The 55,888-nt window shown below is 63.1% G+C and carries 54 protein-coding genes and 1 pseudogene (2 of these 55 only partly in view); 26 read left to right on the forward strand and 29 right to left on the reverse strand.

From position 1 onward, the window contains the following. Positions 1-93, reverse strand: the 5' end (the start) of a protein-coding gene (locus tag ACVOKU_RS12910) for a helix-turn-helix domain-containing protein (protein WP_481560143.1). Its footprint begins 243 nt before the window's first position; 93 of the gene's 336 nt are visible here — the first part of the coding sequence; it begins with the start codon at positions 91-93; its stop codon lies off the left edge, out of view. Between the two features lie 51 nt (positions 94-144). Here ACVOKU_RS12910 and ACVOKU_RS12915 point away from each other — a divergent pair, with 51 nt between their 5' ends. The 5 genes from ACVOKU_RS12915 to ACVOKU_RS12935 all read left to right on the forward strand — a co-directional run bounded on the left by ACVOKU_RS12915 (position 145) and on the right by ACVOKU_RS12935 (position 7,594). Beyond that, positions 145-1,434, forward strand: coding sequence for a hypothetical protein (locus tag ACVOKU_RS12915; protein WP_481560106.1), 1,290 nt, complete (start codon positions 145-147; stop codon positions 1,432-1,434). Beyond that, positions 1,431-3,716 (forward strand): ATP-binding protein, encoded by a 2,286-nt coding sequence (locus ACVOKU_RS12920; RefSeq protein WP_481560107.1) that lies wholly within the window; start codon positions 1,431-1,433, stop codon positions 3,714-3,716. The genes ACVOKU_RS12915 and ACVOKU_RS12920 overlap by 4 nt, the downstream gene beginning before the upstream one ends. A gap of 5 nt (positions 3,717-3,721) precedes the next feature. After that, positions 3,722-5,071 carry a hypothetical protein gene (locus ACVOKU_RS12925; RefSeq protein WP_481560108.1) on the forward strand — a complete coding sequence of 450 codons (1,350 nt, stop codon included), beginning with the start codon at positions 3,722-3,724 and terminating at the stop codon, positions 5,069-5,071. A 522-nt stretch (positions 5,072-5,593) separates the two neighbouring features. Further along, positions 5,594-6,124: an ImmA/IrrE family metallo-endopeptidase gene (locus ACVOKU_RS12930; protein ID WP_481560109.1), complete on the forward strand. Its 531-nt coding sequence runs from the start codon at positions 5,594-5,596 to the stop codon at positions 6,122-6,124. A gap of 3 nt (positions 6,125-6,127) precedes the next feature. Then, on the forward strand, positions 6,128-7,594 hold the full coding sequence (locus ACVOKU_RS12935) for a hypothetical protein (protein WP_481560110.1): 1,467 nt from the start codon (positions 6,128-6,130) through the stop codon (positions 7,592-7,594). Positions 7,595-8,026: 432 nt separating this feature from the next. Here the strand turns inward: ACVOKU_RS12935 and ACVOKU_RS12940 are convergent, their stop codons facing one another. From ACVOKU_RS12940 to ACVOKU_RS12950, 3 genes are all read right to left on the reverse strand, one after another. Continuing rightward, positions 8,027-8,428 (reverse strand): hypothetical protein, encoded by a 402-nt coding sequence (locus ACVOKU_RS12940; RefSeq protein ID WP_481560111.1) that lies wholly within the window; start codon positions 8,426-8,428, stop codon positions 8,027-8,029. A gap of 146 nt (positions 8,429-8,574) precedes the next feature. Further along, complete coding sequence (locus tag ACVOKU_RS12945; protein ID WP_481560112.1) at positions 8,575-9,702, reverse strand: hypothetical protein; 1,128 nt, start codon at positions 9,700-9,702, stop codon at positions 8,575-8,577. A 192-nt stretch (positions 9,703-9,894) separates the two neighbouring features. Next, positions 9,895-10,095 carry a hypothetical protein gene (locus tag ACVOKU_RS12950; RefSeq protein WP_481560113.1) on the reverse strand — a complete coding sequence of 67 codons (201 nt, stop codon included), beginning with the start codon at positions 10,093-10,095 and terminating at the stop codon, positions 9,895-9,897. A 282-nt stretch (positions 10,096-10,377) separates the two neighbouring features. On the opposite strand from ACVOKU_RS12950, the gene ACVOKU_RS12955 reads away from it, so the two are divergent. Continuing rightward, positions 10,378-10,575 (forward strand): hypothetical protein, encoded by a 198-nt coding sequence (locus ACVOKU_RS12955; RefSeq protein ID WP_481560114.1) that lies wholly within the window; start codon positions 10,378-10,380, stop codon positions 10,573-10,575. Positions 10,576-10,805: 230 nt separating this feature from the next. Here ACVOKU_RS12955 and ACVOKU_RS12960 read toward each other — a convergent pair whose 3' ends face one another. Both ACVOKU_RS12960 and ACVOKU_RS12965 read right to left on the reverse strand, forming a co-directional pair. After that, a complete protein-coding gene (locus ACVOKU_RS12960; protein ID WP_481560144.1) occupies positions 10,806-11,561 on the reverse strand; it encodes a histidine phosphatase family protein in 756 nt (251 codons plus the stop codon). Between the two features lie 117 nt (positions 11,562-11,678). After that, positions 11,679-12,128: an NIF family HAD-type phosphatase gene (locus ACVOKU_RS12965; protein WP_481560115.1), complete on the reverse strand. Its 450-nt coding sequence runs from the start codon at positions 12,126-12,128 to the stop codon at positions 11,679-11,681. A gap of 375 nt (positions 12,129-12,503) precedes the next feature. Between ACVOKU_RS12965 and ACVOKU_RS12970 the strand changes: the two genes are divergently transcribed. The 4 genes from ACVOKU_RS12970 (at position 12,504) to ACVOKU_RS12985 (ending at position 17,804) form a co-directional block, all read left to right on the forward strand. Beyond that, positions 12,504-12,812: a hypothetical protein gene (locus ACVOKU_RS12970; protein WP_481560116.1), complete on the forward strand. Its 309-nt coding sequence runs from the start codon at positions 12,504-12,506 to the stop codon at positions 12,810-12,812. Positions 12,813-13,023: 211 nt separating this feature from the next. Further along, positions 13,024-15,417, forward strand: a complete 2,394-nt coding sequence (locus ACVOKU_RS12975; protein ID WP_481560117.1) for a transposase — start codon at positions 13,024-13,026, stop codon at positions 15,415-15,417. A gap of 55 nt (positions 15,418-15,472) precedes the next feature. After that, positions 15,473-16,495, forward strand: coding sequence for a transposition helper protein (locus tag ACVOKU_RS12980; protein ID WP_481560118.1), 1,023 nt, complete (start codon positions 15,473-15,475; stop codon positions 16,493-16,495). A gap of 22 nt (positions 16,496-16,517) precedes the next feature. Then, positions 16,518-17,804: a TniQ family protein gene (locus ACVOKU_RS12985; protein ID WP_481560145.1), complete on the forward strand. Its 1,287-nt coding sequence runs from the start codon at positions 16,518-16,520 to the stop codon at positions 17,802-17,804. 64 nt (positions 17,805-17,868) lie between these two features. Here ACVOKU_RS12985 and ACVOKU_RS12990 read toward each other — a convergent pair. Next, positions 17,869-18,509, reverse strand: a pseudogene (locus tag ACVOKU_RS12990) (IS3 family transposase); the annotation flags it as partial. Positions 18,510-19,100: 591 nt separating this feature from the next. On the opposite strand from ACVOKU_RS12990, the gene ACVOKU_RS12995 reads away from it, so the two are divergent. The 3 genes from ACVOKU_RS12995 (at position 19,101) to ACVOKU_RS13005 (ending at position 23,654) form a co-directional block, all read left to right on the forward strand. Then, positions 19,101-20,942 carry an ATP-dependent nuclease gene (locus ACVOKU_RS12995; protein WP_481560119.1) on the forward strand — a complete coding sequence of 614 codons (1,842 nt, stop codon included), beginning with the start codon at positions 19,101-19,103 and terminating at the stop codon, positions 20,940-20,942. Beyond that, complete coding sequence (locus ACVOKU_RS13000; protein ID WP_481560120.1) at positions 20,939-22,738, forward strand: UvrD-helicase domain-containing protein; 1,800 nt, start codon at positions 20,939-20,941, stop codon at positions 22,736-22,738. Before ACVOKU_RS12995 ends, ACVOKU_RS13000 begins: the two co-directional genes overlap by 4 nt. Before the next feature lie 391 nt (positions 22,739-23,129). Then, positions 23,130-23,654: a DUF6622 family protein gene (locus tag ACVOKU_RS13005; protein ID WP_481560121.1), complete on the forward strand. Its 525-nt coding sequence runs from the start codon at positions 23,130-23,132 to the stop codon at positions 23,652-23,654. 34 nt (positions 23,655-23,688) lie between these two features. On the opposite strand, the gene arsH is transcribed toward ACVOKU_RS13005, so the two are convergent. Beyond that, a complete protein-coding gene (gene arsH, locus ACVOKU_RS13010; RefSeq protein WP_065182062.1) occupies positions 23,689-24,429 on the reverse strand; it encodes an arsenical resistance protein ArsH in 741 nt (246 codons plus the stop codon). Between the two features lie 17 nt (positions 24,430-24,446). On the opposite strand from arsH, the gene ACVOKU_RS13015 reads away from it, so the two are divergent. The 3 genes from ACVOKU_RS13015 to arsB are packed head-to-tail and all read left to right on the forward strand — an operon-like array spanning position 24,447 to position 26,379. Then, positions 24,447-24,776: an ArsR/SmtB family transcription factor gene (locus ACVOKU_RS13015; RefSeq protein ID WP_481560122.1), complete on the forward strand. Its 330-nt coding sequence runs from the start codon at positions 24,447-24,449 to the stop codon at positions 24,774-24,776. Between the two features lie 38 nt (positions 24,777-24,814). Then, positions 24,815-25,318 (forward strand): arsenate reductase ArsC, encoded by a 504-nt coding sequence (locus ACVOKU_RS13020; protein WP_065182163.1) that lies wholly within the window; start codon positions 24,815-24,817, stop codon positions 25,316-25,318. 14 nt (positions 25,319-25,332) lie between these two features. Then, positions 25,333-26,379 (forward strand): ACR3 family arsenite efflux transporter, encoded by a 1,047-nt coding sequence (gene arsB, locus ACVOKU_RS13025; protein WP_481560123.1) that lies wholly within the window; start codon positions 25,333-25,335, stop codon positions 26,377-26,379. 92 nt (positions 26,380-26,471) lie between these two features. On the opposite strand, the gene ACVOKU_RS13030 is transcribed toward arsB, so the two are convergent. After that, entirely contained in the window at positions 26,472-26,996 is a 525-nt protein-coding gene (locus ACVOKU_RS13030) for a transporter (RefSeq protein ID WP_481560124.1), read from the reverse strand. A 231-nt stretch (positions 26,997-27,227) separates the two neighbouring features. Beyond that, positions 27,228-27,644: a winged helix-turn-helix transcriptional regulator gene (locus ACVOKU_RS13035; RefSeq protein ID WP_481560125.1), complete on the reverse strand. Its 417-nt coding sequence runs from the start codon at positions 27,642-27,644 to the stop codon at positions 27,228-27,230. A gap of 115 nt (positions 27,645-27,759) precedes the next feature. Here ACVOKU_RS13035 and ACVOKU_RS13040 point away from each other — a divergent pair, with 115 nt between their 5' ends. The 4 genes from ACVOKU_RS13040 to ACVOKU_RS13055 all read left to right on the forward strand — a co-directional run bounded on the left by ACVOKU_RS13040 (position 27,760) and on the right by ACVOKU_RS13055 (position 31,067). Beyond that, positions 27,760-28,746 carry an MDR family oxidoreductase gene (locus ACVOKU_RS13040; protein ID WP_481560126.1) on the forward strand — a complete coding sequence of 329 codons (987 nt, stop codon included), beginning with the start codon at positions 27,760-27,762 and terminating at the stop codon, positions 28,744-28,746. A gap of 26 nt (positions 28,747-28,772) precedes the next feature. Then, a complete protein-coding gene (locus tag ACVOKU_RS13045) occupies positions 28,773-29,558 on the forward strand; it encodes an SDR family NAD(P)-dependent oxidoreductase (protein ID WP_481560127.1) in 786 nt (261 codons plus the stop codon). Positions 29,559-30,119: 561 nt separating this feature from the next. Further along, a complete protein-coding gene (locus ACVOKU_RS13050; RefSeq protein WP_065174145.1) occupies positions 30,120-30,491 on the forward strand; it encodes a hypothetical protein in 372 nt (123 codons plus the stop codon). 96 nt (positions 30,492-30,587) lie between these two features. Beyond that, complete coding sequence (locus tag ACVOKU_RS13055; RefSeq protein WP_481560128.1) at positions 30,588-31,067, forward strand: SgcJ/EcaC family oxidoreductase; 480 nt, start codon at positions 30,588-30,590, stop codon at positions 31,065-31,067. 150 nt (positions 31,068-31,217) lie between these two features. Here ACVOKU_RS13055 and ACVOKU_RS13060 read toward each other — a convergent pair whose 3' ends face one another. The 5 genes from ACVOKU_RS13060 to ACVOKU_RS13080 all read right to left on the reverse strand — a co-directional run bounded on the left by ACVOKU_RS13060 (position 31,218) and on the right by ACVOKU_RS13080 (position 34,301). Continuing rightward, entirely contained in the window at positions 31,218-32,243 is a 1,026-nt protein-coding gene (locus tag ACVOKU_RS13060; protein WP_053518041.1) for an NAD(P)H-dependent glycerol-3-phosphate dehydrogenase, read from the reverse strand. Positions 32,244-32,262: 19 nt separating this feature from the next. Beyond that, entirely contained in the window at positions 32,263-32,781 is a 519-nt protein-coding gene (gene secB / locus ACVOKU_RS13065) for a protein-export chaperone SecB (RefSeq protein ID WP_004153553.1), read from the reverse strand. Positions 32,782-32,881: 100 nt separating this feature from the next. After that, entirely contained in the window at positions 32,882-33,319 is a 438-nt protein-coding gene (locus tag ACVOKU_RS13070) for a rhodanese-like domain-containing protein (RefSeq protein WP_053518043.1), read from the reverse strand. 56 nt (positions 33,320-33,375) lie between these two features. Continuing rightward, positions 33,376-33,801 carry a hypothetical protein gene (locus ACVOKU_RS13075; protein WP_053518045.1) on the reverse strand — a complete coding sequence of 142 codons (426 nt, stop codon included), beginning with the start codon at positions 33,799-33,801 and terminating at the stop codon, positions 33,376-33,378. Between the two features lie 32 nt (positions 33,802-33,833). Next, positions 33,834-34,301: a YiiD C-terminal domain-containing protein gene (locus tag ACVOKU_RS13080; protein WP_481560129.1), complete on the reverse strand. Its 468-nt coding sequence runs from the start codon at positions 34,299-34,301 to the stop codon at positions 33,834-33,836. Positions 34,302-34,336: 35 nt separating this feature from the next. Between ACVOKU_RS13080 and ACVOKU_RS13085 the strand changes: the two genes are divergently transcribed. From ACVOKU_RS13085 to ACVOKU_RS13095, 3 genes are all read left to right on the forward strand, one after another. Further along, positions 34,337-35,143, forward strand: a complete 807-nt coding sequence (locus ACVOKU_RS13085) for a uroporphyrinogen-III synthase (RefSeq protein WP_481560130.1) — start codon at positions 34,337-34,339, stop codon at positions 35,141-35,143. 104 nt (positions 35,144-35,247) lie between these two features. Further along, the gene (locus ACVOKU_RS13090) at positions 35,248-36,237 is read left to right on the forward strand and encodes a uroporphyrinogen-III C-methyltransferase (protein ID WP_481560131.1); all 990 of its coding nucleotides are present in this window, start codon (positions 35,248-35,250) and stop codon (positions 36,235-36,237) included. Then, positions 36,234-37,544 carry a heme biosynthesis HemY N-terminal domain-containing protein gene (locus tag ACVOKU_RS13095; RefSeq protein ID WP_053518053.1) on the forward strand — a complete coding sequence of 437 codons (1,311 nt, stop codon included), beginning with the start codon at positions 36,234-36,236 and terminating at the stop codon, positions 37,542-37,544. Before ACVOKU_RS13090 ends, ACVOKU_RS13095 begins: the two co-directional genes overlap by 4 nt. Positions 37,545-37,641: 97 nt before the next feature. Here ACVOKU_RS13095 and ACVOKU_RS13100 read toward each other — a convergent pair whose 3' ends face one another. Then, positions 37,642-38,937 carry an acetyl-CoA C-acetyltransferase gene (locus ACVOKU_RS13100; RefSeq protein WP_111186508.1) on the reverse strand — a complete coding sequence of 432 codons (1,296 nt, stop codon included), beginning with the start codon at positions 38,935-38,937 and terminating at the stop codon, positions 37,642-37,644. A gap of 93 nt (positions 38,938-39,030) precedes the next feature. Here ACVOKU_RS13100 and ACVOKU_RS13105 point away from each other — a divergent pair, with 93 nt between their 5' ends. After that, the gene (locus ACVOKU_RS13105; RefSeq protein ID WP_481560132.1) at positions 39,031-39,918 is read left to right on the forward strand and encodes a hypothetical protein; all 888 of its coding nucleotides are present in this window, start codon (positions 39,031-39,033) and stop codon (positions 39,916-39,918) included. A 151-nt stretch (positions 39,919-40,069) separates the two neighbouring features. Here the strand turns inward: ACVOKU_RS13105 and ACVOKU_RS13110 are convergent, their stop codons facing one another. The 12 genes from ACVOKU_RS13110 to glnA form a co-directional block, all read right to left on the reverse strand. Beyond that, entirely contained in the window at positions 40,070-40,690 is a 621-nt protein-coding gene (locus tag ACVOKU_RS13110; RefSeq protein WP_065174141.1) for a superoxide dismutase family protein, read from the reverse strand. 32 nt (positions 40,691-40,722) lie between these two features. After that, positions 40,723-41,289 (reverse strand): superoxide dismutase family protein, encoded by a 567-nt coding sequence (locus ACVOKU_RS13115; protein WP_074902335.1) that lies wholly within the window; start codon positions 41,287-41,289, stop codon positions 40,723-40,725. A gap of 93 nt (positions 41,290-41,382) precedes the next feature. Continuing rightward, positions 41,383-42,831, reverse strand: coding sequence for a nitrogen regulation protein NR(I) (gene ntrC / locus ACVOKU_RS13120; protein WP_065174140.1), 1,449 nt, complete (start codon positions 42,829-42,831; stop codon positions 41,383-41,385). Next, positions 42,824-43,885, reverse strand: a complete 1,062-nt coding sequence (locus ACVOKU_RS13125) for a two-component system sensor histidine kinase NtrB (protein WP_481560133.1) — start codon at positions 43,883-43,885, stop codon at positions 42,824-42,826. Before ACVOKU_RS13125 ends, ntrC begins: the two co-directional genes overlap by 8 nt. Positions 43,886-43,950: 65 nt before the next feature. Beyond that, positions 43,951-45,996 (reverse strand): TonB-dependent receptor, encoded by a 2,046-nt coding sequence (locus tag ACVOKU_RS13130; RefSeq protein WP_481560134.1) that lies wholly within the window; start codon positions 45,994-45,996, stop codon positions 43,951-43,953. Positions 45,997-46,078: 82 nt separating this feature from the next. Then, positions 46,079-46,360 carry a hypothetical protein gene (locus ACVOKU_RS13135; protein WP_053520269.1) on the reverse strand — a complete coding sequence of 94 codons (282 nt, stop codon included), beginning with the start codon at positions 46,358-46,360 and terminating at the stop codon, positions 46,079-46,081. A 144-nt stretch (positions 46,361-46,504) separates the two neighbouring features. Beyond that, positions 46,505-47,449, reverse strand: a complete 945-nt coding sequence (locus ACVOKU_RS13140) for an alpha/beta fold hydrolase (RefSeq protein ID WP_481560135.1) — start codon at positions 47,447-47,449, stop codon at positions 46,505-46,507. 156 nt (positions 47,450-47,605) lie between these two features. Further along, entirely contained in the window at positions 47,606-48,772 is a 1,167-nt protein-coding gene (gene mltA / locus ACVOKU_RS13145) for a murein transglycosylase A (protein ID WP_481560136.1), read from the reverse strand. 144 nt (positions 48,773-48,916) lie between these two features. Then, entirely contained in the window at positions 48,917-49,663 is a 747-nt protein-coding gene (locus tag ACVOKU_RS13150; protein WP_065182073.1) for an N-acetylmuramoyl-L-alanine amidase, read from the reverse strand. Positions 49,664-49,800: 137 nt separating this feature from the next. Further along, a complete protein-coding gene (amt, locus tag ACVOKU_RS13155) occupies positions 49,801-51,228 on the reverse strand; it encodes an ammonium transporter (protein ID WP_053520267.1) in 1,428 nt (475 codons plus the stop codon). 22 nt (positions 51,229-51,250) lie between these two features. Next, entirely contained in the window at positions 51,251-51,589 is a 339-nt protein-coding gene (locus ACVOKU_RS13160; protein WP_004134334.1) for a P-II family nitrogen regulator, read from the reverse strand. A 319-nt stretch (positions 51,590-51,908) separates the two neighbouring features. Beyond that, positions 51,909-53,318 (reverse strand): type I glutamate--ammonia ligase, encoded by a 1,410-nt coding sequence (gene glnA / locus ACVOKU_RS13165; protein WP_053520266.1) that lies wholly within the window; start codon positions 53,316-53,318, stop codon positions 51,909-51,911. A gap of 219 nt (positions 53,319-53,537) precedes the next feature. Between glnA and ACVOKU_RS13170 the strand changes: the two genes are divergently transcribed. Together ACVOKU_RS13170 and ACVOKU_RS13175 are read left to right on the forward strand one after the other, a co-directional pair. Further along, positions 53,538-54,332, forward strand: a complete 795-nt coding sequence (locus ACVOKU_RS13170) for an undecaprenyl-diphosphate phosphatase (RefSeq protein ID WP_053520271.1) — start codon at positions 53,538-53,540, stop codon at positions 54,330-54,332. 73 nt (positions 54,333-54,405) lie between these two features. Beyond that, positions 54,406-55,233, forward strand: coding sequence for a DUF4377 domain-containing protein (locus ACVOKU_RS13175; RefSeq protein WP_481560137.1), 828 nt, complete (start codon positions 54,406-54,408; stop codon positions 55,231-55,233). 83 nt (positions 55,234-55,316) lie between these two features. Here the strand turns inward: ACVOKU_RS13175 and ACVOKU_RS13180 are convergent, their stop codons facing one another. After that, a protein-coding gene (locus ACVOKU_RS13180; protein WP_065182075.1) for a YbhB/YbcL family Raf kinase inhibitor-like protein crosses the window boundary here: on the reverse strand, positions 55,317-55,888 show its 3' portion. The gene runs 40 nt beyond the window's last position; 572 of the gene's 612 nt are visible here — the last part of the coding sequence; its start codon lies beyond the right edge, outside the window — the gene reads right to left on this strand; the stop codon is at positions 55,317-55,319.

Consider the following 55,888-nt stretch of genomic DNA (forward strand, 5'->3'; position numbering starts at 1 on the left):
CATACCCAGCTTAAGCCTGGCTCGGCGGACGACATCCGCGGTAGTGGGGTGGGAGGGCGGTTGCATAACTTGAATGATATGCACCATGTGCATACTATGCAAGGGGCGCTTTTTAACCTACGATCAGCACACAGGGGAAACGCTATGGATAGGCAGTTCGTGGACATCACGGATATTGGGCAGCTATGGGAGCGGCCACTGGCCGAGGCTCCCATGGATGCAGCGTGGGATACGCATGCGGCCAAAGAACCTCGCATGCATCGGATACATCCATATCCAGCCAAATTCCCGGCATTCCTTGCCGAGCGTGGCATTAGCTACGCGGTCAGTGCGGGCGTTCGTGTAAAGACGATGGGGGATATCTTCTGCGGGTGTGGAACGGTTGCCCACGAAGCTCGGCGTCAGGGACTTGGTTTTTGGGGCTGTGACATTAACCCTGTGGCGACCCTCATCGCACGAACGAAGAGTGCCAATTTATGCGCAGATGAGTTCGGCGATGCTCTCGCAGTCATCCTCAAGCGCGCGCCCAAGGCCCGACCCGACATCGCATTGGCCGACTCGGCGCGTGAAAGGCTTCGTCGCTGGTTCCTGCCGCAGCAGTTTGCCGACCTCGCCCGGGTTCTTAATGCCATCAACGCTGTCGTGCCTGAGCAGTCACCGCTGCACGATGCCTTCCTGTGCACGTTCTCGGCCATTCTCAAGCCCTGCTCGCAATGGCAGCAAAGAGCAATCAAGCCGACTCTGGACCGCAACAAGGTTCCACCAAGTGTGCTGGCCACTTTTAAGCGTCAGGCTTTAGGGACAGCCCGGGCGATTGAAGAAGCGGGTGACCTGTCCGCAAGTCCTGCTGCCGTTATTGAATTGGGGAGTGCCCTGGACGTGACGCTGCCGCGTCGTGGCGTAGATTTGTTAGTCACAAGCCCCCCTTACGTGACGTCCTATGAATACGCGGATCTTCACCAGCTCTCCTCGTTGTTCTTGGGCTATACCCAAGACCATCGCCTACTGCGTCAGGGGTCAATTGGGAGCACACAGCACGATTTCCGACTGGCAAGGGGTGTGCGGGATCTCAATAGGACTGCCACGCGCACAGTCTTCTCGCTTTACGAGCAGGACAAACGGGCCGCTCAGTCTGTCGCCAACTACTTTGTCGACATGCAGGCCATCGCTGAGCGCTCCAAGCGCGTTGTTCGCCCAGGTGGCATCGCCATGTTCGTGATAGGGAACACCCAGTACCGTGGGGTGGATGTGGATAACGCCAGTCACCTGACCGAGTCACTGCTGCGTGCAGGCTTCAGTGCTGTCCGGGCGGCCAAGAGAACCATCTCCAACAAGGCCGCCACGCCTTTCCGTACCACCACCGGTAAGTTCAGCAGGACACGAACGTCCAATCACATTTACGCACACGAGTATGTGCTCATGGCCCACAGATGAAACGAACTAAAGCAAAGCCACTGAAGTTCCGACCATACGCCCGGCTGCTCACCATGCTCGGCGACCAGCTCATCAAGAATGAGCGGGTAGCCTTGGTTGAGCTCATCAAGAATGCGTATGACGCCGACGCCAGCTGGGTCAAGCTGACCTTCCAGAATTTCAACAAAGACTTCCAGGCAATGGGAGCCAACGCCAAGATCATCATTGAGGATGACGGCGTGGGTATGAGCCGGGATGTCATTGAAAACCACTGGGTGAACCCAGCCACGCCTGGCAAGCTGGTAGAGAAGAAGCGCCAGCGCAGAACAACTAAGAAGGGCCGGATCATCCAAGGCGAAAAGGGCATCGGCCGTTTCGCCCTACTGAAGCTTGGCCGTTGCGTGGAGATGACAACCCGCGCCAAATCATCACCCTCAGAGTTGGTGCTCAAGCTTGACGTCTCGGCCTATGACGAGGATTTCCTGAGTGCCAACCAGGGGCTGTTCCTTGACGAGCTCAGGATGACACTCTCGGAGATCAATCCGGCTGAACAGATAGATCGGGGGAAGATCCAACTCGGTGAGTCGGTGGTAGCCCGTCGGGCCCAGGGCACTCGCTTGGAGATATCCCACCTTCAGGGATCCTGGACCCGGAGGCGGGTGGAGGAGGTTCATCGGGATTTGGGCCGGCTGCAGTCGATCTTTGAGCGCATCATTGCAACCGAGAATGATGCGCAACCATCCCAGCCAGCAGCAACGGCAAAGAAAAGGCGGGATGACTTTCAGATATTCATCTACCGTGATGAAACTCTGGAGGAGTTTGCGAGCGATTCGGAAGAAGAGCTCCAGACCCTGCTGGAAGAGAAGACTGTCTTCCGTATCCAGGGCGAATACAACGAGCCTGCCCGAAAGTTCGACTTCGTCATCAATGACAAGCACGACTCGCTGGGGTTGACGGATCCTGCGCTTTCAGGCCTGAAGATCTATCGAGACAAATACTTCCTTCCAGACAAGGTGACCAACGAGTTGGCTGGAAGGGCCACTGCGTGCGGATCGTTCAAGTTCAAATTCTACATCTTCAATTTTGCCAGTGACGCGGCGGAGCACCACTCTCTCACCAAGGCAGAGAAGGAGCAGATACGAGAGCATCGAATTTATCTGTACCGCGACGGCATTCGGGTATACCCCTATGGGGACCCAAGCGATGACTGGCTGGAAATCGACGTACGGCGAGGCACGGTCAAGGCCAGCGAGTTCGTCAGCAATGACCAGACTGTTGGCGTTGTGGAGATTAGCCAGGAGGGAAATCCCAACCTACGTGATAAGACCAGTCGCGAAGGCTTGGTGGAAGTGGGTGATGCCACCGACGATTTCAGAAATCTGATTCAGATCTTCTTGGCGTGGGTACGCAAGGATCCATACGACAAGCTCGTCCGTATCAAGAAGAACTCTCAGGACATCGCCGTACACACCGAGAACGCGGTGGAGAAAAGCCTTGACGAAGTCTCGGATGCGCTGGCGGAAGGGGATCAAGCCCAGGCAACCAGTAGCCTGGGCGAGGCCAAGCGCAACTACCTCTCTGAACGTCGGTATCTGGTCAAGCGCGCTGAAGATACCGAGCACTTGGCCGGCGTCGGCTTGTCGGTGGAAGCTGCGTCGCACGACCTGATGTTGAGCATCGAGTCGATGTACCGGGTCATCAACGATCTGATGGACCTGACTCGCGCGGGCAAGCCTGTCTCCGCTGCGCATCTTGCTCAGGAACTGACCTCGCTGCGAGGAATGATCTCTTTTGTCGAAGGCTCGATGACGGACATGCAGAGGCTGTTCCGATCGACTAAGCAGAAGCGCAAACCGATTCGCGTCGCAGACGTGCTTGCCAAGGTGCAACGGCTGTACGCGAGCATGATGCGAAAGCGAGGGATTGAGTACGACGTCCAGACCTTGGGTTCGCCGCTGACGGTCAGTACGACTGACGCGGTGCTGCTGCAGGTGTTCCTTAACCTTTTCGACAACGCCTGCTATTGGCTGGAGGGCCGCGACCCGCCGCGATCAATCCTGGTAGTGCTTGACGGCGACAACAACACGCTGACTTTTGCCGATAGTGGTCCCGGCTTCAGGACGGATGACCTTGGCTTCATCTTCGAGCCCTTCTTCTCGGGCAAGGGCGAGGACGGCCGTGGGCTGGGCTTGTACATCGCCCGCCAGTTGCTGGCTAGGCACGAGTACACCATCGATGTCACGGAGCCGAAGCAGAGGATTCTGCCTGGTGCAAATCTCACCATCTCGTTTGTAAAGGAATAGGAACGATGAATGCTGTTCGACAGGATCCGGCAGCGGCCGTATCACAGGGGCTGTTCAAGGGCATTGCAGTTGTAATCGATGATGGAATCACTCGCCAGCCGCGGCAGGAAAACGACTCCATCCACGATATCCTCGGAGCCATTGAGGCGGCGGGTGGCCATGCGCTGACGCTCACCAAGCTTCCGACCCGGGACGAGGAGCTGGACAACTTCGCCAACGCAGCCTTCTTCGTGATGGATTGGAACCTTCACGGTAGCAAGCTCGATGACGAAGAGGCGGAAGACGGTCGACCAAACTTTGATGTCAGGGGGCTTCAGATCGGCCAGGCTTTGGAAGACGACTATGAGCAGGAGAACGTCGACTTCCTGAAGAAGCTCCGTGAGCGCCGGCACGCCCCAGTCTTCATCTTCACAAACGATGACGTCGAACGTGTTACGGAAGTTCTAACGGCCGGCGGCGTGATTGGGGAAGATAACGGGTCCCACATTCTGATCAAGCATAAGTCGCAAGTGGGTGCCAACCTGTTTGAGGTTCTGGATGAATGGATCAAGCAGACGCCCTCGGCGCTTGTGCTCAAGGAATGGGAGCGTAACCAGACGCAGGCGATCAACCAGCTGTTTGGAGAATTCCATGACAAGAATAAGTACTGGCCGGTGATCTTCTGGAACGGCTTCAAGAAAGATGGGGTTCCGCCAGCACCGGAGTTGGGAGAGCTGATCAGCCGAATGGTGGGCGCGCGAATGAAGGCATTGACCGCCAATCTGGATGAATTTTCTGACAATGCTATGGAGCATTTCAGCGTTAACGACGCCTGCTACCGCAAGGCTCTGTACGAGGTTCTGCAAGCTGAAAGGCTTCTGCCCAAGGAGTTGTTGGATCCGGATGCATTTAGTACCGGTGATCTTTACTATGACGAGAACAAAAACAATCCCCGCTACCTGCTCAATATCCGTCCGGCATGCGACTGCGTCAAACGTGAGAACGTAACCGACTCCTGGATGCACCTGATCAAAGGTACGATCGTGTCCGATGAAAATCTGGCAAAGCTTGCCAAGCACGATCAAGGTAACTTCGCTGAGCATGACGGGGAGGCAATCGTCTTCGCCCTGCACAACGAAAAGACCATACTGTTCAAGTTCCGGACGTTGCACATGAAAAAGTTTGCCGACGTACCAGGCGAGCGCGTCGGTCGCGTGCTCGCTCCGTTCATCACCAGGGTTGCCGAGCGCTACGCCGCGTACAGTCACCGCTCCGGGCTACCACGTGTCCCGGCAGCATTGATGCCACCGGTGCCCCCGGTTGCTGCTGGTAACCCGGGGGCAGCCAATCAAGACGCCCCCGCCTGCGGCTGCTAATCGGCAGTTGGGAAGGCTGACGCCCGCACCTGGCGCTGGGGAACGGACGAGGCGCTGAGATCCTTTGCTTGGCTGCGGGCAGGGCAAAGGGGGGCGAAGGTGCGCTGAAAGAGGAGGCCGGGCCGCTCGGCAGAAATTGCGGATGATTCTCAATCTGCGCAATTACGTCAGGACGACCGCGCCCTAGGGCCCCTGAGAGGGGTGTCACAATTGTTCTGCCCGGCCTGGCACAACCTGCATGGCTCGTTCAGCTTTCCCGGCCGATGCCATTGTCGGGACGGCGTTGCAGACGCTGCCCGTTGACGCCAGATGCCCTTCACACAAGGTTCTACCAGGTTCCAGCAAATTGTTGGTAGCACAATGCAGGCACATCCTGGCAGACAAGGGGCCTTTGTGCGCCCCCCCCCCCTGTCAACATGGTGGCCGCGGCGATACCGACCGTTCGCAGCCGGTGCGACCTTAGGGTGTTTTACTTCCCAACAAGGCAGGGTGATACAATTTTCTTCACTGATGGGGACGATCATGACGATCACTTGGGATTCGCCGAAACCGCTGCGTTGGAACCGTGTCGACGTTTCAGCGCTTGCTGCTGATGTGGCAAGGGAGCTGGGCTTTGGCCCAGGCGAACCGATTGAGCCGATCGTGGAGAGGCTCGGAGGTGAAATCGTCTATGGCGACTTAGGTGAGGATGACTCCGATTCTGGCTCGATCAGAATCGAGCCCAGCAAGTTCACAATAAACATCCCGCTGAACACCAGTCCGTTACGCGATAGGTTCACCATCGCCCACGAGCTGGGTCACTACGTCCTGCACTACCTGCTGCACAACAGGAAGACTACGGGCAAGAAGATCACGCATATGCGTGCTCAGCGCTATGGCAGTGATCAAACCGAGTTTGAAGCCAACTGGTTCGCTGCTGCGTTCTTGATGCCCACTGACACGTTCCGTGCTGTGTACACCAGCTTGGGCGGGGATATATTGAAGGTCGCGGAGCATTTCAAGGTGTCGCCCAGCGCCGCTCGCGTGAGAGCCCAGTCCCTCAGCCTGATCTAAAAGATGGCCGAGGAAGCGCAGCCCAAGGAAGGAGTGCGTGAATCGCTTAAGCCAAAGCTTAGGCTGTTCATGAGTGCTGACATAGTGGGTTCCACCGCGTTCAAGCAGCGCCCTGGCCACGAGTTCAACCATCAATGGTTCAGCATCGTCCGGTCCTTCTACACCGTTGCCGAGCGATTCTTTGAATTGCGTTGGGCGCAGATGATCAATGAGTTCCGAGAGTCCGAATGTGTCCGAAACATGGGCCAGGCGACTCCCGAACTGTGGAAGACAATCGGCGACGAGGTGCTGTTCACAAAGGAAATCGCAGATCCGCGAGAAGCGCTGATTTGCATGAGTGTGTGGCTGCGTGTTTTAGATGATCTACGCGAGCTGCTAAAGAAGGCAGGATCCTTGGATTTGAAGTCCTCCGCATGGCTGGCTGACTTCCCCATTCGCAATCGAGAAATCTTGCTCCGTACCGTTGTCAGCCAGGGAGTGAGCCTGGCGGCACAAGGTGCGGTCGAAGTATCTGCGGAAGCCATCGCTACGGTTGACGCTGAAGAAGACTTCGAGTGGGAGAATGATCGTCTGTTCGAGGACTTCCAGAACAAGTCCCCGGACGTGTCGCGTGATTTCGTCGGTCAATCGATTGATACCGGTTTTCGCGTCGGCACCGCAGCCACGGCCAGAAAGCTCATGTTATCGGTGGAGCTGGCGCACATGCTCAGCCTTGAATGCGCACGTGTGAAGGCAGGCCCCGAGCGGATCCCGAAGTTCCCTATTTCCAAGTTCAGATTCCACTTCGACGGGCGACATTCGCTCAAGGGTGTATTGGACGGTACGCCGTATCCGCTGTTGTGGTTGGACGTCGAGCCCGATCGCCTGATCCATGCGACTGAGGATATCCTTAGCGCCAGGCCCAAGCCTACTCCTGGGCAGATCCATGAGTTCACCTCTGCACTGATCAGCGACTTTCCTAATCGCTTCTGCACAATGCTCGAATTTTTGGCCCACAAGCCATCGGCCTATCAAAGGTATGAGGACACCATCGATAAAGCGATCGTTGACCTCAACGAGCGATTCATTGACCGGGAGAAGAGTCTCACTGTCGGTAAGAAGTCGGCTCAGACGCTGGAGGCTGGCGAGCCGACCCACGTGCTTGATGTAAATGCCTTCTTGAAATGGGCATTTTCCCCCGCAGCCCGTCCCGCGCTTGCTGTGCCGGCTGCTGGCAGAGCGCGGGCCAAGCGTGCGAAACCTGGAATTAAGCTGAAAGCTGCAAAAGTGACCAAGCGGAAAGCCTCCGCTAAAGCTGCGAAGACCTCAAGTGTCGGCAGCGCTGCACGTACGCGCAGCGCTGCAAAGGACGGCGGCGTGCTGAAGGGGCGCAAGGGTGGAAGCTCGGGCCGAAGTGATCAGAGCAAGGGTCCCCCTCCAAAGTCTGAGTCCCAACGGGCAAAAAAAAGGCCGAGCCAGCCCACTGGCTAGCGAGCACGCCAAGTTCTACGGCTGACCATCCCGCTGTGTCGATAGGGGGGTGTGCGATTGCCCAGTTGCGGTCCCACGATCGATTGAGCTGCAGCAATTCCGCACTTCCTGAAAGCCCAATCAACGGCTGTGACCTGTTGCAGTTGTGAGGCAGTTGCCGGCAGCTCCCGTATTGATCAGCAGGGGAGGATTCGCCTCACTGCGGGGATCCCGACTGAACTCCAAGATCTCTCGGTTACTGCTTGCAGCAAGGATTCCGCCCCAGACGATTTCAATGCTGTCCTCGTGGTCCCCAATGTATTGTAAGAACCTCGAGTCGTCATGGAGATGTACGCCGGTTACGCCCGCTTCAAAGCTGAAGCGGGACGCAGCCTGAGCTAGTTCATGGGCCCGCGCAGTCGATGTCTCCAAGGCAGACTTGGTCGAGCAGACCTATCGGCGGCGATCCAGCGCGCTACGGACCTGAGTAATCGGATCCTCGTCCCAGCCCATCTCCTTCAGACGGTCCGCTGTAAAGACTCCCGGCTGATCGAGGATCAGTGCAAAAGCTATTACGAAGCCAGGCGACACCTCCCATCGGTACCATGGGCGGTTACCTAAAACATCCTTCATGAATGCTTCGAGCTCGCCCGCGTGGCGAGCGATGATCTGCTCTCCTTCTGAAACAGTCGAAATCCCGACGGCGGTCATGCATGCGGCGACATGCTCCAGCCTATGCGCCGGATCGCGCCATTCAGGCCGAAAGCCGAACTTGAGGGCCTTGGCATAGAGATCGTTGATCGGTTCAGAAGCTTCAATATCAGCGATCAGCTTCTTCATTTCATCGCTATTCATGTGTTGCGATTCCTTCTTCAAACTTCTGTTCGGAGATGACTTCATGTCGGACGTAAAGTGTTCGGCCGACTAATTCTCAACCTGATCATAATTCGCGATTGTTACCACGTGATCGCGGTGCAGGCGATTACTACTGGATACGCCACCTACTGCGGCGCTTGAGAATTCTGGCGGTGTCTCGCTGGATTCTCGTCAGGCGTCGGTTGCAGACAGTCGGCGCTGGCCGGCTCGAGGCCGGAGTACATCTTTGTCCACGTGGGACGTGTCATGGCTGGTTCTGTGCACCTGGAGGGGTTCTGGCGATCGAGAGGCAATTGGATGCTGATTGCAGCCGGCACGGACGCTGGCTTTCTCGGCGCGAAAGCAAACAGAGCCAAGGCTAGGGCGCCGAACAGGAATACCGTACCCAAGACACAGAGCAGGAAGTTGTACCTATCCTCGCCGCGCTTGATGCGATTCCACTCAGGCTTCAAGACGAGGTTACCCAGCAGCGTGGCATTGTCGATTGATCCTTTGATCACCTCGTACCGTTTGTCGGTGCCGACTTCGTAGTACTTACCCAGCAGGTGCTTGACCAGCTGATCCAATTCAGCAACCAGCAAGACCGATGCCTCGGAGGGCTTGCCGTTCTGAGTAGCATCGTATGGGCTGGTAATTCCAAGTCCTCGTGAGAGGTTGCTGGAAGCCAGCAGTCGCTTCCACGCCGCGGCCGCCTTTACATCGGGAGAAATGCCTTGGTCGTAGGGATAGGTTCCCCAAGCAGTTTCACTAAAATTAAGATGCAGCAGAACAGTGCGGTGAGCCTTCCTGAGGGTGTTCCAGTGGTCTGTAAGCTCCTCCTCAAGCTCTGAGATCTCGTCCTTGTCCAACAAGCCAGGGTCAGCTCGGTCTGCCTCCGGAGCCTTCTCATCTGAATGGGCAGCGCTGGCTAGGGCACTTGCATCCGAAGGTGGAGTGGGGAATGCCACCTGAGATGAGGAGGCACTTGCCGGCGGCGTCTCAGCTTGCACGGCTGCACTTTCCTGCGGGGCCGGTGCGGCGGGCAGCTTGGCGGCCATCTCTTTGGCTGCCTCCGCATGTCGAATTTTGATCTTGATCCGGCCAGAGATCGCGTAGGCTTCGCCCAACATCTCTGACAGTGCTGCACGAAAACTGTTGATCCAATCCTTCCGGAAGTCGGAGATTCTGGACTCTTTGTCCGCAATAAGTTTGGCAATTGATAGCAATGCGGCGATAAGCGCAGCACTAAACGCAACGAGTTCACGCCCTTCCATGGAAATTCCTTGAAATCCAAATCCTTGGCTGTCCGGGTTGGACGGCACACGTCTTGAAAATATCGGCCGCCCTACCGCCAACTTTAGGTGTAATCAATGCAAAATAGAGTACGACCTGTAAGTCAATACAGACCCTCCATTATCCTCTGTTGGATAGGGAGTTCCAAATAATTGGATTTGCACCCAGAGATACTACTGACCAGGATGCACATAAGGGCCGTAATCGTCGAGCACCAAGGCATCGACTAGATGCGGCGAAACGAGTCGTAGGTCCTTCGTCTCTCCCGACCAACTGACGTACTGGAGTGATGCGAGCCAGTCAAGTGCGCCGCCTTCTCGAGCAAGTAGTGCGGCGATCGTCTGAAAACGCTCTTCCGGCACAGTGGTGAGCATCACCAGTTGCTCCGATCGCGTTCGGATTACCTCGATGCGGTCCGAGGAGGCGATGTGGACCGCCTGACCGCTTGGCGTGAGCGGATCCCCCCCGTTTCGATATGACCTGCTGCTGGCGGCCCTCCGTCAGCGCCCCCATCAGTGAGCAAGGGAGCAGCCGGAGTCTGAACGGGGCGTTCGTCTGCATGGGCACCAGGGTCGATCGCGCGCGGGACTGTAACAGCTAAGATTGACCGTCACCGATTCGTGTTACGGTCGAATCTCTAGGTTACAAGTGCCGGTATGAACGACCTGAACGCCGCTGCCCGCTACCTCCAACATCTACGACCCTACACGGTCGGTGAGCTCGAGCCCTGGGCCAGATCCAAGGCGCGCACCCTGCCCCACTCCGTCGCCAGCCTGTTCGGCCTGGCCAAGATTGATCTACTGGGACACCGGGTGCTGCTGGCCAACTCCCCTACGCAGTCGGAGCAGGGTTGATTGGTGTAAAGGAAGGGTCTGCTCCTGGCCGGAATGGGACGACTGTTCCACAGCGGGCAGGCATGCCTTCCTGCGTGTCAGTCCTTGTCGGGTACGCCCTGAAGGCAACGGGTTGAGCGTCCTCTTCGCTCTTCCTTGTTGCGCCGGGGTGCCAGCAGAGGATGGGCCCTCACCGCTTAAGGCGATACCGCTGCACAGTCCGGTACGGCACGTCACCTGACTCCAGTGGGTTAATCCGGCGAGGCGGCGGTTGGAGCCTCGGCCAGTTCAGTCGAGATGTAGTTGGCATGCACCAAGGCAAGCTGCCCACCTTGGGCAGCATAGTACTCGGTGACCCCACAGTTGGGCACATCGCCTTCGCGGTCGATGTCGAGGATGGTCTGCTCGTCCATGCCCTCCAAGAGGTATCGCATGCAGTTCACAATCACTTGGTGAGCGACGATCATCACGCGTGCACCGGCGTGGTTGCGTTGGAGGTCCCCGACCACGCCGCGCAGCCGCAAGATGACATCACACCAGCTTTCTCCACCCGGTGGGCGAAAGTAGAATTTTCCTACTAGTTGTCTCTGCGCGGCCAGCTCCGGGAAGGTAGCGACGATGCCACTAGAGGTGTAGCGGTCCAGAACGCCGAACTCCTTCTCACGTAGGCGCTCATCAATGATTAGACGGCGGTCGCGGCCGAGCGCGTCGACCACGGCTTGGGCGGTCTGCTTTGCACGCACGTACGGAGAAGTCAGCACGATCTGTGGACGTTGGTGCTCGGCAAGCCCCAATACCCAGGAACCTAGCGCTTTCGACTGCCGCTCCCCGAGCGAAGACAACGGTACGTCCGCGTCACGGTGTTCCAACTCGATCAAGGTGATGTTGTTTGCTTCAGCGTGGTCACGCGCAACGTTTCCGTCGCTTTGGCCATGCCGTACCACCCAGATCCGCTCCGGCCACCGCGCGGTTGCCCCTTCCATCGCACTGTTCTGCTGCACACCTATCTCCTGCTCATCTGTCCGACGGTTCTAGCGAGAGGGAGAACCAGACACTCCCAATACATTCTTTCTAACTGCACGCCGTGCGACCGCGATCATATTTGACGTCCTGCTAGAGCCGCCTCAATTCCCGCCCCCCAACGAGAGTTTCGCAAGTCGCTCTTCTATTCTTAAGCGGGCCAGGACTAACCCAGTGTCATCGTCGGCGTAGGGTGAGCCGAACAACGGGATCTCTACCCACCAAGACTCCTGACCGGGATGCACATAAGGCGCATGATCGTCTAGCAGAAGGGCTTTACCGACGTGAGATGTGACAAATCGCAGGTCCTTCGTTGGTCCGTGCCACGAAACATAGGAAAGCTGCCCAAACCAGCGCGGGGCCACGCCCTCCGCCACGAGAAGGCTACAAATCTCTCGCACTCTTGACTCCGGAACAGTGGTAAAGAGTACTAGCTGACTGAACTCGGCCCGCATCGTTTCCAGGAACGCGAATAGACCGGGGCGTGGGATCTGGCTGACAGCATTTGAGATCAGCGTTCCTTCTAAGTCCATTGCAAGAATGGTTGGCCTCATACATCCCCCTGATCATTAGCCAGAAGTACACGAAAGACAGATCGCTTCAGGTCTGCATAGATAGCAGCAAGCCGCATCGACCTGCTTCACGGCCCGTGGTGAATGGCATTCGCTTGTCTAGGTGCTGGCGTGCTGCCCGTCCAAGTGAGATCGCACATCCCTAAGTTCGCTCAGGTCGCCGCGGCAAAGAAACTCCACAGCTGGCAGCGTCCCAATCGTATCGCAATACACGACCTACAATCCCGTCCTGAATCATCTGACATGGCAACCGCTGTAACCGCATGCATATCAGTTGATCTGATACGTAATCAGATAATCCATGCACCACGAACGGGAGGATGTGCCCACTGTTTGCAATATGAAAGCGAGTGAGTGATGCTCGCCTACATGGTGCCCTTGTCGATACAAACGCTCGCACTTCGCGCAACGACTCCTGATCAGCTCGCCGAGCAGGTGGCGGAGGAGTACGGGCTCTATGTCCGGCTCTCAGAAGTCTGGATGCTGCTCGGCTACAACAGCATCAGCGCCGCTAGGCGCGCGGCATATGACAACCGACTGGGTATAGCGACCTCAACCATCCCTGGGAGGAAGGGCCGCATGATCCGCTCCAGAGATCTCGCGCAATGGCTGTTCACCGCAGCGCGCAGCGCGGAGACCGTCAGCAATCGGGAGGCCACTCAATGATCCCGATCTTCCACATGGAGGACCTCCAGATGAGCTAAGAACACTCTCTGGGGCAGAAAAGACAAACCCCGGCTGGCAGGCCGGGGTCTGTTTGAGGCGCAGCGATGACTACCGCTATGCCGAATCTACCCCCTTACCCCGATAAGAATCAACCCCTAGGCATTCCGGGAGGGAGGCGGCTGCTCGCCTCCCAGTAGATAGGCAGGGTTCCATGAATCAAGAAGAACTGGCCCAGCGTCTGCGGGAGCATGAGGGCTTAACTGTCGAACAGCGACAGCACATCCTTGAGATGGCTAGCTCGAGTCCAGCGCGGAAGCCAGGAAAGGGCGCGCTGAACAACGTTGTGACTCACTTCAACTCAGTGAAATGTGGCCAGCTGATCACGCTGGAAAGTCATACCGTTGAACACATGTTCGCGCTGACTCTGGAGCTGGATCCGGATGTGCTTGGCTACTTCCCGCAGGTTGCCTGTAAGGGAGTGAGACTTGGCAATCATGTAAGGAGCGGCACCTTGGATTTTCTGGTCGTCCGCACCCGTCGCATTGAGCTGGTCGAATGCAAGGCCGGCTCCGCTCGTGACAGCTTGCTTGCGGCAAAGTCCGGTGAATGGGTCGACGTCGATGGAAATCTTCAGAACCTTGCCTATGGTCCTTGGGCAAGGCAGCGCGGCATGGAGCACGTCCTGTGGCTCAGTCCCTCCCGCGTCGACACGCCACTCCGGAACCTGCAGGTCATCTATAACGAGGTGCGTATGGTACCCGCCAACGAGGCTCAAGCCTTGGGCAGGCGCATCCGTGCGCATCTCGCCGACGGACCCAAGAGCCTCGATTGGATGATCGAGACTATCGAGGGATTCAACGTGAGCCGAGCGGCGCTTCTGCTTGGAACCCGCTGGGCCTTCGGTCCAGTTGAGCATGTTCCGCTCACGGACACGAGCAACTTCTTTTTGACTTTGAGTCAGGCTCAGGCTATTGAGATAGGGAGCAACTTCTTTGAGGTTGCCAGGCAATCTCGCAATCAACTGAACTCGGCGTTCGCAACGGCGACGCTAGTCGACGCCACCAACGCCGAAAGGCGGCTCGCATTGATCCAATCCGCGCATGCGAAGGGTACAGCCGTCCCCAAACACCTGCGTGAGATAGCGCGGAAGGTGACCGAGGCGCGAAGCAGAGGTGACAACGAACTCGAGCAGTGCCTTACCAGGTTTCATGCAAGCGGAAACCGAATGAGCCGCCTTACCCCCGTTCAGGAGAAGAGAACGACTGAGGCAGTTCGCGCATACGCCGCAGGCAAGTATTCACAGAAGAAGGACGCATACATTGCGCACAAGAAGGCCTGTGAAGCTGACGGTGAGTCGCCACAGAGCCGCCAGGCCTTCGAACGCAAGCTCGCTGATCCGCGCCTAGAGCTGCGTAAGGTTTTGGCAACGCAGGGAATGCGTGGCTACCAAAAGCAACGGCCACGCTCGGACGCGCGTGACCGGTCCGGCAGGGCCTTAGCCAAACATGCAGTCCTGCACGTGGACAGTACCAAAGTTGACGTGAGGGTGGTGAGCGACGATGGAATGGGAGCAAGCGCAGAGTGCCCTCTGATTTATCTAGGGACAGATGAGGCGACTGACCTGCCGATGGCGCATTCCATTGTCTTCGGGCCAGCACGGCGCGATGGTTTGGCCATCCTGATACGTGACTACGTCCGCAGACATGGACGACTATTCAACAGCATCTTTGTCGATCGAGGAACGGAGAATCAGTCGCACTTTCTCACTGCTCTGGCTTTGCGATATCAGTTCTCAATCCACATCTGCCCAACGGCAGGTTCGAGGTTCAACTCGGACGTAGAACGATACTTTGGAAGGTTCAATTCCCAGGTCAGCCATGAGCTTGTCGGTAGCACCGATCCCGACAAGGCGGGCCGAGGCGTGGATGGGAAGTTCAAGAGCTACAAAACTGCCAAGCACCGCTTTGAAACAGTTCACACGGTGGCCAGGGAAACGCTTTATGAGCACTTCCCGAGCGTCCCTGTACAAGGCTTCGCAAGTCCGGCCGAACGGGCAGCCCACGCAGATCTTCTCTTTCCTAGTGCCGGCCTGCACGCAGTGCTTGACGAAGAATTCCTCTTCAGAACCGCGATCCCCCACAGCAATAACAAGTATGTACCCGGACGAGGGTTCGAGGTGAATGGTCGGTACTTTCACTCCAATGAACTGAGGGAGCTCGACGCGTCATTCGAGGTTGAGCAGCTTCGAACAGACCCGGAGGACCCGAGCTTCATCTGGGTTAGGACGAATCGTGGACTGTTCAAGGCGTTCTGCAACTTGATCGGGCCTCTAGCTAACTCCACCCTGATTGAGCGGTCGTTCAGAGGTATGTATGACCAGCTCTACGCGCCATCGCTCCGCGAAGCAAAACAGAGCGCGAGGCACGCTCAGGCGATGCGTACGGCAGCCGCGAACGCGAAGCCCAACACCGCGGCTCATCCCAAGCCGGGGGAGGCGGACTCCAGTAGCCTCCCTTCGCAATCATATGACGCGCTTGACGAGATCGCTCTGCGCGGAATCAAGAAGCGAGCGATGGATGACTTTGACGATATTGAGTCGCCGTAGTTTGTGCAATTGGGGGCAAGCCCGCGCCAGTCATTCAAATTCACAGGAACCGATAGTGGACAGCAACTCTGGAATTCCGTTTGTGAATCATAGCCGCATGAGGACGGCCTACTCCGAGCTCCTGAATGCCATCCAAGGTGCGCGCCCAGGTACGTTCGTCTGGGCATTGGCTCCTTCTGGATCGGGCAAGAGTGAGATCAGACAAGCTATTCTTCCCGCCCTTGCCGGGAAGCAGAGCCTCTGGCCAGCTGGCACGCTTCCTTTGATATCGGTGCGTGCAATGGCCAATGATCGAGGAAAGTTCAACTCCAAGGATCTCACGCTGCGCCTCCATCACGCCGTGGTGGACCCCGACTTCGGCTGGCTGGAGAACAAGGACCGATCGGTCAGTACTGATGCGCACCATGTCCAGGCGGAGGCAGAGGTAAACAATCAGCTGTGGAAGAGAGTGAGGGCAACGCAGTCGCAGCCGAGATTGCAGCACAGCTTCGAATCTGTGGCGAAGCAACGTCAACTTAAGTACATCTTCCTGGAAGAAGCGGCAACCTTGACGATGGTGCATCTTCATCAAACCAGCTATGGGTACATGTCGAACCTTGTGCGACTGATTGAAGAAATCGGCTGCGTAATAGTGATGCTGGCTACCCACACTGCGGAGAGTTTGTGGGCGGGACACCCCGACGTCTGGAATCGATCCCGGTTCGTCTACATCCGGCCGTATGACCTGAAGAATTCCCAAGACGAGCGGGATTTCGTTGCAGTGCTGAAGGGTATCGGGCAGAGCTTCAACCTGTCCGATCCAAAGCTCCTCGTTAAAAATACTGATTTGATGTACGCAAATGGTGCTGGCGTGTTCGGCCCCACTATCGACGTCGTCCATAGGGCTGAGCTCCGCCGAAAGAATGAGGGAGCGAACAGCATCACTGAAGCGCACTTGCACGCCAGCTCCTCAAGCGAGAAGGAGCTTGGAACCGTGTGGAGCAGCGTGCTGGCCTTCAACAAGCTTGCGGATCAGAGGCCGTTGAACGGTGAGAAGAGAATTGCTGACTTCCTCAAGCGCATGGGTACGGGGGAGTAGAGCGAAAATGACTACGGCACACATGCGGTATCGGTGGACAGCACTGCCGCCAATTGCACCGATCGACGGAGGCACCGCCCAGACTGAGTCACTTGGAGGGTACTTCCAGAGGATGTGCGAAACGACCGGGTTTACAAAGACACACCTCGCAGGAGTGCTCGACAAAGTTGCGGGTCAGCCAAGAAATGGACTGAGTGAGCGAAATAGCTTCGTTGGACCAGGACAGGTGAGCCTTAACCGCGCACGCGCGCTAGAGCAGCTGACTAACCAACGGCTGGTCGGCTGCACGCTCTCGCCTTTCATTAATGTCCTGCAGATGCGGGATGGCGGCCTTGCTGGCATCAATCGCCGCTGGTGTCCAGAGTGCCTGCTGGAGGCTGGCGAGAGTGACGGTCTAAGTGAGAGGCTCATCTGGAACTTCCTTCACTACTCGCATTGCTCCTTGCACTCAGTCAGAATCATTGATCGCTGCCAAGAATGCGGCAACAGTCAGCAGTTGCGAAGGGGCAACGCGGCCACGTGCGCCTATTGCGGTTGCAGTCTAGCGCGCGCAGCCACGCACGAGAGGCCGAGCGTACTTCAGTCCTGGGCCAACGCCTCGATCGAGGACGTCGTGCGCTGGACCGCAACCAACCCTGATGTGGTTATTCCTGCGGAGAACTATCAACGTTTCTTTGATGGGCTCCTTCAAGATGGGACATTGGATAGGCTGAAGATCGTTCATAACAGGTTCTGGAGGGATGCAATTCGCTTCAGAAGAACTACCACCACTTTCAGAACGCTACTCAACCTATCTGCCATCAAATCTGTTGACATCATCGGAATTTTGACCGAACCAGTTCCGGCCTCGTCGACTTCATTGTTTCCAGGCCATGAGGTGGACGGCGAGATCGCTTTTGATCTAGAGGACTGGGGGGCTCAGGCGAGGAAATTCGAAGTCGTGCTCCACGCGCTCTGCAAGGCCAATACGCGTGTGTTCCCTAGCCAGCAGTTCCTTAGCTTATTTTTGGTTTCTAAACGAAAAAGTTCTATCCACCGTGCGCCATCATTCAGCGTCTACCTAGATCTTCAGAGGCATCCTGGCCAAGACCTTCTTGCGGGTCGGAACATGGCGAGCAGAATTATGGCCCTGTCCATGACCCTGCTTAAGAGCGGCATGCGCGAGCGGGGCGTGGCAAGTGAAGTTCTGAAGAGATTCGCCATTTCGGCAGAGATCGCTAGAGAGTGCGCCCGGACCGCAGTTGTTATTACAAAGGCCATGCATTCTCCGGCCTTCCGAGCTTCCGGTGATCCCGTCCCGTGCCGCTGAAGAAGGCCAGAAGAAGACATCACGTCCCTGCGCAGCCGAGCGGGTTGTTCAACTGCGCGGGGTTCTACCCCGATATCAAGGACGGTTCTAAAAGAGCTGCAACCTTCTGGTCCTGCCTGGCGACCCTTCGTCGCATCCTTGGGTTATGGCGTCGCTCTATGTAGTCAAACACACCCGCTCGTGCTGCATCAAGTATGGTGCAGTTTCTCCGATAGATCCGCTCACGCCTGAGTAGCCCAAAGAGCCTTTGCAGGCCGCGTTGTCGCCGCAATGACCCACAGCGCTCATCGAGCAGATCAGCCCGTTAGCCACCAGAGCCCCTTGGTGGTCGCGGCTGAGGAACTGGCTGCCACGATCCGAATGCAGGATTACCTCATCGCTTCTTTGACGCTGCCGCACCGCCATCTGCACAGCCCGGGTGACCATCTGGCGATCCTGTCGATCGTGTATTGACCAGCTCATGATGCGCTGGTCGTACAGATCCAGCACGATGCACAGATACAGCTTGCCCTGCCGGGTCTCGATCTCAGTAATATCAGTCACCCACTTGGTTTCCGGCTCCAGCGCGAGAAAATCGTGTTCAAGCAGATTGACCACGCCCGGCGGTGTCGTGGCCGGAGTTGCGTGACGCCCGCGACGCTTACGGTGTGGCCATCCCTGCAGGCCGTCGGCGGCCATCAGGCGCGCTACCCGCCCGGCGTTGCTGACGGCGGCGACAAGGCGCGCATCCGTCAGCCATGAGAGCAGGGCCTGAATGACAGGCTTTGAAACTCCGAGAACACTGCAAATTTGATTGGTTGCCACAGCCAAGTTTCCAGATGTGAGAAGTCGATTGACTCAAGGCAGCCGATGGACAGCGCCGCTGGTAGAGAAGGCTACGCCAGGCCGTTCCCGAAAGAATTGGCGATCCGGGGACATCAGTGTTACGAATTGCAATAACAACCTGTTGTCCTTCATGAGGGCCGTCTCCAATCAAACTCCGCCACCATGTATAGGCGAAATCACCGCATTGACCGAATAGGGCCTGCCACTTCATCGCGCGTCGGTGCGTTGAAAGGCACTGCTACCAGAGGTACCCCCTGCCTTCGCGGGCGGACGGATCCGACGTCGCCCCTTACTTGCCTGAGGGACCGGGGAACCAAAGGGCGATGCGCGTACGAGGGTTGCCGGAACGTCCAATTCCCCTGAATTGAGTAGAATCTGCCCAGGTAGATAAGGGCTGTCAGCCGGCCATCGTCGTGCTGCAGCTAGGGACAGGAGGCGGCTACGCCGCCATGAGCACAAGGAGACATCAGGGTGTATTTGGCAGAGCTGTCTATCTCGAACTTCCGCAAGATCAACAACGCAGTACTGCACTTCCAAAGTGGACTGAACGTCCTGGTTGGTGCGAATAACGCGGGCAAGACCGCCATTGTCGATGCGTTGAGGTCTCTCCTTGCCGGGCACGATGAACCTTACCCGCGGTTGGACTCGGACGATATTCATCGGCCGAAGACAGGATCGCCTAGCGGCAACATCGTGTTCAGGTACGTCTTCCGAGGGTTGAGCCCCGATGATGAGGCTGACTTCATGACTGCCCTGAAGCCTGCCAAGGACGGGCAGATGGAGGCGCATATCACCATCAGCTTTTCCGAGGCGGATAAGACGGGGCGACTTAGAGCGAAGCGCTGGTGCGGAGACCATGATGATGTCGGCTTGACAGCGGACATGATGGAAAACCTTCGTGGCGTCTATCTACAGCCCCTGCGCGATGCTTCTCAGGCTCTTAGGCCCGGCCGCACAAGCCAGCTGTCCCGACTGTTTCAGCTGCTCGTTGATGACGATGGCAAGATCGAGATCAATAAGGCACTGAAGCTGCTGGATGATGAGCTCAAGACGAAAGCGCCGATTGTGAGCACCCATAAGGCGATAACGACTCGCCACTCCGAGATGTTGGGGCCACAGCTGTCCCAGCTGCTTGAGCTGGGGGTTAGCGTCAGCGATTTCCAACGCCTGGCTTCACGTCTCTCCCTTACCGTAGATCTGTTCGAGCTTGAGCAAAATGGGCTCGGATTCAACAATCTGATCTTCATGGCGGTCGTTCTCAGCGAGCTGACCAAGAACCCGCAAGCCAGCTATCGAGGCCTGATCATTGAGGAGCCCGAGGCACATCTGCATCCCCAATTGCAGGCTGTGCTCCTGGGATACTTTGAGACCATCAAGGCAGTGGACAAAGAGAAGCCTGTCCAGCTGTTCGTTACCAGCCACTCACCCAACTTTGCCAGCATCGCCAACCTCGACAGTCTCACCTGTCTTGTTGACACCGGAATCAAGGTGGAGACTTTCTTTCCCCGAGACATCAAGTTTTCTGTCGGAAAGCGTGAGAAGCTTGAGCGCTATTTGGACGTCACCCGGGCTGAGCTTTTCTTTGCACGCCGCGCAATCCTGGTCGAGGGCGCTGCGGAATTGGTCCTTGTCAGTGTGCTCGCCGAGAAGTGCGGTCACGATCTACGTAAGCATGGGGTAAGCCTCATCAGCGTTGAAGGCCTCAACTTCGACTCATTCATTCCACTGTTCGGCGAGAAGGCGCTGAAGATTCCTGTATCCGTGCTTACGGATGCAGACCCAACAGGTCCGAGTGAAGAGGAGGAAGAGGGAGAGGAAAAAGGCGATGGCGGCGCAGAAGCGGACGAACATGCGCCGGAAGATGGGACCTCTAGTGGAAAGAAGAAGGCGACTGCTGTCTACCCTTCGATCGGCGAAAAGGTGCAGGTGTCCGCCAATACCTTGAGTATGCTCAAGTTCGAGGATTCATATCTCAAGATCTTCCATGGGCTGAAGACGCTTGAGTATGACTTGGCCTTGTACGCCAGCAATCGCAAGATCATGCTGGCGGCGCTTAAGGAGCTACACCCGAAGATCTCTGCGAACCTGGAGAAGAAGGTAGACGCCGCTACTGGAGATGCAGAGAAGGCTCGAGTACTGTTCAGCGGAATGTTCGAGAGGAAGAACGGGAACGTCCAGAAGGGGCGCTTTGCACAAGCTTTGGCGTACCTGATCGCCAAGGCGAAAAAGGAAGAATTCACTGTTCCGAAGTATATCCAGTCTGCAGTCGAGCACGCTTGTCAGCCTAGCCCTAAGAAGGCTGAAGACGAATGAGCACGGATACTACTCCTTCAGTTGAACAGGGTAAGATCATCACGGCACCATTGCATCCGATGTCGGTCATCGCTTGCGCGGGAAGTGGGAAGACCTTCACAGCTGTACGCAGGCTGGCCCACATACGTCAATGCCTCGGTGATCACCGGGGCCGGGTTGCACTCCTGTCCTTCTCGAACATCGCCGTGGAGACCTTCAGGCGCGAGTACCAGGCACTCGCAATGGGATCGCTCAAGATCCCGTCCCACCAGCGTGTCGAGATCGACACATTGGACGGGTTCATTACGACAAATATTCTGCGACCCCACGCCCATCGGACGATGGGGTGTACCACGACCCCGTTCTTGCTATCAGGGAGCGAGTCATTCCTTTTAGGAAAGGACTGTCGCTTCTGGGTGGAATCGCCGAGAACCGCTAGCTACCCAGTGCCCCAAGGGCATATCCATCGCGTTGTCATAGGCCCTTCTGGGGCTGCAACGGGCTTCTTCTATCAGAACTCCGGCATGCTGGCGAGGATCAACAATGGCCCAAAGGTTGCCGCAGCATTGGGAAAACTGGGGGCTTACACCCACGAGCTGGCGCGCTACTGGGTCGACCTTACCCTCCGCGAACAACCCGAGATCCTCCGAGTCCTTGCGCGTCGCTATCCCCACATCCTCATTGATGAAGCCCAGGATATCGGCATGCTGCACCAGGTGATCATTGAGAGGCTCAGCCAAGCAGGCTCTCAGATTTCCCTTATTGGGGATCCCAATCAAGGCATCTACGAGTTCATGGGCGCGACCGGCTCGTTCCTGTCCAGCTACCACAGCAAACCCGGTGTTTCTGCGGCCGCCCTGACGCGGAACTATCGGTCCGTACCGGCCGTACTCGATCTCGCCAACGCAATCTCGGCGCGCACGGACCATCCGGATAGGACGGCGCCACCTACGCTCCACGGGGCCTACTTCGTTCCGTACACGACTGCCGATACGAAGAAGGTCGTGGCGGCCTTCCAGGCAACACTGGTCTCCGCTGGCTTGGACCCAGCACGCTCCGCCGTGCTCTGCCGCGCACGCAAGTGGGCCAACGAGCTGGCTGGGCATGAGGGTGCGCCAGGCGTGGGAACGACCAAGATCCTTGCCCAAGCAGCGATGGTGCGCGATATCCACTCCGACTACTCAACAGCATTCAGACTCGTGGCAACTGCCATCATGGGTTTGACCGACAACGCGCCCAAGGGCATCGTTGCTCGCCTGACTCAGCCTGCCAGGTACCCTGAGGAACGAGCACTTCGTCGTGTCATTTGGGCTTTTACGCGAGATCCGGTCTCGGGCCTGCCCAGCGCGGCGCTGCCCGCTGTTAGCGATTGGCAGCCGGCACTGCTGCAACGTATAAGGGTCCTGATGACCAATCTGAGCAGGGCCCACGGTCTCAACCACACATCGTCCACGCTCGGTGCTCGGCTCTCGAAAAGGAGTTTGCCCGGCTCACCGCTAATGAGCCCGCCTGACCTAGGTGCCGATCAGCCCTTGCGGGTCAAAATCAGTACCGTGCACCAGGTCAAAGGCGAAAGCCTGGATGCCGTCCTCTACATGGCAACGAAACCGCATGTATCTGCACTGCTAAGCGGAGGTTCCACCGAGGACGGGCGAATCGGGTACGTGGCTGTGACCCGGGCAAGGGATCTGCTGTGGTTGGCTGTCCCTGCAACAGCTTTGAAGAGCCTTCGTGCCGATCTCCAAGCAAAGGGCTTTAAGGACGCAACCGCTACCGCTGCAGCCCCAACGGCCGGACATGACAACGGTTCCCCCTGAATGGGCGTATTGGACGGGGCGGCACTGGAATCAACGTCAACGCAGGAGATGAAGCTGGATGGGAGCAAGCATAGGTTTTCCGCTAGATCGGACCTGAATACGCTTCCCTCGATGGAACTGGGTTCCTGCCGGTCAGCGGGGGAGACTATGAGTGCTTGGCAACCATATTTGCACCAATTGACGCAGGAAATTGGCTCAACCTATGGTTGCGGATGGCGACAAACCTTTGGTTGCCCGTCTATCAGCGCTCCTGCTGCATGCCCGCGCCACCCTTACCCGTCATGTCCCTTCAGGCGGCTGACACCTGTCACTGGTTCGGGAAGGCTCCGGCGCGAATAGTACGCGTCACCGCCCGGCGCCACTTCGCCGGTACTCACCAAGGGGACGTGTCATGAACCTGTTCCAGCAACTCCTTTCGCATACTCCGATCTGGGTCTGGGTGCTGATGGTGTTTCTCATCACCCGGGGCATCGCGGCCATGAAGCCCGGCGAAACCTCGCTGCCCACGCTGGCGATCGTGCCGGCGGTGTTCGCGGCATGGGGGGTGTGGTCCATCAGCCACCGCTACGGCGCATCGTGGTCGGCCTGGGGCGAGTGGCTGGTCGGCATCGGCGCAGGAACGGGCCTGGGTTGGCTGTTGCTGCGCCGGGCGCGTGTAGCCATGAACAGTGCGACGGGACGGCTGTGGCGCAGCGCGGATTACAGCCTGCTGCCGCTGCTGCTCATCACGTTCCTGGTGAAGTATGGCTTCGAAACGGCGCTCGCAGTGTCGCCCGCGCTGAGCGCCAACGCAGGTTTCAGCGCTGCCTACCTGCTGCTGTCCGGTGGATTCACCGGCATCTTCATCGGCCGCTACTGCCGGTATCTGTCGGCGGCGCGCCTTGAGGGGAGCACCCGGATGGGGGCTGCGGGCTGAGGCTGGCGTACCCGGGAGGCGGCGCACGGCGCCGTCACCCGGTGCCGGCTGCGGTCGTCGCCCCTGCGGCCTGCGCCAGCACTGCCGCTGCAGCGTCGCCCTTGCGCTCGCTGTAGCGATCCACCAGGTAGTCCGCCCGGCCCCGCGTCAACAGGGTGAACTTCACCAGTTCCTCCATGACATCCACCACCCGGTCGTAGTATGGCGAGGGCTTCATTCGTCCGTCCTCATCGAACTCCTGCCAGGCCTTGGCCACCGAAGACTGGTTGGGGATGGTCAGCATGCGCATCCAGCGCCCCAACACCCTCAGGGTGTTGACGGTGTTGAACGATTGGGAGCCGCCACTCACCTGCATCACGGCCAACGTTCTGCCCTGCGTGGGCCGCACGCTGCCGTCCTCCAGCGGCAACCAGTCGATCTGGTTCTTGAACACGCCGGTGACGGTACCGTGCCGTTCCGGGCTGACCCACACCTGCCCCTCAGACCACTGCGACCACGCGCGCAGCCGCTGCACTTCGGGGTGGCTCCTGTCCACGCTGTCCACCATCGGAAGCGCATGCGGATCGAACACCCGGGTTTCGCAACCCAGATGCTGCAGGAGCCGCTCGGCTTCCAGGGCCAGCTTGCGGCTGAACGACTGCGGCCTGAGCGAACCGTAGAGCAGCAGGATGCGGGGCGGTCCCAGATTCCCCGCGGCGAGCAGGCTGGGGTCGGGCTGGGGCAGCGAGGCTTCCCTCAGATTCGGCAGCTGGGTACTTGCGATCGTCTTATTCATTCGACTATTCTAGAAATATGGAAACGTCAAATGCAATCGTCGCGCTCACCGCGTTGGGCCACGCCACCCGCCTGGCGGCCTTCCGCCTGCTGGTGGAAGCCGGTCCAGCGGGGCGCGTAGCCGGTGACATCGCGGCGGCCCTGCAGGTGCCACCGGCCACACTCAGCTTCCACCTGAAGGAGCTGGTACAGGCCGGCCTGGTGGAGAACCAGAGCCAGGGCCGCAATGTCTGTTACCGCGCCAACTTCGCCGCCATGACCGGCTTGATCGAGTACCTCACGCACAACTGCTGCGCGGGTTCGCCGAGCGAGGAGTGCGGGCCCACTGCGCCCGCATGCAAGTGCTGAAGCCCGATCCAACCTCCTGCCATCACAACGACTGCACCATGACACGCAACGTCCTGTTCCTCTGTACCGGCAACAGCGCCCGCAGCGTCCTTGCCGAGGCCACGCTGCGAGCCTGGGGCGCTGAACGTTTCAATGCATTCAGCGCAGGCAGCCACCCGACCGGCCAGGTCAACCCGTTCGCGCTCGCACAGCTGCAGGCCGAAGGAATCACCATCGATGGGCTGCGCAGCAAATCGTGGGATGAGTTCGTGGATGCTGCACCCATGGACCTGGTGATCACCGTGTGCGATTCGGCTGCGGCAGACGCCTGCCCGGTGGTGTTTGGCGACTTCATTCGCAGCCACTGGGGCCAGCCGGATCCGGCCGCAGTTGCAGGCAGCGATGCCGAGAAAGCAGCCGCGTTTGCACGCGCGCATGCCATTGTGAAATCGCGGCTGCGTGCGTTGATCGATCTGCCCGGATCGTTGTGGTCCGACCGCGAGGCAATGCAGAACGCTCTGGATCAGATCGGCCGGTTGCAGCCGACCGACAGCACACCGTGACGGCGCCCGCGCGCATGCGCCTGTTCGAGCGCTACCTCACCCTGTGGGTCGCGCTGTGCATCGCGGCCGGTACCCTGCTGGGACACCTCCTGCCCGGCGCCTTTGCGGCACTGGCGTCCGCCGAAGTGGCCAAGGTCAACCTGCCGGTCGCGGCACTGATCTGGCTGATGATCATCCCGATGCTGCTGAAGGTCGACTACGGCGCAATGCGCCAGTTGCAGCAGCACTGGAAAGGCATCGGCGTAACGTTGTTCATCAACTGGGCGGTCAAGCCCTTTTCGATGGCACTGCTGGGCTGGGTATTCCTGCGTCACCTCTTCGCGGAATGGCTGCCAGCCGGCCAGATCGACAGCTATATCGCCGGCCTGATCCTGCTGGCAGCCGCGCCCTGCACCGCGATGGTGTTCGTGTGGAGCAACCTGTGCCGCGGCGATGCGAACTTCACGTTGAGCCAGGTCGCGCTGAACGACGCGATCATGGTGGTGGCCTATGCGCCGGTGGTCGCGTTGCTGCTCGGCATGTCCGCGATCACTGTGCCGTGGGACACCCTGCTGCTGTCAGTGGATTTGTACATCGTTGCACCTGTCGGTGTTGCCGCCCTGCTGCGGCGCTGGATGCTTTCGCGCAGTGGCGAGGCGGGTCTGCAGCTGGCGCTGACCCGACTCGGCCCGGTTTCGCTGTCGGCCCTTCTACTGACACTGGTGCTGCTGTTCGGCTTTCAAGGTCAGCAGATCGTGGAGCAGCCGCTGGTCATCGGGTTGATCGCCCTGCCCATCCTGATCCAGGTCTATTTCACTTCGGGTCTGGCCTATCTGCTCAACCGTCGTCTGGGCGTCGCCCATTGCGTGGCCGGCCCGTCGGCGCTGATCGGCGCGAGCAACTTCTTCGAGCTGGCGGTCGCCACCGCCGTCGGGCTCTTCGGGGTGCATTCGGGCGCCGCGCTGGCCACCGTTGTCGGTGTGCTGATCGAGGTGCCGGTGATGTTGTCGGTCGTTCGTATCGTGAACCGTACTGAAGGCTGGTACGAGAGGCAGGGTGCGGGTGACCGCGGGCAGTCGTAGAGGGCCGATGCCTGCTTCTGGGCGGAGGCGGAACCCCGCTCTCCTTGCGCGTCTCCACCGGCGCGGGCTCTCGGCATCTATCGGCAGGGCAGTTACCGGGACGGAGGCTTCGGAAACAGCAACCTGGGGGTTGCAGACAGTAGCCAAGCTGCCATGGCAGCCGCATATGCGAGTACGCCACCCACTAAACAGGTGCCGAACAGGCTACCGGTGAACAGTCGGTACGCGCTCCGGCCACGACCAGCAGCGTCATCTCCCACAGCGAGCACGATCACCGGCAGCATGATCATTCCGCTGCAGAGAATGAGCGAAAAAAGGCCCAGCAACCAACGCTTTCTGCGGGGGTTCCAAGGAACCGGATAGTGTGAGAGCAGTTGTCTCATTCGAAGAAACAACGTCGGAACCAGGAACACGTACATCAGTCCCACGTACAACGACGTACGTGCATCGACATCGCTCCCGGCAAAGACCGATCGAGGATAGGCGCCTGTTCGGTGCAGCAACTCCGCGCAGGCGGTGAGTGCAGCGCTCATTGCCATTGCAGGCCAGAACAATCTCGAGACTTTGGACCACTGTGCATCACGCTGTTGTTGCTTCCCATCGGTCAACCCCGGCATCAGACGTCTCCTGCGCAGCTGCGCTGACGACAACGAAAGAGGGAAGAGCATGCGCCGCAACGATGCGCATGAAAGCCAAAGGGGGATGGGAACACTGCCCAGGCATGAACACCATCTGGGGCTTGTTCGCCCAAGACCGACGAGACAACGCAGTCTCACTTCAGTCCTGTAGTCCTCGAACCCGAAGTCCAACGCCCGCCGAGGGGCGCTTGCGGCCAGAAGCGGCCGTGCTCAATGAGCGACCTTCTGCGCCCCTTTCTTCCTGCGCTTCACTGCGTTTACCGACGCATCGCAGCCGCATTCAATTGGCGGTAACCGCTGCTCATATTCTCTGTAATTCTCTCCCCATTCCCGCAGGCTCAGCATTACTGGCGCAAGAGTGCGCGCAAGTTCGGTCGCTTCATACTCAACACGAGGCGGAACTTCAGCATATACATGGCGATTGATGAGGCCGTCGGCTTCCAGCTCCCGCAGCTGGAGCGTCAACATTCTCTGGGTTGCGGTGGGAATCAGCCGGGTCAATTCCATGAAACGCTTCTTTCCCATGAGCAGGTGAAACAGCAACAGTGGTTTCCAGACCCCACCAATGACGGAGAGGGTCAGCTCTACGGCACACCCGCTTTTGGGATCCAGTCGTTTGGTACGCATGCGTCTTCTCCAGGCTCATAGGCACACGGATGATAGTAAGGGCGATAAATGTACGTTCTTACGAACATCGCCGAGCACGCCTATATTCGCACCACACACACCCCAAGGATACGCCGTGTCATTCAGTGCTCTGGTCTCCGACCGATCCGCAGACCGTCCGGTCACCACAGACGTTCAGCAGTTGGAAGAGTCTTCATTGGGAGATGATGCCGTCACCGTACGGGTGGCGTGGTCCAACCTGAACTACAAGGATGCGATCGCCCTGGCCGGCATGCAGATCATCCAGAAGTTTCCGCTGATTCCAGGCATTGATTTCGCCGGCACGGTCGAGTCTTCGGCAGACCCGCGCTTCAGCGCGGGAGACACGGTGGTGGCAACGGGCTGGGATCTCAGCCAGACCCACCATGGCGGCTTCTCGCAGCTTGCTCGAGTTCCGGCCGACTGGCTGGTAAAGCTTCCGGCTGCCATCGACGCACGTTCGGCCATGGCAATCGGAACCGCAGGCCTCACGGCCATGCTCAGCGTGCTGGAAATTGAACGACACGGCGTCAAGCCAGGCGATGGGGACGTACTGGTCACGGGTGCATCGGGTGGTGTCGGATCCGTCGCCGTGGCCCTGCTATCCGGCCTGGGCTATCGAGTTGTGGCGTCCACAGGCAAAGCAAGCGAGGCGAACTATCTGACGTCGCTGGGCGCTGCTGACATAATTGATCGCTCGACGCTGTCCGCAGAGGCTCCCCCGGTTCAAGCCGAGCGTTGGGCGGCTACGGTAGACGCGGTTGGCGGCCGTACTCTGGTCAACGCCCTGGCGCAGACGCGGTATCGCGGTATCGCCACTACCTGCGGGTTCGTCGGCGGGCGCGAGCTGCAAGGTACGGTTCTGCCCTTCATTCTGCGCGGAGTGACCCTTGCCGGTATTGATTCCGTCCGCGCACCGGCTGAACTGCGCGAGCAAGCATGGCGGCGGCTTGCCGCTGACCTGGACCTGGCCAAGCTGGCATCAACTACCCGGGAGATCAGCCTGGGCGATGTTCCGGCTGCCGCCGCGCAGATGCTTCAAGGCAATTCGAAAGGCCGTACCTTGGTCGATGTCAATCGCTGATGAATCACTCCAATCAGGATAAGACGATGAGTTCCCAATCTGTTGCACTCGTCACTGGCGCCTCCACTGGAATCGGAGCGGTGTACGCGGACCGCCTCGCGCGTCGCGGCTACGGCCTGGTACTGGTCGCGCGCGACGCACAACGACTCGACTCGCTCGCCGATGCGCTTCGGGCTGAGACCGGCGTGCCGGTGGAGATCATCCCCGTTGACCTGACGCTGCCGGAAGGGCTTGCTGTGGTCGAAGCACGCATCGATCAAGGTGATATCGGCCTTGTGGTGAACAATGCCGGTGTGTCACTCAAAGGCGGAATGCTCGAGAACGAGCCGGCAGCGCTGGAGAGAATCATCGCGTTGAATGTCACCGCACCGACCCGCTTGTGTGCTGCGGCGGCCCGCGCGTTCCTGCGCAGAGGCGAAGGCGCGATCATCAATCTGTCGTCCGTGCTTGCACTGGCGCCAGAGATGTTCGAAGGCGTCTACAGCGGGACCAAGGCCTATCTATTAAATCTCAGTCAAGCGCTGGCGGCGCAACTGGGACCTCGCGGAATCTACGTCCAGGCAGTCCTGCCTGGCGCGACCCGCACGGAACTCTGGGAAAAGGCAGGGCGGAGCATGGACGAGTTTCCACCTGGCTTCCTGATGGAGGCTGGTGCGATGGTCGATGCTGCCCTGGTGGGCTTCGACCGCCGCGAAACGGTCACCATCCCTCCGTTGCCCGACGAAGCACAGTACTTGGCCCTTCAGCAGGCCCGCCTGGCAATGGCGCCCAACCTCTCACGCAGTGAGGTCGCCGCTCGCTACCTTCGCTGAGAGGACGCACCGATGACTGACTCAGCGGATCTACGCATGGATGTCGACGCAGTCGGAAGCACGTCATGGCGAGCCCGATTCTTGCGTTCTGACGAAAGCCGCGCAGGCGATCTGCGCTCGTCTCACCTGACGCAATCGTCCAGGTTTCGCGGCGCCCTGAAGCACTCAAGCACGACTCGTGTCGCAGATTCCCCGAATGCGTGAGGCCCTTGCGCCATCAACGTCTGCGACTACTTAACCGTGTGCGAGGATGCTGAAAGCGTCGAGCATCGTGGGTTGAATACAACTCGGCTCATTGGCGTTGCGCAGTGACACAGGTACAGATGTGGTGCCACCCCAAAAGGTGGCCGGGCATCGAAAACCCGTGGAGTTGCTTGATTACGGTTGCCAGCCGGTGTCACCTCGTGTGGTGCCGGCTGGCAGCGCGTCCGCCGGCCATGGCGGGCGGAGCGTGGAGGCCTTGTGCCTGCCGGCCTAGCAACCTCCCGGTTTTCGAGCCACGTCTCCGCCCGCCACCTTTATCCGTGGCGGCTACCGTCTGTCCTGCACGGAGCCTCATCAATGACCACACCCGAGTTTCCCCCTCCGCATTCCGACAGCGCGCCGGCCAACGATGCCGATGCGACCCCCCAACAGTCCCCGTCCGACCCCAACACCTTCATCGCCACGCTGAAACGGATCGGCAGCGGCGCAGCCGCCGATGGCCTGCCCTGGCCGGAACGCCATCCGCTGCCTGGCCGTCAACTGGCGCTGGCCGATGCCGACTGCGCGCACGCCGGCCTGCGGGTGGCGCTGGAGATGCTGCTGGCCGCCGAGCGTGTCCGGCAGAACGGGCCGGAGGAGCAGTACGTGGGCGATCGCGTGATGGAAGGACTGGTGATGGCCTGCCTGTCACTGTCAGTGCAGGCCGGCACCTTGCTGCGTCCGGGCTGACAGGGACGTTTCGCGCACCCTCGGCCGCGCGATCCGGGGCCGGCCCGTGTGGTTATTCTTGCGGCCAGGCTTCTGCCACCGCCCGGGACTCTTCGCATGCGCCGACCCTTCCATGCCGCGATCCTTCTTGCCACCGTGCTGCTGGCCGGTCCTGCCCTCGCGCAGCACGCCAGCAGCGCACCGCCGCCCGCTGAACGCCTGCCCGACGTGGCACTGCCTGCGGCACTGGATCGCGTGCTGCGCGACTACGAGCAGGCGTGGAGCGCGGGCGATGGCAAGGCACTGGCGGCGCTGTTCGCCGAAGACGGATTCATCCTGCAAAGCCACCAGCCGCCGGTGCGCGGGCGCGACGCGATCGCGGCCGCCTACGCCGGACAGGGCGGGAGCCCGCTGCGCCTGCGCGCGCTGGCGTACGCGGTGGACAGGAGCACGGCCTACATCATTGGTGCCTACACGTTTGGCGGCAACGTCGGCGATACCGGAAAGTTCACGCTGACGCTGACGCGCGCGGGCGATGGACCCTGGATGATCTTCTCGGACATGGACAACGGCAACGCGCCGCCACAGGCGCGGTGATCGGGCGTTGCAATGGATCCACGCCACGCGTGGATATGCTGCGCGCGTGATGCCAAGCAAGCTTGGCACCCACCAAAGCCTGTGTCCGGTCCGGCACCCGCATGGGTACTCCCTGATGAAAAAACCCCGGCGCATGGCCGGGGTTTTCGGTTACTTGAACAGCGTGTCCGGATACTCCGGCTTCTGTTCGCGCGCCAGCAATGCGCGCAGGCCTTCTGCCGGGGTCTGCTCGCCGTGCAGTACGGCGCGTACGCCATCGGAGATCGGCAGATCGATGCCGTGTCGGCGTGCCTGACGCATCACCTCATCGGCCGTCTGCACCGATTCCACCACCTGCCCGATCTCGCGCACGGCATCCTGCAGCGTCTGCCCGCGGCCCAGGGCCAGTCCCAGGCGGCGGTTGCGCGACAGGTCGCCGGTGCAGGTCAGCACCAGATCGCCCAGGCCCGCCAGACCCATCAGGGTTTCCGGCTTGGCACCGATCGCCGCGGCCAGCCGCAGCATCTCGTTGAGGCCGCGGGTGATCAGGCCGGCACGGGCGTTGAGGCCCAGCTGCATGCCATCGGCAACGCCGGTGGCCACGGCCAGCACGTTCTTCATCGCGCCCCCCAGCTCGGCACCGACCATGTCGTCGCCGGTGTAGGCACGGAACGCCGGGCCATGCATGGCTTCGGCCACGGTCTGCGCGAACGCCGGCACGTCGCCGTGCACGGTGATCGCGGTGGGCAGGCCCTGGGTGACTTCCTTGGCGAACGACGGCCCGGTGACGACGGCCAGCGGCACGTCCTCGCCGAGGATCTCGCGCGCGACTTCATGCAGGAAACGGCCGGAGCCGGGCTCGAAACCCTTGGTCGCCCAGGCCACGCCGGCACCGGCCGGACGCAGCGGCGCCAGCGCGCGCACGGTCTCGTTGAACGCGTGCGACGGGGTCACCACCAGGATCCAGGCGGCACCGTGCACCGCCGACGCCAGGTCGGTGGTGGCATGCAGGCTGTCCGGCAGCGGGATGCCCGGCAGGTAGCGCGGATTCTCGTGGCGCTGGTCGATGGCCTCGACCACGGCGGCATCACGCCCCCACAGCACGGTCGGGTGACCGTGCCGGGCGAGCAGGCTGGCCAGCGCGGTTCCCCAGGAACCGGCGCCCAGCACGGCGATCTTGTCAGCGGTAGTGCTCATCCGTGACGTCGCGGCGGATTCAGGCGTTGCCGGCCGGCTCGGAGTCAGCCAGCGACGGTGCGTCGCCCTGCTCCTGGCGCTGGCGCAGGGTTTCTGCGTACAGGCCTTCGAAGTTGATCGGCTGCAGGAAGAACGGCGGGAAGCCGCCGGCCTGGATCAGATCGCTGACCAGCTGGCGCACGTACGGGAACAGGATGTTCGGGCACTGGGTGCCGAGCAGCACGTCGATCGACTGCGGGTCCAGGCCGACCAGGCCGAACACGCCGGCCTGCTTCACTTCGGCCACGTAGGCGGTGCGCTCACCGGCCTGGCAGGTCAGGGTGACGGCCAGCACGACTTCGAACGCGTTCTCACCCAGGCGCTGCACCTGCTGGTTCAGATTCAGCTGCAGCTCCGGCTGCACCTGGTCATTGAAGATGGTCGGTGCGTTCGGCGACTCGAAGGAGACGTCCTTGACGTAGATCTTCTCGACGGTGAAAGCGGGGCCGGTAGCGGCATCGACCGGCGCAGCGGCGCCGTTGGTGATCTCTTCGGACATTTCCAGTAACTCCAGGTGAATGCAATGAAAACTAGGGTCGAATTACTGCGATGGGGGCGGCATCAGGCCCATACAAGGCCGGATCCGCCACCTGCGGCAATCAGTTGCGGCCCTTGACCAGCGGCAGTTCGGCCTGCTGCCAGGCGGGAATGCCGCCCTCGAGCACGAAGACCTTTTCGAAACCGGCCTTCTTCAGCGCCTTGGCGGCGGTTTCCGATGCGTTGCCGTTGCGGCACACCAGAACCACCGGCGCCTGCTTGGCGCTGGCCACGAGCTTGTGCTCCGGGCCGAACGCGCTGGCCTGCGCATTGCGGCTGCCGGCGATGTGGCCCTTTTCGAAGTCACCGCTGGCGGACAGGTCCACCACCACCGTGCCGCCCGCATTCATCAGCTGGGTCAGTTCGGCGGGCTTGATGCCCTTGAAGCCCCGGAACAGGCGGCGGATTTCGGTGACGATGAGGGCCACGGTCAGGCCGACCAGGGCCGCGGACAGCATCGGGTTTCGGCCTGCAAAGGCCAGCAACTCTTCGTAATTCACTCAGGTCACGGGTCGATAAGCGGGCGCCGATTGTCGCACAAGCCGGACGCGGCCCGTCACTGCCCCTGCCACAGATCCGGCAGGCCACCGGCCTGCCACCAGCGCTTGGCCTCGGCATCCCAGCGCCAGCGCTCGGTCACCACCACGGTGCGCTCGGCCTGGGTGTTCTGGTTGATGACGCCGATTTCCACCCGGCGCTCGACCTGGCCATCGGGCAGCGAGGCGCTGCTGCGCTCGCGGTAGGAGGACACCCGCAGCTGTGCATAACGGTTGAGCTCGAACTCGGTGGGCGGCTTTTCCTTGCGCAGCACCGGATCCAGGTAGCCGATGGCGTCGTCCATGCTGCCCCAGCGGATCGTCGCCCCGTAGGCGATCTGGGTCTCTTCCAGCATCTTGCGCTGCTTGCGGCTCAGCTCGTCGGCACCGGCCATGGCGCTGACCAGCAGCAGGGAACACAACAGGATCTGGATGAGGCGGCGCATCAGGGGTTTCCGCAGGGCGTCAGCCTGCCATCCTACCCTTTGGCGAAGGCAACAAAGCGACCGCTGAACTCGGCAGCGGCCCGGCCGTCGGCGGCCGGCTGGGTGGCGATGATGCTGATGCGGGCCTTGCGACGCTGGCGGAAGGTGGTCAGGAAGGTGTCCCAGGCACCGCTTTCGGCCGCCTCGGCATGCGCGTGCAGGTCTTCGTAGACCGGCGCCAGGTAGCGCAGGTTGCTGTCGGCCACGTAGACCTCGGCGTCGTGGCCGGCCAGGCGCAGGCGCAGGCTGACCAGCGCCCAGCCGGACAGGGTCAGCACCGAGGCCAGGCTGCCACCGAAGGCGTTGCCCTTGTCGTTGACGTTCGCCGTCAGCGGCGCGGTGATGCGCAGCACGCCATCGGCATAGCCGTCCAGGCGGATCTGCATGGCACGGACCGCAGGCATGCAGTCCAGCACCTCCTGCAGGGAGGCCAACGAGGAGCTCAGGGCATCAACGGACATCGGAGCAGCAACCACGACAACGGCGGGCCCGCATAATGCAGGCAATGGATGACCATACGATACCCACTGGCAGCGCGCGCCGCGGCGCGGGCTGGACGCTGATCTCGCTGCGTCCGCAGGGCCAGCATGCGGCGCTGCGCCGCGCCGTTGCTGGGCTCGGCGGGCAGCTGGTGGCGCTGTCGCCGTGGCGGCTGCAACGCTTGCAGGGCCCTGCCGTGGTGCGCCAGCTGCAACGCGCGCTGAACTGCGATCGGGTGGTGTTCACCAGCCCCGCCGCCGTCACGGCGGCTGCCGCGCTGCTGCCGCTGCGCCCGGCGCAGCACAGCCCGTGGCTGACGGTCGGCGAGGGCACCGCACGCGCGCTGCAGGCGCACGGCATCAGCGAGGTCCACGCGCCGCAGCGGATGGACAGCGAGGGGTTGCTGGCCCTGCCGGTACTGGCGGGCGTACATGGCCTGCGGATCGGGCTGGTCACCGCGCCCGGCGGCCGGGGCCTGATTGCCGCCCGGCTGCAGGCGGCGGGTGCCAGCATCGAACGTGCCGACGTCTATCGGCGCCAACCGCTGCGCCTGTCGCCTCGCACCCTGGCACGGCTGGGACAGTGTTCTGCGCCTTGGCTGATGGCGGTCAGCAGCGGTGAAGCCCTGCAACGCGTGTGGGAGCAGCTGTCGCCGCAGTGGCAGCAGCGGCTGCAGGCCCGTGCCACCGCGCTGGTCGCCAGCGAACGGCTGGGCGTGCAGGCGCAGGCGCTGGGCCTGCGGGTGGTACGCAGCGCGGGGCCGACCACCCCGCAGTTGATCGCCGCTGCACACACCACGCTCACCGGGCCGGCAGCGACCTGAACAGGGACGTGGGTCACGCTTGCCGCTGTCGTCGGCAACAGGGATGCTGTGCCTGACGCTGCCTGCCGGAACCCTTCCGGCGACGCCGCCGACAAGGAAGCCTGATGAACGACACCGCCCCCGTTTCCCCGCCCCGCCGCTCCCTGCGCTGGCTGCTGCTGCCGCTGGCGGTGGTGGCCGTGCTCGGTGCAGGGGGCTATGCCGGTTGGCGTTTCTGGCAGCAGCAACAGCATGAGCAGGAAGCGCAGTCACGGACGATGGCGGTGCAGTTGCAGGGCCTGGAGGCCACGCTGGATGCGCTGCGTCGCGACCAGCGCGCAACCAGCCAACGCCTGCAGGACGCGGCCGCAACCAATCGCGTGCTGCGCGACGAAATGCTGGGCCTGTCGCAGCGCAGTGCGCTGCTGGAGGAAAACCTCGCCAAGCTCGCCGACAGTGCCAACCAGGGCCGGCAGGCCGTGCAGCGCGACGAGGCCGAACTGCTGCTGACCCAGGCCGCACAGCGCTTGAACTACGCCGACGATGTCGAAGGTGCCCGCCGTCTTTATGCACAGGCCGCGACCGCGCTGGCCGCGCTGCCCGACAGCGAGGGCCTGAACCTGCGCCAGGCGCTGGTACAGGAGCGCGATGCCCTCGATGCGTTGGGTGCCGGACCCCGCGTTCAGGCGCTGCAGCGACTGGATGCGTTGGCCGGAGCCCTGCAGGGGCTGCCGACCCAGGTGACCAGTACGCCGGCCGGCGACCAGACACGAGCGTGGTGGCAGGCCGCTTTGGCGCCCTTCGTCGATATCAGCCCGAGCCGCCAGAACGGTCCGCTGACCGCCGCCGAACGGCGCAACGCCGACGATGCACTGCAACTGGAACTGACCCTGGCCCGGGCGGCGATCGAGCGCGGCGACCGTGCCGGCCGTGACGCCGCGCTGTCGCGCGTGGAGCAATGGGCACAGCGGCGCTGGCCGGATTCACCGGCCCTGCGCGCGCAGCGTGCTGAACTGCAGGCCTTGCGCCAGCTTCCGTTGCAGACCAGCAACACCGTCCTAGGCAGCACCCTGCAACAGCTGCGCACCCAGACCGACCGGAGGCTACCCGAATGAAACCCCTGCAATCCCTGGTCGTGCTGTTGCTGGCCGTGGCCATTGGTGTGGTCGCCGCGCAATGGCTCGGCACCGACGATCTCAACCGCTACGGCGAAGTGATTCTGCGCTATGGCGGCTACGACTATCACAGCAACCTGCCGAAGGTGGCGCTGCTGACGGTGATTGCAGTGCTGGTGCTGTGGCTGCTGTGGAGCCTGATCGCCGCACCATTCCGTGCGTGGGGCCGCTACCGCCGCAAGCAGGGCCGGGTGCGCCTGATCGATGGCCTGCAGGCTTACGAGCACGGCCAGTGGCAGCGCGCGGAAAAGCTGCTCGACGGCGCCGCCAAGGACCCGGAAGTGAGCGCGGTGGCGCTGGCCAATGCCGTGCGCAGTGCACAGGCACGTGCTGACGCCAGCGCAGGTGAGGCGCTGCTGCAGCGGCTGGGTGAATCCGATGCCACCCTGCAGGCGCTGCTGCGCGCCGAGCAACTGCTGGCGCGCGACCTGCCGGTGGACGCGATCAACGTGCTGGACGTGGCCGCGATCCAGCCGCTTCCGCCGCGTGGCCTGTGGCTGCGCACCGAGGCACTGGCCCGCGCCGGTCGTGCGCACGAAGCGTATGGACAGCTGGGCGCCCTGCGTCAGAGCAAGGTGCTGCCGGCCGAATCCAACAGCGAACTGGAAGCGCGCCTGGCCGCGCAGGCGCTGCTGGAAGCGGCCGACGTCAATGCGTTGGCCGCGCAGTGGGAAGCCACGCCGAAAGCGCTGCGGCCGACCCCCGACGTGGTGGGCGCCTATGCCAGCCGCGCGGTGGCGCTGAACTGGGACGAGCCGGCGCTGCTGGCGCTGGAGCACGCCCTGGACCAGCGTTGGGACGACGAACTGGTGGCCCTGTATGGCCGGCTGCCCGCCGAACGCCTCGCCACGCGCCAGGCCAACCTGCAGCGCTGGCGCAACGTGCATGACGATTCGGCGGCGCTGCGCCTGGCACAGGGCCGCGTCGCCCTGGCCCAGCAGCAATGGGACGCTGCCGATACGTTCCTGCACGAAGCGATCGCCAGCGGCGCCGGTGCCCCGGCCTGGGAAGCGCTGGGTGAGCTGTTCGCCCAGCGGGGTGAACACGCGCTGGCCGCACAGTGCCTGGCCAACGCGCTGCGCCTGCAGCGCGGCGAGGACAGTGTGGCGCTGGTGCGCACGGCAGGGGCCGGCGCCGATGAGGTGCCGCCGCGCGCCACCGTGGAGGACCTGCCGACGGTGCCGCAACCCCCGGTGTACAACGCCAACGAAGAGCGCGACGAGTTCGGCAACCCCCGTCTTCCCTGACCGGTGCAGTGCCGGCGAAGGGTCGGCACCCCACCGGGTCCGCAACGAAAAAGCCGCCCATCCGGGCGGCTTTTCCATGGACAGCCTTCTGCAGCGATCAGCGCTCGACGATCGCCACCACGCCCATGCCGCCTGCCGTGCAGATCGACACCAGCGCGCGGCCGCCGCCGCGTTCGGCCAGCTGCTTTGCGGCCGTGGCGATCACACGCGCGCCGGTAGCCGCAAACGGGTGACCGGTTGCCAGCGACGAACCCAGCAGATTGATCTTGTCCGGATCGATGCGGCCCAGCGGTGCCTCCAGGCCCAGCCGGTTGCGGCAGTAATCCTCGCTCTCCCACGCGCGCAGGGTGCACAGCACCTGTGCGGCAAACGCTTCGTGGATTTCGTAGATGTCGAAGTCCTGCAGGGTCAGGCCGTTGCGCTTGAGCATCTCGGGCACGGCCACGGTCGGTGCCATCAGCAGCCCTTCGCCGTGCACGAAATCGACCGCCGAGACATGCGCATCGCGCAGGTAGGCCTGCGGCTCGTGCCCATGGGCGCGGGCCCATTCCTCGCTGGCCAGCAGCACCGCCGCGGCACCATCGGTGAGCGGCGTGGAGTTGGCGGCGGTCAGGGTGCCGCGGCCGGACACCTTGTCGAACGCAGGCTTCAGCGTGGCCAGCTTTTCCAGCGAGGTATCCGGGCGCAGGATGTTGTCGCGCTCCACGCCGCGGAACGGCGCGATCAGGTCGTTGAAGAAGCCACGCTCATAGGCGGCGGCCAGCTTCTTGTGCGAGGACACCGCCCACTCGTCCTGCGAGTCGCGCGAGATGTTCCATTCCTTGGCCATGTCCTCGCAATGATCGCCCATGCTCTTGCCGGTGCGCGGTTCGGCCACGCCCGGGAACTCGGGCTTGAGTTCGGAGAACTTGAAGCCGGAGGTCAGCGCGCGGATCTTGTCGCCGGTGCTCTTGGCGCGGTTGGCGGCCAGCAGGCGTGCACGCAGCTTCTTGCCGTACACGATCGGCACGTCGGAGGTGGTGTCCGACCCGCCGCCGATGCCCGATTCGATCTGGCCAAGAGCAATCTTGTTGGCGACGGTGATGATGCTGTCCAGCGACGTGCCGCAGGCACGCTGCAGGGTGATGCCCGGGGTGAGCGGCGACAGTCCGGAGGACAGCGTGGCTTCGCGGCCCAGGTTCCAGTCGCTGGAGTGCTTGATCACCGCACCCATCGCCACTTCACCCAGCTGCTGGCCGTGCAGGCCGAAGCGTTCGACCAGCGCGCCCAGCGTGCGTACCGACATGCCGAGGTTGCCGACATCCGAATACGCGGTGTTCTGGCGGCAGAACGGAATGCGGACGCCACCGAGAATGGCGACGGGACGAGCGTTGGGCATGGAGATACCTGGCATGGATGAGGGTGTCTGCAACATGGCCTGCACGACAGAGCAGGCATAATGGGGCCAAGTGTAGCTGCCGCCCTGTGATGGGCCAACCGTGGAACCATGAGCAAACCCGACCCCGCGATGAATGCCCTTGGCGTGCTGGCCCTGGAACTGGCCGGCGGCGAGATCCCCCGCCAGGCGGTACTCAGCGCAGACCAGGCCGGTGAACTGGCCGAGCGCGTCGGCCGCGACCTGTCCAAGCTGGTACCGGCCGTGGCCGAGCTGGACCTGGTCCTGGCCGCCGCCCATTTCGACCCGGCCGAAGTGCTGCGCCCGGGCTGGCCGATCCATCGCCGCCTGGAAGAACTGCAGATGCGCGCGCCGGGCCGCAACCAGGGCCCGCGGCTGCTGGCCTTCGGTACCGATGCCAATGGCGATGTGCCGCTGCCGTTCCAGGCCGATGCGACGCTGGTGGGTGGCGGCCTGCGTGTGCTGCCGTTCCTGCTGACCGGCAGTGATGTGGCGACCACCCGTGCGGTGGCCGATGCGTTGGAAGAGGTGCTGCTGGCCAATGGCATGGCCCATGCCGATACCGCGCTGATGGCGCAGAACAGTTTCGGTGCCCGCATCGAGCATGCGCGCTATTTCACCGTGAACGACCTGGCCGCGATGATGTCGATGCAGTACGACAACCAGGGCCTGGGCGCGCTGTGGCCGTTGATCGAGACCGCGATCATGGCGCCGGGCGAGGATGAATGGCTTGAGGCCGCACCGGAGCCGTTGCTGCGCTACAGCCATGGCGAGGCGCGCATGGCGTTGTTCGATCCGGCCGGCTGGTGCGCCCACTACAGTCATGACAGTGGCGACTGCGATCGCCTGCAGGGCATCTATGAGCAGTTCCTGATGCGCCAGCGGCAGATGGCGGCAGTGCTGGAAGCACACGGTGTGCCGGTGCTGTTCGTGCATTGCGAGGCGGGACAGGACGCGCGCGAGTTGCTGGCGCGCTGACAAGGAAACGGCGGCCGTGTGTTGTAGAGCCGAGCCCATGCTCGGCTGCTCTTCCGGCGGTCTGAGCCGAGCGTGGGCTCGGCTCTACAGCAAGGGATGCAAAGAAAAACGCCGGCCTGCGCCGGCGTTTTCCAATCCAGCGGGGCCGGCCTTACGGGGCCTTCTGGATCACTGCGCAGGCCAGGCGCGCACCGGCGTTGCCGGTCGGCTGGCTGGTGTAGTCATCCGGATCGGCGTGGACGATCAGGCCACGGCCGATGATGTCGAAATCATCGCCCTTGCCGATGTTCACGTTGCTCGACACCGGGCCATCGATGGTGGCCACGCCCTTGTCGTCGGCCTTGATGTTGGGCATGTCGCCACCGTGGTGCGGATCACTGGCCACGCTGCCATGGTCCTGCTTGCCCGGGTTGAAATGACCGCCGGCGCTGGTGCCGTCCGGCGCACTGCAGTCGCCCTTCTCGTGGATGTGGAAACCGTGCTCGCTGCCGGGCTTCAGGCCACTGATCTGGCCCGTGACGTGCACTTTGCCGTCGACCCGCTTGAAGGTGACGCTGCCCTTGGTCTCGTTGCCCTGGGTGGGTGCCAGCTCGGCCGTGGCCGAGGCATCGGCGGTGGACGCCGGTTCTGCGGCAGGCGCAGGCTCGGTGGTTGCGCTCTCGGCCGGCGCGGCCGGCGGCGTCTCGGTCTGCGGGGTGTCGGCCGGCTTGCCGCAGGCCGCCAGGCCCAGGGCGGCGATGGCCGCGAACAGCGAAGTATGGATCAGACGCATGGATGCTCTCCTTGGAAGATGGCCGGCGGCGATCAGCGCGTCACGCGGATCACGCCGCAGGCGATGCGAACGCCGGCATTGCCGGCAGGCTGGCTGCGATAGTCATCGGCATTGGCATGTACGACCAATGCGCGTCCTGCGATATCGGTGGCGGCGCCTCCGCCCAGAGTAACGCCCTTGAGGTGGATGTCGACGTTGGCGCGGCCCTGGGCATCGGCACGCAGGTTGTCGATGTCGCCCAGGTGATGCGTGCCGGCACCGGCGCGACCGTGCGCGACGCCGCCGGGATTGAAGTGATTGCCCGCACTGCTGGCATCCACGGCGCTGCAGTCACCGCGCTCATGGATATGGAAGCCTGCCTGCTGCATCGGCTGCAGGCCACCGACCAGGCCGGTGATGTGTACGCCTGCCGGTTCGACCTTCAGCACCAGCCGGCCACTGACGATGCTGGCCGACGCCGGGGCCAGATTGGCCTCGGCCTGCTGTGCGGTGCTGGTCACGACCGGCGGCGGTGGCGTGGGCTGCGGCTTCGGCGTACTGCCACACGCGGACAGCAGCGCGGCGGCGGACAGCGGAAGAAGGGCAGGTGACAGGCGCATCGAAGACTCCTTGCAGGTGACACTACGGACGGCATCGTCCATGAGGGATCAACGGTTCGGCAAGCGGATGCGAGGATCGCGTGCAGGGACCGTTCAATGGGGGCCGCGGCGGCGGCCTGCGCCCAGCTTGCGGGTCAGCGTGTTGCGGCCCAGGCCCAGCCGCGCCGCGGCTTCCGCGCGGCGACCGTGGGTGATCTGCAGGGCAGCGTCCAGCAGGGCGTGATCGACGCGCTCGCGCACCTGCGCATGCAGCCCTTCCACGCCCTCCGCCAGTTGCCGCCGCGCCCACTCCGACAGCAGCGCCTCCCACTGCCCCGGGTCGGTGCCGCCGGTGCTGCTGCGCCGGGTGCGTGCCCGGTTGAGCGCGGTATCCACGTCGGCCACGCCGATGGTGTCGGCGGCGGCCAGTGCGGCCATCCGCCAGCACACGTTCTCCAGTTCGCGCACATTGCCCGGCCAGTCGTGCTCGCGCAGCGCCTGCAAGGCAGCGGCGGTCAAGCGCTTGGTCGGCGTATCCAGCCGGCGTGCGGCCGCCGCCAGGAAGGTGGTGGCCAGCTGCGCGATGTCCTCGCGGCGCTCACGCAGCGGCGGCAGCTGCAGGCGCACCACGTCCAGACGATGCAGCAGGTCGGCGCGGAACAGCCCCTGCGCCACCCGTCCTTCCAGGTCCTGGTGGGTCGCGGCGATCACGCGCACATCGACACGGATCAGTTCACGACCGCCGACACGGAAGAACTCGCCCTGCGCCAGCACGCGCAGCAGGCGCGTCTGCAGCGGCAGGGGCATGTCGCCGATTTCATCGAGGAACAGGGTGCCACCGTCGGCCTGCTCGAAGCGGCCGATGTGCCGGCGCTGTGCGCCGGTGAATGCACCGGCTTCATGGCCGAACAGTTCACTCTCCAGCAGCTCGGCGGGAATGGCGGCGGTGTTCAATGCCACGAACGGGCCCTGCGCACGCGGCGATTCGCGGTGCAGCGCGTTGGCCACCAGCTCCTTGCCGGTGCCGGTTTCACCGGTGATGAGTACCGCCAGCGGCGCCTGCGCGAGCCGGCCGATGGCGCGGAACAGCGCGCGCATCGGCGGCGTATCGCCAACCAGCTGCGGCGACGGGTCGGCGGAGGCCTCGGTGGCCGGTACCGGCGCGGCCAGTGCCGGCGCGACCGCCGGCAGCACGCGCTGGGCCAGCGCTACGGCATCATCCAGATCGAACGGCTTGGACAGGAATTCGTGCGCGCCGCCGCGGAAGGCGCCCGCCGTGCTGGCGACATCGGTGTAGGCCGACATCACCACCACCGGCAGCTGTGGCAAGGCGGCCTTGAGCTTGTCGAGCAGCACCAGGCCGTCATCGCCGGGCATGCGCACATCGGTGAACAGCAGTGCCGGCGGAGAGCCCTCGGCCAGCGCCTGCAGGGCGGCGGCGGCGCTGTCGAAATCATCGACACGATAGCCCGCCTCGCGCAGCGCGGTGCACAGCACGAAGCGCACGGCGCGGTCATCGTCGACCACCCAGATCCGCTGGGGTGAAGGGGACGCGTCAGACATCGCGCGGGGCCTCCTCGGCCGGAACGGTGCCGCTGCCGATCGGCAGCAGCAGGGTGAATACGGTGTGGCCGGGCCGCGAGCGGTAGGTCAGCGTGCCGCGATGCTCGCGCGCGACCTGCTGGGCCAACGCCAGGCCCAGGCCGGTGCCTTCGGCGCGACCACTGACCAAGGGCAGGAACAGGTGTTCGGCCAGCTCCTCGGGTACGCCGCGACCGTCGTCGGCGATCTCCAGCCGCAGCGCCAGCGTATGCAGCCGCTCGGCAACCCGCGCACCATGCTCCACGCGCGTGCGCAGGGTGATGGTGCCCGCGCCGGCCTGGATCGCATTGCGCACCAGGTTCCACACTGCCTGGGTAAGGCGGTCGGCGTCGCCATCCAGCTCGGGAATGCTGGGGTCGTAGTCGCGTTGCAGGCGCACCGCCCAGCCCGCTTCGTTCTCGGCCAGGCGCAGCACGCGCTCCAGTGCTGCATGAATGTTCAAGGCGGCATGCGGTGCGGCCGGCGCCGGCGACAGCAGCTGGTCAAGCAACCCGTTGAGGCGTTCGATCTCCGAACCGATCAGTTCAATCAGTTCGCGCTCGCTGGCATCGCGCTGTGCGGCACGGCGCGCCAGCAGCTGCGCCGCGCCTTTCAGGCCAGCCAGCGGGTTGCGCAGTTCGTGGGCCAGGCCCTTCAGCGCCGCGCTGAGTGCGCTCGGCAAGGCCTGGGTGGGGTCAAGCCCGGGGAACTCATCGACCGGATGCGCCTCCAGCAGCCAGCCGCCATCATCACGGCGGCTCATCCAGCCTTCGGCGAAGCGGGGTGCCTCTCCGGGTACCGCCAGTGCCAACCGGTGCAGGCGCAGGCTGTCACGCTCGTCGCGGGCCAGGAAGTGGGCCAGCGCCTCGCCCTGCACCTCCAGCGCCGCCAGGGGCTGGCCCAGCAGGCGACGGCCGCTGACGCCCAGCCAGCGGCCGAAGGCCGGATTGCAGCCGGCGATGCGGCCGTCGGCAGCGGCCCAGGCCAAGGGGGTACCCAGGGCATCGAGGGACGGTGGCGGCGCGGGGTCGGACATTGCACCAATGTAGTGCAAAAGCGTGGCGGATGCGTTCCTTCCGCAGCCCGGAGCGCCCCGCCGGGCTAAAGCTTCATGCTGAGGCCGACGAAAACGGTGCGGCCGGGGGCGGGCGAGAACATCGGCCGGGCACTGTCCCAGAAGAAGCTGTCGTACCACGCGTAGGCGTACTCGCGTCCGGTGACGTTCTTCAGCTGCAGGTCCACGCTCCAGCGCGGATTGATCCGGTACGCGGCAGTAAGGTCGAGCACGGCGAAGCCGCCGAACCTGCCGGCCACGTTGCGCTCTTCCAGGTAGTAGTCGCCCTGCGCGCGCGCCTGCAGGCCCAGCCGCAGTGCCTGGCTGGCCTGGTAGTCCACGCCCAGGTTGCTGATGTGGCGCGGGGTGGCGGCCACTTCGCGGCCCTGCAGGGACACGCCGGGGGCGCGGTTGTCGCGGGTGATCTTCGCTTCCTGGTACGCGTGCGAGGCCCACACCGTCCAGTCGTCGCCCACCTGCAGGCTCAACTGCGCGTCCACGCCACGGCGCCGGGTCTTGCCCAGGGTGACGGTGGTGCCGGTGGCCGGCATGTTGGACACCTCGTTCTCCGCATCCTGCTGCCATATCGCCAGGCGGGCCTGGGCGCCGTCAAAGGGCTGGAACTTCAGGCCCAGCTCCATGCCGGTGTTGGTGGAAGGACGCATCGGCGTCTGCCCGGGCGTGAGATAGGCCGGCGCGGTGGCACCGGTCAGCACCTGGAACGTGCGGCCCCAGTTCGCGTAGACGTGGGTGGTGTCGCCCAGGCTGTGGATGACGCTCAGCTTGGGCTGGCCGATGGTGCCGTAGTCCTGCAGCCGCCCGCGGGTGCCATCCATCAACCGCGTGCGGCCACTGAAGCGGTCCACGCGATAGGCCGGCACGATCTTCCAGGCGGCGGCTGGCTGATAGATGGCCTGCAGATAAGCGCCCACGTTGTCGAAGCTGTGGCGGTCGTCGTTCTGCACGCGGGCCGGCGGGCGGGTGAAATCGGTGGGTTCGGCGTAGGTATACCGCTCGCGGATGTAACCGTTGTCCTGCTGCTCGTAGTTCAACCCGCCCTCCACCGTCAGCGTGGCTGCGGGCTGCCAGGTAAGCGTGGTGAGCAGGCCGGCCTGGCGCTCGTCCCACAGCCGCCGCTGGCGCGGCAGGTTGCCGGTGGGCAGGTCGCTGAAGGTCACGCGCCGATCGTCCTGGTAACGGTTGTAGTACAGCCGGGTGCCGAGAACGAGTGCGTCGGACAGCTTCAGGTCCAGATGCGCGGCGAACTGGCGCATGTCGCGGTCGTCGCCGTCATGGGCGTTGCGCAGGTCGCTGCCACGGCGGTGCGTGCGCAGTTCCTCGGCCGTCATGAAGCCGGGCTCGTCCGCCTCGTGGTGATAGGCGCGCGCGGTCAAGCCCACGCGCAGGCCATCGTCCAGTGAACCGTAGAACCACTTGCCACCCAGCGAATACTTCCTGGAGGTGTCGTGCTCGCGATAACCGTCGCTGGCCTGGGTGCCGATGAAGTAGTTCTGCGCGAAGCCGTTGGATTCGCGGCCCACCGCCAGCTGCGCATCGCGCGTGTTGTAGCTGCCATACGCCAGCCGCGCATCGGTGTAACTGCCGCCCTGGCGGGTACCGAAGTTCACGTTGCCGCCGATGTTGTGCAGCCCATAACGCGGATCGTTGGTCCCGCGCACCACCTCGATGTAGCTGATTTCCAGCGGGAACAGCATGTCGATGAAGCGCTGGTTGCCGCTGTTGACGTTGCTCGGGATGCCATCGATCAGGGTCTTGATGGCATTGAGGTAACCCTCGCCATTGAAGGCGCGGAAGCTGACCTTGCCCGACTCGGCACCCTGGCGTGTTTCGGTCAGCTGGATGCCGGGCATCTGCCCCAGCAGTTCCCAGCTGTGGGACACGGTGCGGTCTTCAATCTGGTCTGCGCCCAGAACGTCAACGGAGGTGAGTACCTGGTGCGCGCTGAGGGCGCCTTCCCGGTGCTGGTGGACATCGACCTTGCCCAGGGTGAGCGCCGCGTCGGCTGACTGCGCCAATGCGTCAGGGGCAAGGGGAGCCGCCGCCAGGGCGGCCAGCAGCGTGGGGGTCTTCATGGGGAGGGAGATGGAGTGCCAAAAATGAAACTTTATAACATTTCAGTTCTGGCAACCATCGGGGGCGCCGGTCTGCCGGGCGTCAGGCAGACGGATAACCGGTCGCTTCCCTGGCCTTCTTCCACGCGATTTCAAATTCGCGCGCGCTGATCTCGTCGTCGGAATCGAAATCCAGGAACGAGACGGGCTGGTCAGCCAGCATGAAACGGTCATCGCTCTGGCCGTTTTCATCGGCCCATACCAGCTTGGAGCCGTAGATCTCCACCTGGCGGACGATCCTGTCGCCCCGTGCTTCCATCAGCACGTTGCCCTTGCCGAGGCCCGATTCGGCCCAGTGCTTGTAGTACTTCTTTGCGTTCTTCATTGCCGGAGTCCTGGCTGTGGAGGCAGCCGGAGAGTTCAGAGGGCGGCATTATCGCCCAGCGGGCACCGCAGGGGCCCGGCGATGACCTGCCATGCGCCCGTCGATCACGGCAGAGGGCCCCGGCTCACCGCCGGGGCCCTGCACTCACTTCTGCTGCAGGAAGGCCAGCAGGTCCTGGTTGACCTTGTCCTTGTGGGTTTCGGTCAGGCCATGCGGCGCACCCGGGTAGACGATCAGGCGGGCGCCCTTGATCAGCTTGGCCGACATGCGGCCGGCAACGTCGATCGGCACGATCTGATCGTCATCACCGTGGATCACCAGCGTCGGCACGTCGAACTTCTTCAGGTCCTGGCGGAAATCGGTTGCCGAGAATGCGGCGATCGAATCGTAGGTGTTCTTGTGCCCGCCCAGCATGCCCTGCGCCCACCAGGCGTCGATCATGGCCTGCGAAACCTTCGCGCCGGGGCGATTGAAGCCATAGAACGGGCCGGAGGGAATGTCGCGGTACAGCTGCGAGCGGTTTTCCAGCTGCGCCTTGCGCAGGCCATCAAACACTTCGATCGGTACGCCGCCGGGGTTGTCGGCGGTCTTGAGCATGAGCGGCGGCACCGAGCTGATCAGCACGGCCTTCTTCACCCGGCCGGTGCCATGGCGGCCGATGTAGCGCGCCACTTCGCCACCCCCGGTGGAGAAGCCCACCAGCGTCACGTCATGCAGATCCAGCGTGTTGATCACCGTGGCCAGGTCATCGGCATAGTGGTCCATGTCGTTGCCTTCCCACGGCTGGCTGGAGCGTCCATGACCGCGGCGGTCATGCGCGATCACGCGGTAGCCATGGTCGGCCAGGAAGATCATCTGCGATTCCCAGCTGTCCGAGTCCAGCGGCCAGCCGTGGCTGAAGGTGACCACCGGGCCATCCTTCGGACCCCAGTCCTTGTAGTAGAGCTGCACGCCATCGGCGGTGGTGAGGGTGCTGGCGGTACGGGCGACGGCGGTGGAGGGCGCCGCTTGCGCAGCCTGGGCGGACAGGCCGGCCTGCAGGGACAGAGCCAGGGCAGTGGCGGCCAGGGTGCGGGTGACGGTGTTCATGGTGGAATCTCCTGCGAAGTGAGTGGGTTTCGACAGGTCCACTTTGCGCCCCTTTCCGGGACTGTTTGCTACATAAAGTCCTTAAAATTTGACCATTCGTCCGCCAATCCCGACGCCGACGACCGCATCCACGCGCGGGCATCGCCGCGGCCCGGTCTACGGTCCGCGGGCCGGCAGCGCCACGCCCTTCGGCCACAGCATCCACAGGCTGCCCTGCTGCTTCATGTCGCCGGCCAGCTTCCCGGCGGCATCACCGGTGCCCCAGTACAGATCGGCTCGGACTTCGCCGGCAATGGCGCCACCGGTATCCTGCGCGGCCACCGGGCGTACCAGCGGCGTGCCGTCCGGACGGGTGGTCGACAGCCACAGCAGGCTGCCCAGCGGTACCACGGTGCGATCCACGGCAACGCTGTAGCCGGCAGTCAGCGGTACGTTCAACGAACCGCGCGGGCCTTCCGGGCTGTCCGCGCTGCGCACGAAGAACACGTAGCTGGGATTGCTGCGCAGCAGCTCCGGAACACGCGCGGGATTGGCCTTCGCCCACGTGCGGATGGCGTCCATGGTGACGTCTTCCTTGCGCAGCTCGCCCTGCTCCACCAGCCAGCGGCCGATGGCGCGGTAGGGATGGCCGTTCTGCTCGGCGTAGGCCAGCCGCACCTGCGTGCCATCGGCCAGGCGCACCCGGCCCGAGCCCTGGATCTGCAGCAGCTGCAGGTCCATCGGATCGGTCAGCCAGGCCAGTACCGGCGCCTTGGCACCCTTGCCGGCGATGGTGCCTGCGTCGTCATAGGGCTTGAGTACCTTGCCGTCCAGGCGGCCGCGCAGGCGCTTGCCCTTCAGTTCGGGGTAGACGCTGTCCAGCTGCACCACGATCAGATCATCGGGGGTGCCATAGACCGGCACTGTTGCCGTGTCCGTGCGGCTGAGGCTGCCGGGGTAGATCGGCTCGTAGTAGCCGGTGATCAGGCCTTCGGCCTGCTGGCCACCCGCACGCAGCGCATACACGTCCAGATCACGCTGCAGGAACTGGCGGATGGCGACCGGGTCCTTGTCTGACACCGCAGCGGCTGTGGCGCAGGGTCTGGCCCAGACCGCATCGTTCTTCAGGCGGGTGCAGCTGCTGCGCCAGGCGACGAAGCCGGCCTGCAGGTCGCTGTCCGAGACCGGTGGCAGCGCACTCCATTCAACCCTGGCGTAGGTGGCCGCAGCGGGCGTGGCAGCGGCAGGCGTGCCTGGGCGGGTGCCGGGGGTGGAACACGCGGCGAGCAGGGCTGCACCGAGCAGGAGGAGCAGCGCGCGCGGCAACGACTTAACAGTGATCATGGTCGCAATGTAGTGGGGCGGGTGCTGGCCCGGCAACCTCATGCAGGTGTAGTGCGGGCCCATGGCCGGCGGAAAGCGGATCCCGCGCTGTGCGCTCGCCGGGCATGGCCCGGCGCTACCGGCATTCCGACCCGGCGCTGGCGGTCACGGTGTCTGCAGCAGCAGCGAGTACAGGATGCGCGCGTCTTCCGCATCCAGCGTCTTCGGCAGATCATCGCTGCCACGGAATCGACGGTGGAACGCAGCCACCGCCGCGTCCCGATCCTCCAGCGGGTAACCGAAGCGGGCCAGCGCATTCCAGGCATCGAAGCCTTCCGGTGCGGGACCATCGCTGGCACGCGGCCACACGCCGAAGCCGGCCTCTGCCAGCTGCTGCCACGGGAAGAAACGGCTGGGATCCTGCTTGCGCGTCGGCGCCAGGTCGGCGTGGCCGATGACCTGCCGCGGCGGAATGTCCAGGCGCGCGGTGAGGTCGCGCAGCAGCACGATCAACGATTCGATCTGCGCCGCGCTGAAGGGCGTGCGGCCGTTGTTGTCCAGCTCGATGCCGATGGACGCCGAGTTGAGGTCGGTGATGGTGCCCCATCGGCCCGTGCCGGCATGCCAGGCACGACGTTGATCGCTCACCAGCTGGTAGCGATGGCCGTCGGCGCCGATCAGGTAATGCGCGCTGACCCGGCCGCCGCTGTTGGCGGTGCGCAGCGTGCGCAGGCTCTGCTGCACCGAATCCTGTTCGGTGTGGTGGATGACGATGATGACCGGACCCCGCGCGTTGTGGTTCGGCGAGGGCACCCAGGTCGCGAGCGGATTGCGCGGCTCCGGCGGAGCGGACGCACAGGCGGCCAGCAGCAGGCAGGCCGAGAGCAGCAGGGACGTGCGGATCGGGTGCATGCCCCTGATTGTGCGCGATCGGGATGGATCGTGCATGGAGGCGCACGCGGCGCGTGGCCGGTGCCCTGACGGACGCAGCCGGGCATGGCCCGGCTGCACAGCGTGCGGGCAGCCCTTCCGGACCGCCCGCCCCTGCATCAGGCCTCGTACGCGGATTCGCCGTGCGAGGTGACGTCCAGGCCGGTACGTTCGGCCTCTTCGGTCACGCGCAGGCCGACCACCACCTTCACCAGCAGCAGGATGACCGCGGTCACCACGGCGGACCAGACCACCGTCAGGCCGACGCTGACCACCTGCACCCACACCTGGTGGCCGATATCCAGATCGGCCTTGGTGCCGCCCAGCGACTGCGCACTGAACACACCGGTGAGGATCGCGCCGACGATGCCGCCGACGCCGTGCACGCCGAACACGTCGGCCGTGTCATCCACCTTCAGCAGGCGCTTGAGACCGGTGACGCCCCACACGCAGACGGTGCCGGCGACGAAACCAATGACGATGGCCCCCAGCGGCCCGACCGTGCCGCACGCAGGCGTGATGCCGACCAGGCCGGCCACCGCGCCGGAGGCCGCACCCAGCGCCGACGGCTTGCCCTTGCCGATGGCTTCCACCAGCGTCCAGCCCAGCACTGCGGCGGCGGTGGCCAGCACGGTGTTGAGGAAGGCCAGCGATGCCACGGTATCGGCCGCGGCGGCGGAGCCGGCGTTGAAGCCGAACCAGCCCACCCACAGCAGCATCGCGCCGATATAGGTGAACGGTACGTTGTGCGGTTTCAGCGCGGTCTGGCCGTAGCCAAGGCGCTTGCCGACGAACCACGCGGCGACCAGGCCGGCAACGCCGGCGTTGATGTGCACCACGGTACCGCCAGCGAAGTCGATCGCGCCCAGCTCACCCAGGTAGCCACCGCCCCAGACGATATGCGCCATCGGGATGTAGCTGAAGGTGAACCACAATGCCGAGAACAGCAGCACCGCACGGAACTTGATGCGCTCGGCGAAGGCACCGACGATCAGCGCGGTGGTGATGCCGGCGAAAGTCGACTGGAAGGCGACGAACAGATAATCCGGCAGGCCCGCGATCGGCGTGTTGCCCACCGAGTCGGGCGTGAAGCCCTTCAGGAACGCGAACTCGGTGAATGAACCGAAGAACGGATTGCCGGCGCTGAACACCGCGCTGTAGCCGTAGGACACCCACAGCAGCAGCACCAGCGAGAACACCACCAGGATCTGGCTCAGCACGGACAGCACGTTCTTCGAACGCACCAGGCCGCCGTAGAACAGGGCCAGGCCCGGCACCACCATCAACAGCACCAGCAGGGTGGAGGTCAGCATCCAGGCGACGTCGCCGTGATCGAAGGCCGGGGCCGCAGCCTCGGCAGCCGCGGGAGCGGCGGCGGCCGGTGCCTGCAGCGGCTCGACCGCTACCGGTTCACTGCTCAACGGTGTCACCTGGGCCTGGGCGTGGGCGTTGCCCGGCCAGACGCCCGCGGCCAGCGCGCTGAGCAGCATCAGCAGGCACACGAGATGGAACCGGGCTTGCCACCCGGTAAGAAGGCGCATCTTCATTGGGGGAGTCTCCGGAAGGGGGTTACAGCGCGTCTGCACCGATTTCGCCGGTGCGGATGCGGATGACCTGTTCGACGGCGGTGACGAAGATCTTGCCGTCACCGATCTTGCCGGTACCTGCCGACGATTGGATCGCCTCGATCACCGCATCGGCGCGCTCGTCGGTGACCACGGTTTCGATCTTGATCTTGGGCAGGAAATCGACGACGTACTCTGCGCCGCGGTACAGCTCGGTATGGCCCTTCTGGCGGCCGAAGCCTTTCACTTCGGTCACGGTGATGCCCGACACGCCAGCATCGGAGAGGGCCTCGCGGACCTCGTCGAGCTTGAACGGTCGGATGATGGCGGAGATCAGTTTCATGCGCATGTCCCGATGGTGGATGGGGCCAGCGCGCCAACGCGCGATGGCATCAGGCAACCACGGGCCATCACATCGATGGCCGTGGCTGTTGCACCGGACACGAACGGGGCCGGGACGGTCGTGCCTCTCTCCTTGCACGACCGACGCGGGAGGGAGGGCGGCCCATGTCGCGTATCCGGTCTCTCTTGCCCCTGGATCAACGGACCCACGGTCCGCTCTACCACGGTGGGCCGGAGCCCACCCTGCGGCTCCCCAGCCGCAAAGATCGGAGGCGATGGCGGCGGGTGGGAGGGGGAAGCCCGCCGCCATCGCCGCCCGGTCAACTGGCGTAGTACAGCTGGTATTCCAGCGGGTGGGTCGCCGCGCGGAACTTGGTCACTTCCTGCATCTTCAGGGCGATGTAGCCGTCGATGAAGTCATCGCTCATCACACCGCCGGCCTTCAGGAACTCACGGTCCTTGTCCAGCGCTTCCAGCGCCTGGTCCAGCGAGGAGCAGACCTGCGGAATCAGCTTCTCTTCTTCCGGCGGCAGGTCGTACAGGTCCTTGTCGCTCGGTGCGCCCGGGTCGATCTGGTTCTTGATGCCGTCCAGGCCGGCCATCATCAGCGCGGTGAAGGTCAGGTAGCCGGACTGGATCGGATCGGGGAAGCGCATTTCGATGCGGCGTGCCTTCGGGTTGGAGACCCACGGAATGCGGCACGAGGCCGAACGGTTGCGCGCCGAATAGGCCAGCATCACCGGTGCTTCGAAGCCCGGCACCAGGCGCTTGTAGCTGTTGGTGCCCGAATTGGCGAAGGCATTGATGGCGCGGGCATGCTTGAAGATGCCGCCGATGTACCACAGCGCCAGCTGGCTCAGGCCGCCGTAACCGTCGCCGGAGAACAGGTTGGCGCCGCCCTTGGAGAGCGACTGGTGCACGTGCATGCCGCTGCCGTTGTCGCCGACGATCGGCTTGGGCATGAAGGTGACGGTCTTGCCGTTGCGGTGCGCGACGTTCTTGATGACGTACTTCATGCGCAGCAGCTCATCGGCCTTCTGCACCAGGGTGCTGAACTTGGTGCCGATCTCGCACTGGCCGGCGGTGGCCACTTCGTGGTGCTGCACTTCCACTTCGATGCCGACCTGTTCCAGCGTCTTGCACATTTCCGCACGCAGGTCGTGCAGGGTGTCGGTCGGCGGCACCGGGAAGTAGCCGCCCTTCACGCCCGGACGGTAGCCGCTGTTGGCGCCGTCGTACTTCGCGCCGCTGTTCCAGGCGGCTTCTTCCGAGTCGACCTTGAAGAAGGTGTTGCCCATTTCATTGGCGAAACGGACCGAGTCGAAGATGAAGAATTCCGGCTCCGGGCCGAAGAACGCCGATTCGGCGATGCCCGAGGACTTCAGGTAGGCCTCGGCGCGCTTGGCGATGCCGCGCGGGCAGCGGCCGTAGGCCTGCATGGTGGCCGGATCGAGGATGTCGCAGCTGATCACCAGGGTCGGATCGGCGTAGAACGGATCGACATAGGCGCTGGACGGATCCGGCAGCAGGACCATGTCCGATTCGTTGATGCCCTTCCAGCCGGCGATCGAGCTGCCATCGAACATCTTGCCTTCTTCGAACAGCGACGCTTCGACGATGCTGACCGGGAAGGTGACATGCTGTTCGACACCGCGCATGTCGACAAAGCGCAGATCGACGAACTCGATCTGGTTGTCCTTGATCAGCTTCTCAACGTTTTCCACGGACATCGGTACGACCTCGGATGGGAATGAATGCCTGCTGAGGTACAGCAATGACCGTGCCAACTTTTTGCGCCCTGCAAGTCCTTGATTTCACACAGCGTGCACTGGGTCAGTGCGGCACAGGCTGCACCAAAGGGGTGCGCAGGCACGCGGATGCACCCCTTTGGTGCGGCATGGATGGTCTATCCTCTCGACCTTCTTCCGCCGCACGCGCCCGCACTGTCCATGTCCGACCTGCTCTCCGCCCTGCTGCTGGGCATCCTCGAAGGCTTGACCGAATTCCTGCCGATCTCCAGTACCGGCCACCTGCTGATCGCCCAGCATTGGCTGGGCGCACGTTCGGATTTCTTCAACATCATCATCCAGGCCGGCGCGATCCTGGCCGTGGTGCTGGTGTTCCGCCAGCGCCTGTGGAGTCTGGCCACCGGCCTGGGACAGCGCGAGAACCGCGACTACGTGTTCAAGCTGGGCGCGGCATTCCTGGTCACCGCCGTGGTCGGGCTGCCGGTGCGCCTGCTCGGCTGGGAACTTCCGGAAACGGTCAGCCCGATCGCCTGGGCGCTGATCATCGGCGGCATCTGGATGCTGCTGGTGGAGCTGTATACCGCGCGCCTGCCCGACCGCGACCAGGTCACCTGGACGGTGGCGATCGGTGTCGGTCTGGCACAGGTGGTGGCCGGCGTGTTCCCCGGCACCTCGCGCTCGGCGTCGGCCATCTTCCTGGCCATGCTGCTGGGCCTGAGCCGTCGCGCAGCCGCTGCCGAGTTCGTGTTCCTGGTCGGCATTCCCACCATGTTCGCCGCCAGCGCCTATGCGTTCCTCGAGCTGGCCAAGAAGGGACAACTGGCCAGCGAGAACTGGGCCGATGTCGGCGTGGCGTTCGTTGCCGCCGTCATCACCGGCTTCATCGTAGTGAAGTGGCTGCTGGGCTACATCAAATCGCACCGCTTCACCGCGTTCGCCCTGTACCGCATCGCGCTGGGTGCCGCACTGCTGCTGTGGTTGCCGTCCGGCACCTGAACAGCGGCCGGGAACGGCAACCCCGTTGCCGGCCCCGCCCCGTTTCCCCCTCGGTTCCCCAAGGAGAATCACCATGAACCGCAAGCTCACCCTGCTCCTCCCGCTGGCCCTGCTGGCCGCCTGCAGCCAGACCCCGGCCCCGGCCGGAACCGGCGGCGACGACGTGGCCCCGGCGGCGACCAAGGCGGCAGACCAGCAGACGCTGGCGCACCTGGACGCGCAGCGCCTGCAGAGCCAGCACTGGCGGCTGCAGAAGGCCACGGCCGCCGACGGCACGCGCATCGACGCGCTGTTCGCCCGTGAAGACAAGCCGGTCACCCTGGACTTCGTCGATGGCCGCCTGTCGGTCAGCAATACCTGCAACCGCATGAGTGGCGGTTACACCCTGGCCGACGGAAAGCTGAGTGTCAGCGCGATGGCCTCGACGATGATGGCCTGCGCGGACACGTCGCTGATGGCGCTGGACGAGGCCGTATCCAGCCGCCTGCAGGGCGAACTGAAGGCGGAGCAGGATGCCGCCGGCACGCTGACCCTGACCAGCGCACAGGGCGACACGCTGGTCTTCGCTCCGGAACCCACCGCTGAAACCCGCTATGGCGGCGCCGGCGAAACCGTGTTCCTGGAAGTGGCCGCCCGGACCGAGAAGTGCTCGCACCCGCTGATCCCGGACTACCAGTGCCTGCAGGTCCGCGAGGTGAAGTATGACGACAAGGGCCTCAAGCAGGGCGAGCCGGGCAAGTTCGAGAACTTCTACGGCAACATCGAGGGCTACACCCACGAAGACGGCGTGCGCAACGTCGTGCGGGTGAAGCGCTACGAGGTGAAGAACCCGCCAGCCGATGCGCCGTCGCAGGCGTATGTGCTGGACATGGTGGTCGAGTCGGCCGTCGAGAAGAAGTAAGCATGAAGAAGGGCGGCCGCAGGGCCGCCCTTCTTCATTGCCGCCAGGCGTACTGCCCGGCGCTGCAGAAACACGCTACGCGGTCAGGCCAGCGCCGGATTCAATGTGTAGGTGCCGTGCAGCGCCGCCTCGGCCAGCACATGGCCATGCATGGCGCGATGGACATCCGCGGCGGTGAAGCGTTCCGGCAACGCCAGCGCGGCCACGTCCAGCGCGAACACACGGAAGAAGTAGCGGTGCAGCCGCTCGTCGTTGAACGGCGGGTACGGGCCGTCGTAGCCCAGGTAATCACCGGCCATGTCCGGATTGCCGGCGAACCAGCCGGTGAAGTCGTTCAGGCCCTGCCGGCTGCCGGCCGGACCGGCCGGTGCGGCCTTGCCCTTGACCACGAAGCCATCGCTGCAGCTGCCCGCGGCGATCTCGTGCACGCTGGCAGGGATGTCGGCCATCACCCAGTGCACGAAGTCGCAGCGCGGCTGGTCGCGTGGCACCGTCATATCGCTGCGGCCGACGGTGTCCGGCACGGTCGGCACATCCGGGTCCACGCAGATCAGCACGAACGAGCGGGTGCCCTCGGGCACATCGCTCCAGGCCAGGTGGGGATTGCGGTCCGGCGCGAAACCGGCGGTGTCGCCGGCGGCGAATTCGCGGTCGA

The organism is Stenotrophomonas sp. STEN147 (genome assembly GCF_056757995.1).

What these genes read in the sequence shown, in the direction of transcription:
- ACVOKU_RS12915 (WP_481560106.1), top strand. Translation starts at nt 145, where the DNA reads ATGGATAGGCAGTTCGTGGACATCACGGATATTGGGCAGCTATGGGAG.
- ACVOKU_RS12920 (WP_481560107.1), top strand. Translation starts at nt 1,431, where the DNA reads ATGAAACGAACTAAAGCAAAGCCACTGAAGTTCCGACCATACGCCCGG.
- ACVOKU_RS12925 (WP_481560108.1), top strand. Translation starts at nt 3,722, where the DNA reads ATGAATGCTGTTCGACAGGATCCGGCAGCGGCCGTATCACAGGGGCTG.
- ACVOKU_RS12930 (WP_481560109.1), top strand. Translation starts at nt 5,594, where the DNA reads ATGACGATCACTTGGGATTCGCCGAAACCGCTGCGTTGGAACCGTGTC.
- ACVOKU_RS12935 (WP_481560110.1), top strand. Translation starts at nt 6,128, where the DNA reads ATGGCCGAGGAAGCGCAGCCCAAGGAAGGAGTGCGTGAATCGCTTAAG.
- ACVOKU_RS12940 (WP_481560111.1), bottom strand. Translation starts at nt 8,428, where the DNA reads ATGAATAGCGATGAAATGAAGAAGCTGATCGCTGATATTGAAGCTTCT.
- ACVOKU_RS12945 (WP_481560112.1), bottom strand. Translation starts at nt 9,702, where the DNA reads ATGGAAGGGCGTGAACTCGTTGCGTTTAGTGCTGCGCTTATCGCCGCA.
- ACVOKU_RS12950 (WP_481560113.1), bottom strand. Translation starts at nt 10,095, where the DNA reads ATGCTCACCACTGTGCCGGAAGAGCGTTTTCAGACGATCGCCGCACTA.
- ACVOKU_RS12955 (WP_481560114.1), top strand. Translation starts at nt 10,378, where the DNA reads ATGAACGACCTGAACGCCGCTGCCCGCTACCTCCAACATCTACGACCC.
- ACVOKU_RS12965 (WP_481560115.1), bottom strand. Translation starts at nt 12,128, where the DNA reads ATGAGGCCAACCATTCTTGCAATGGACTTAGAAGGAACGCTGATCTCA.
- ACVOKU_RS12970 (WP_481560116.1), top strand. Translation starts at nt 12,504, where the DNA reads ATGCTCGCCTACATGGTGCCCTTGTCGATACAAACGCTCGCACTTCGC.
- ACVOKU_RS12975 (WP_481560117.1), top strand. Translation starts at nt 13,024, where the DNA reads ATGAATCAAGAAGAACTGGCCCAGCGTCTGCGGGAGCATGAGGGCTTA.
- ACVOKU_RS12985 (WP_481560145.1), top strand. Translation starts at nt 16,518, where the DNA reads ATGCGGTATCGGTGGACAGCACTGCCGCCAATTGCACCGATCGACGGA.
- ACVOKU_RS13000 (WP_481560120.1), top strand. Translation starts at nt 20,939, where the DNA reads ATGAGCACGGATACTACTCCTTCAGTTGAACAGGGTAAGATCATCACG.
- ACVOKU_RS13005 (WP_481560121.1), top strand. Translation starts at nt 23,130, where the DNA reads ATGAACCTGTTCCAGCAACTCCTTTCGCATACTCCGATCTGGGTCTGG.
- arsH (WP_065182062.1), bottom strand. Translation starts at nt 24,429, where the DNA reads ATGAATAAGACGATCGCAAGTACCCAGCTGCCGAATCTGAGGGAAGCC.
- ACVOKU_RS13015 (WP_481560122.1), top strand. Translation starts at nt 24,447, where the DNA reads ATGGAAACGTCAAATGCAATCGTCGCGCTCACCGCGTTGGGCCACGCC.
- ACVOKU_RS13020 (WP_065182163.1), top strand. Translation starts at nt 24,815, where the DNA reads ATGACACGCAACGTCCTGTTCCTCTGTACCGGCAACAGCGCCCGCAGC.
- arsB (WP_481560123.1), top strand. Translation starts at nt 25,333, where the DNA reads ATGCGCCTGTTCGAGCGCTACCTCACCCTGTGGGTCGCGCTGTGCATC.
- ACVOKU_RS13030 (WP_481560124.1), bottom strand. Translation starts at nt 26,996, where the DNA reads ATGCCGGGGTTGACCGATGGGAAGCAACAACAGCGTGATGCACAGTGG.
- ACVOKU_RS13035 (WP_481560125.1), bottom strand. Translation starts at nt 27,644, where the DNA reads ATGCGTACCAAACGACTGGATCCCAAAAGCGGGTGTGCCGTAGAGCTG.
- ACVOKU_RS13045 (WP_481560127.1), top strand. Translation starts at nt 28,773, where the DNA reads ATGAGTTCCCAATCTGTTGCACTCGTCACTGGCGCCTCCACTGGAATC.
- ACVOKU_RS13050 (WP_065174145.1), top strand. Translation starts at nt 30,120, where the DNA reads ATGACCACACCCGAGTTTCCCCCTCCGCATTCCGACAGCGCGCCGGCC.
- ACVOKU_RS13055 (WP_481560128.1), top strand. Translation starts at nt 30,588, where the DNA reads ATGCGCCGACCCTTCCATGCCGCGATCCTTCTTGCCACCGTGCTGCTG.
- ACVOKU_RS13060 (WP_053518041.1), bottom strand. Translation starts at nt 32,243, where the DNA reads ATGAGCACTACCGCTGACAAGATCGCCGTGCTGGGCGCCGGTTCCTGG.
- secB (WP_004153553.1), bottom strand. Translation starts at nt 32,781, where the DNA reads ATGTCCGAAGAGATCACCAACGGCGCCGCTGCGCCGGTCGATGCCGCT.
- ACVOKU_RS13075 (WP_053518045.1), bottom strand. Translation starts at nt 33,801, where the DNA reads ATGCGCCGCCTCATCCAGATCCTGTTGTGTTCCCTGCTGCTGGTCAGC.
- ACVOKU_RS13080 (WP_481560129.1), bottom strand. Translation starts at nt 34,301, where the DNA reads ATGTCCGTTGATGCCCTGAGCTCCTCGTTGGCCTCCCTGCAGGAGGTG.
- ACVOKU_RS13085 (WP_481560130.1), top strand. Translation starts at nt 34,337, where the DNA reads ATGCAGGCAATGGATGACCATACGATACCCACTGGCAGCGCGCGCCGC.
- ACVOKU_RS13090 (WP_481560131.1), top strand. Translation starts at nt 35,248, where the DNA reads ATGAACGACACCGCCCCCGTTTCCCCGCCCCGCCGCTCCCTGCGCTGG.
- ACVOKU_RS13095 (WP_053518053.1), top strand. Translation starts at nt 36,234, where the DNA reads ATGAAACCCCTGCAATCCCTGGTCGTGCTGTTGCTGGCCGTGGCCATT.
- ACVOKU_RS13100 (WP_111186508.1), bottom strand. Translation starts at nt 38,937, where the DNA reads ATGCCAGGTATCTCCATGCCCAACGCTCGTCCCGTCGCCATTCTCGGT.
- ACVOKU_RS13105 (WP_481560132.1), top strand. Translation starts at nt 39,031, where the DNA reads ATGAGCAAACCCGACCCCGCGATGAATGCCCTTGGCGTGCTGGCCCTG.
- ACVOKU_RS13110 (WP_065174141.1), bottom strand. Translation starts at nt 40,690, where the DNA reads ATGCGTCTGATCCATACTTCGCTGTTCGCGGCCATCGCCGCCCTGGGC.
- ACVOKU_RS13115 (WP_074902335.1), bottom strand. Translation starts at nt 41,289, where the DNA reads ATGCGCCTGTCACCTGCCCTTCTTCCGCTGTCCGCCGCCGCGCTGCTG.
- ntrC (WP_065174140.1), bottom strand. Translation starts at nt 42,831, where the DNA reads ATGTCTGACGCGTCCCCTTCACCCCAGCGGATCTGGGTGGTCGACGAT.
- ACVOKU_RS13125 (WP_481560133.1), bottom strand. Translation starts at nt 43,885, where the DNA reads ATGTCCGACCCCGCGCCGCCACCGTCCCTCGATGCCCTGGGTACCCCC.
- ACVOKU_RS13130 (WP_481560134.1), bottom strand. Translation starts at nt 45,996, where the DNA reads ATGAAGACCCCCACGCTGCTGGCCGCCCTGGCGGCGGCTCCCCTTGCC.
- ACVOKU_RS13135 (WP_053520269.1), bottom strand. Translation starts at nt 46,360, where the DNA reads ATGAAGAACGCAAAGAAGTACTACAAGCACTGGGCCGAATCGGGCCTC.
- ACVOKU_RS13140 (WP_481560135.1), bottom strand. Translation starts at nt 47,449, where the DNA reads ATGAACACCGTCACCCGCACCCTGGCCGCCACTGCCCTGGCTCTGTCC.
- mltA (WP_481560136.1), bottom strand. Translation starts at nt 48,772, where the DNA reads ATGATCACTGTTAAGTCGTTGCCGCGCGCGCTGCTCCTCCTGCTCGGT.
- ACVOKU_RS13150 (WP_065182073.1), bottom strand. Translation starts at nt 49,663, where the DNA reads ATGCACCCGATCCGCACGTCCCTGCTGCTCTCGGCCTGCCTGCTGCTG.
- amt (WP_053520267.1), bottom strand. Translation starts at nt 51,228, where the DNA reads ATGAAGATGCGCCTTCTTACCGGGTGGCAAGCCCGGTTCCATCTCGTG.
- ACVOKU_RS13160 (WP_004134334.1), bottom strand. Translation starts at nt 51,589, where the DNA reads ATGAAACTGATCTCCGCCATCATCCGACCGTTCAAGCTCGACGAGGTC.
- glnA (WP_053520266.1), bottom strand. Translation starts at nt 53,318, where the DNA reads ATGTCCGTGGAAAACGTTGAGAAGCTGATCAAGGACAACCAGATCGAG.
- ACVOKU_RS13170 (WP_053520271.1), top strand. Translation starts at nt 53,538, where the DNA reads ATGTCCGACCTGCTCTCCGCCCTGCTGCTGGGCATCCTCGAAGGCTTG.
- ACVOKU_RS13175 (WP_481560137.1), top strand. Translation starts at nt 54,406, where the DNA reads ATGAACCGCAAGCTCACCCTGCTCCTCCCGCTGGCCCTGCTGGCCGCC.